The 57,671-nt window shown below is 34.9% G+C and carries 62 protein-coding genes, 3 pseudogenes and 1 riboswitch (2 of these 66 only partly in view); of the genes and pseudogenes, 45 read left to right on the top strand and 20 right to left on the bottom strand.

Features of this window, described 5'->3' with window-relative positions; translation table 11 throughout:
• The 3 genes and pseudogenes from MHI02_RS16190 to MHI02_RS16180 all read left to right on the top strand — a co-directional run.
• Positions 1–549 carry the 3' portion of a cysteine hydrolase family protein gene (locus tag MHI02_RS16190; RefSeq protein WP_083452654.1) on the top strand. Its footprint begins 108 nt before the window's first position, so only the last 549 of its 657 coding nucleotides appear in the window; its start codon lies off the left edge, out of view; the stop codon is at positions 547–549.
• A 390-nt stretch (positions 550–939) separates the two neighbouring features.
• Positions 940–1,236: pseudogene (locus MHI02_RS16185) on the top strand (Uma2 family endonuclease); the annotation flags it as partial.
• A gap of 99 nt (positions 1,237–1,335) precedes the next feature.
• On the top strand, positions 1,336–1,497 hold the full coding sequence (locus MHI02_RS16180) for a hypothetical protein (RefSeq protein ID WP_165589225.1): 162 nt from the start codon (positions 1,336–1,338) through the stop codon (positions 1,495–1,497).
• 168 nt (positions 1,498–1,665) lie between these two features.
• Here MHI02_RS16180 and MHI02_RS16175 read toward each other — a convergent pair whose 3' ends face one another.
• Positions 1,666–2,214 carry an ACT domain-containing protein gene (locus tag MHI02_RS16175; protein ID WP_052771603.1) on the bottom strand — a complete coding sequence of 183 codons (549 nt, stop codon included), beginning with the start codon at positions 2,212–2,214 and terminating at the stop codon, positions 1,666–1,668.
• A gap of 94 nt (positions 2,215–2,308) precedes the next feature.
• A riboswitch (SAM riboswitch) is annotated at positions 2,309–2,415 on the bottom strand.
• Between the two features lie 230 nt (positions 2,416–2,645).
• Positions 2,646–3,908, bottom strand: a complete 1,263-nt coding sequence (locus tag MHI02_RS16170; RefSeq protein WP_052771644.1) for a transposase — start codon at positions 3,906–3,908, stop codon at positions 2,646–2,648.
• A gap of 347 nt (positions 3,909–4,255) precedes the next feature.
• On the opposite strand from MHI02_RS16170, the gene MHI02_RS16165 reads away from it, so the two are divergent.
• From MHI02_RS16165 to MHI02_RS16155, 3 genes are all read left to right on the top strand, one after another.
• Positions 4,256–4,693, top strand: coding sequence for a DUF4181 domain-containing protein (locus tag MHI02_RS16165; RefSeq protein ID WP_341166062.1), 438 nt, complete (start codon positions 4,256–4,258; stop codon positions 4,691–4,693).
• Positions 4,694–5,247: 554 nt separating this feature from the next.
• A complete protein-coding gene (locus MHI02_RS16160) occupies positions 5,248–5,430 on the top strand; it encodes a hypothetical protein (protein WP_047184187.1) in 183 nt (60 codons plus the stop codon).
• A gap of 623 nt (positions 5,431–6,053) precedes the next feature.
• Complete coding sequence (locus MHI02_RS16155; protein WP_047184186.1) at positions 6,054–6,686, top strand: LysE family translocator; 633 nt, start codon at positions 6,054–6,056, stop codon at positions 6,684–6,686.
• Between the two features lie 91 nt (positions 6,687–6,777).
• Here the strand turns inward: MHI02_RS16155 and blaI are convergent, their stop codons facing one another.
• Positions 6,778–7,161: a penicillinase repressor BlaI gene (gene blaI / locus MHI02_RS16150; protein WP_047184185.1), complete on the bottom strand. Its 384-nt coding sequence runs from the start codon at positions 7,159–7,161 to the stop codon at positions 6,778–6,780.
• A gap of 40 nt (positions 7,162–7,201) precedes the next feature.
• Positions 7,202–8,992 carry a BlaR1 family beta-lactam sensor/signal transducer gene (locus MHI02_RS16145; RefSeq protein WP_047184184.1) on the bottom strand — a complete coding sequence of 597 codons (1,791 nt, stop codon included), beginning with the start codon at positions 8,990–8,992 and terminating at the stop codon, positions 7,202–7,204.
• Positions 8,993–9,362: 370 nt separating this feature from the next.
• Here MHI02_RS16145 and bla point away from each other — a divergent pair, with 370 nt between their 5' ends.
• From bla to MHI02_RS16125, 4 genes and pseudogenes are all read left to right on the top strand, one after another.
• Entirely contained in the window at positions 9,363–10,292 is a 930-nt protein-coding gene (gene bla, locus MHI02_RS16140) for a class A beta-lactamase (protein WP_047184183.1), read from the top strand.
• Positions 10,293–10,649: 357 nt separating this feature from the next.
• Complete coding sequence (locus tag MHI02_RS16135; protein ID WP_047184182.1) at positions 10,650–11,207, top strand: Uma2 family endonuclease; 558 nt, start codon at positions 10,650–10,652, stop codon at positions 11,205–11,207.
• 692 nt (positions 11,208–11,899) lie between these two features.
• Positions 11,900–12,124, top strand: a complete 225-nt coding sequence (locus tag MHI02_RS16130) for a hypothetical protein (protein WP_084824019.1) — start codon at positions 11,900–11,902, stop codon at positions 12,122–12,124.
• 318 nt (positions 12,125–12,442) lie between these two features.
• Positions 12,443–12,697, top strand: a pseudogene (locus MHI02_RS16125) (IS5/IS1182 family transposase); the annotation flags it as partial.
• A 562-nt stretch (positions 12,698–13,259) separates the two neighbouring features.
• Here the strand turns inward: MHI02_RS16125 and MHI02_RS16120 are convergent.
• The 7 genes from MHI02_RS16120 to MHI02_RS16095 form a co-directional block, all read right to left on the bottom strand.
• Complete coding sequence (locus MHI02_RS16120) at positions 13,260–13,502, bottom strand: hypothetical protein (RefSeq protein WP_047184181.1); 243 nt, start codon at positions 13,500–13,502, stop codon at positions 13,260–13,262.
• A 1-nt stretch (position 13,503) separates the two neighbouring features.
• Positions 13,504–14,157, bottom strand: a complete 654-nt coding sequence (locus tag MHI02_RS16115; RefSeq protein WP_052771639.1) for an ABC transporter ATP-binding protein — start codon at positions 14,155–14,157, stop codon at positions 13,504–13,506.
• Positions 14,138–15,826 carry a hypothetical protein gene (locus MHI02_RS16110; protein WP_047184180.1) on the bottom strand — a complete coding sequence of 563 codons (1,689 nt, stop codon included), beginning with the start codon at positions 15,824–15,826 and terminating at the stop codon, positions 14,138–14,140. Before MHI02_RS16110 ends, MHI02_RS16115 begins: the two co-directional genes overlap by 20 nt.
• Positions 15,823–16,455, bottom strand: a complete 633-nt coding sequence (locus tag MHI02_RS18600) for a YIP1 family protein (RefSeq protein WP_445668988.1) — start codon at positions 16,453–16,455, stop codon at positions 15,823–15,825. Before MHI02_RS18600 ends, MHI02_RS16110 begins: the two co-directional genes overlap by 4 nt.
• Positions 16,456–16,470: 15 nt before the next feature.
• Positions 16,471–16,971, bottom strand: coding sequence for a stage II sporulation protein M (locus MHI02_RS16105; protein WP_047184178.1), 501 nt, complete (start codon positions 16,969–16,971; stop codon positions 16,471–16,473).
• 98 nt (positions 16,972–17,069) lie between these two features.
• On the bottom strand, positions 17,070–17,399 hold the full coding sequence (locus MHI02_RS16100) for a putative cyclic bacteriocin (RefSeq protein WP_052771638.1): 330 nt from the start codon (positions 17,397–17,399) through the stop codon (positions 17,070–17,072).
• Positions 17,400–18,160: 761 nt separating this feature from the next.
• Positions 18,161–18,523 (bottom strand): transposase, encoded by a 363-nt coding sequence (locus MHI02_RS16095; protein WP_052771637.1) that lies wholly within the window; start codon positions 18,521–18,523, stop codon positions 18,161–18,163.
• 343 nt (positions 18,524–18,866) lie between these two features.
• On the opposite strand from MHI02_RS16095, the gene MHI02_RS16090 reads away from it, so the two are divergent.
• The 9 genes from MHI02_RS16090 (at position 18,867) to MHI02_RS16050 (ending at position 25,136) form a co-directional block, all read left to right on the top strand.
• A complete protein-coding gene (locus MHI02_RS16090; RefSeq protein WP_047184177.1) occupies positions 18,867–19,499 on the top strand; it encodes a LysE family transporter in 633 nt (210 codons plus the stop codon).
• 157 nt (positions 19,500–19,656) lie between these two features.
• A complete protein-coding gene (locus MHI02_RS16085) occupies positions 19,657–20,334 on the top strand; it encodes a Yip1 family protein (protein WP_047184176.1) in 678 nt (225 codons plus the stop codon).
• On the top strand, positions 20,334–21,464 hold the full coding sequence (locus MHI02_RS16080) for an efflux RND transporter periplasmic adaptor subunit (protein ID WP_052771636.1): 1,131 nt from the start codon (positions 20,334–20,336) through the stop codon (positions 21,462–21,464). The genes MHI02_RS16085 and MHI02_RS16080 overlap by 1 nt, the downstream gene beginning before the upstream one ends.
• Positions 21,461–22,162: an ABC transporter ATP-binding protein gene (locus tag MHI02_RS16075; protein ID WP_047184175.1), complete on the top strand. Its 702-nt coding sequence runs from the start codon at positions 21,461–21,463 to the stop codon at positions 22,160–22,162. Before MHI02_RS16080 ends, MHI02_RS16075 begins: the two co-directional genes overlap by 4 nt.
• Complete coding sequence (locus MHI02_RS16070; protein ID WP_047184174.1) at positions 22,159–23,349, top strand: ABC transporter permease; 1,191 nt, start codon at positions 22,159–22,161, stop codon at positions 23,347–23,349. Before MHI02_RS16075 ends, MHI02_RS16070 begins: the two co-directional genes overlap by 4 nt.
• Positions 23,350–23,549: 200 nt before the next feature.
• The gene (locus tag MHI02_RS16065; protein ID WP_047184173.1) at positions 23,550–23,834 is read left to right on the top strand and encodes a hypothetical protein; all 285 of its coding nucleotides are present in this window, start codon (positions 23,550–23,552) and stop codon (positions 23,832–23,834) included.
• A 29-nt stretch (positions 23,835–23,863) separates the two neighbouring features.
• The gene (locus MHI02_RS16060) at positions 23,864–24,316 is read left to right on the top strand and encodes a regulatory YrvL family protein (RefSeq protein ID WP_047184172.1); all 453 of its coding nucleotides are present in this window, start codon (positions 23,864–23,866) and stop codon (positions 24,314–24,316) included.
• A gap of 143 nt (positions 24,317–24,459) precedes the next feature.
• The gene (locus MHI02_RS16055; RefSeq protein ID WP_047184171.1) at positions 24,460–24,708 is read left to right on the top strand and encodes a hypothetical protein; all 249 of its coding nucleotides are present in this window, start codon (positions 24,460–24,462) and stop codon (positions 24,706–24,708) included.
• A complete protein-coding gene (locus MHI02_RS16050; RefSeq protein WP_047184170.1) occupies positions 24,705–25,136 on the top strand; it encodes a retropepsin-like aspartic protease in 432 nt (143 codons plus the stop codon). Before MHI02_RS16055 ends, MHI02_RS16050 begins: the two co-directional genes overlap by 4 nt.
• Positions 25,137–25,549: 413 nt before the next feature.
• Here the strand turns inward: MHI02_RS16050 and MHI02_RS16045 are convergent, their stop codons facing one another.
• Positions 25,550–26,692: an AbrB family transcriptional regulator gene (locus MHI02_RS16045; protein WP_111014449.1), complete on the bottom strand. Its 1,143-nt coding sequence runs from the start codon at positions 26,690–26,692 to the stop codon at positions 25,550–25,552.
• Between the two features lie 255 nt (positions 26,693–26,947).
• On the opposite strand from MHI02_RS16045, the gene MHI02_RS16040 reads away from it, so the two are divergent.
• The gene (locus MHI02_RS16040) at positions 26,948–27,820 is read left to right on the top strand and encodes a LysR family transcriptional regulator (RefSeq protein WP_047184169.1); all 873 of its coding nucleotides are present in this window, start codon (positions 26,948–26,950) and stop codon (positions 27,818–27,820) included.
• 276 nt (positions 27,821–28,096) lie between these two features.
• Here MHI02_RS16040 and MHI02_RS16035 read toward each other — a convergent pair whose 3' ends face one another.
• The 3 genes from MHI02_RS16035 to MHI02_RS16025 form a co-directional block, all read right to left on the bottom strand.
• Complete coding sequence (locus MHI02_RS16035; RefSeq protein WP_047184168.1) at positions 28,097–28,855, bottom strand: HAAS domain-containing protein; 759 nt, start codon at positions 28,853–28,855, stop codon at positions 28,097–28,099.
• Positions 28,848–29,192, bottom strand: coding sequence for a PadR family transcriptional regulator (locus MHI02_RS16030; RefSeq protein ID WP_047184207.1), 345 nt, complete (start codon positions 29,190–29,192; stop codon positions 28,848–28,850). The genes MHI02_RS16035 and MHI02_RS16030 overlap by 8 nt, the downstream gene beginning before the upstream one ends.
• 253 nt (positions 29,193–29,445) lie before the next feature.
• A complete protein-coding gene (locus MHI02_RS16025) occupies positions 29,446–30,792 on the bottom strand; it encodes an alkaline phosphatase (protein WP_047184167.1) in 1,347 nt (448 codons plus the stop codon).
• A gap of 208 nt (positions 30,793–31,000) precedes the next feature.
• On the opposite strand from MHI02_RS16025, the gene MHI02_RS16020 reads away from it, so the two are divergent.
• The 6 genes from MHI02_RS16020 (at position 31,001) to MHI02_RS15995 (ending at position 34,985) form a co-directional block, all read left to right on the top strand.
• The gene (locus MHI02_RS16020; RefSeq protein WP_047184166.1) at positions 31,001–31,480 is read left to right on the top strand and encodes a GNAT family N-acetyltransferase; all 480 of its coding nucleotides are present in this window, start codon (positions 31,001–31,003) and stop codon (positions 31,478–31,480) included.
• Positions 31,481–31,649: 169 nt separating this feature from the next.
• Positions 31,650–32,126, top strand: coding sequence for a DUF2975 domain-containing protein (locus MHI02_RS16015; RefSeq protein ID WP_047184165.1), 477 nt, complete (start codon positions 31,650–31,652; stop codon positions 32,124–32,126).
• A 10-nt stretch (positions 32,127–32,136) separates the two neighbouring features.
• On the top strand, positions 32,137–32,358 hold the full coding sequence (locus MHI02_RS16010; RefSeq protein ID WP_047184164.1) for a helix-turn-helix domain-containing protein: 222 nt from the start codon (positions 32,137–32,139) through the stop codon (positions 32,356–32,358).
• A gap of 39 nt (positions 32,359–32,397) precedes the next feature.
• Positions 32,398–33,228, top strand: a complete 831-nt coding sequence (locus tag MHI02_RS16005; protein WP_047184163.1) for a DUF817 domain-containing protein — start codon at positions 32,398–32,400, stop codon at positions 33,226–33,228.
• Positions 33,229–33,253: 25 nt separating this feature from the next.
• Positions 33,254–34,021: an isoprenyl transferase gene (locus MHI02_RS16000; RefSeq protein WP_047184162.1), complete on the top strand. Its 768-nt coding sequence runs from the start codon at positions 33,254–33,256 to the stop codon at positions 34,019–34,021.
• A gap of 403 nt (positions 34,022–34,424) precedes the next feature.
• Positions 34,425–34,985 (top strand): sugar O-acetyltransferase, encoded by a 561-nt coding sequence (locus MHI02_RS15995; RefSeq protein ID WP_047184161.1) that lies wholly within the window; start codon positions 34,425–34,427, stop codon positions 34,983–34,985.
• Positions 34,986–35,295: 310 nt separating this feature from the next.
• On the opposite strand, the gene MHI02_RS15990 is transcribed toward MHI02_RS15995, so the two are convergent.
• Together MHI02_RS15990 and MHI02_RS15985 are read right to left on the bottom strand one after the other, a co-directional pair.
• Entirely contained in the window at positions 35,296–35,793 is a 498-nt protein-coding gene (locus tag MHI02_RS15990; RefSeq protein ID WP_047184160.1) for a hypothetical protein, read from the bottom strand.
• Between the two features lie 310 nt (positions 35,794–36,103).
• Positions 36,104–36,724, bottom strand: coding sequence for a DUF3298 and DUF4163 domain-containing protein (locus MHI02_RS15985; RefSeq protein ID WP_084824018.1), 621 nt, complete (start codon positions 36,722–36,724; stop codon positions 36,104–36,106).
• 168 nt (positions 36,725–36,892) lie between these two features.
• Here MHI02_RS15985 and MHI02_RS15980 point away from each other — a divergent pair, with 168 nt between their 5' ends.
• From MHI02_RS15980 to MHI02_RS18595, 18 genes and pseudogenes are all read left to right on the top strand, one after another.
• Positions 36,893–38,116 (top strand): MFS transporter, encoded by a 1,224-nt coding sequence (locus MHI02_RS15980; RefSeq protein ID WP_047184159.1) that lies wholly within the window; start codon positions 36,893–36,895, stop codon positions 38,114–38,116.
• Positions 38,117–38,228: 112 nt separating this feature from the next.
• Positions 38,229–38,927, top strand: a complete 699-nt coding sequence (locus tag MHI02_RS15975; protein ID WP_047184205.1) for an HAD family hydrolase — start codon at positions 38,229–38,231, stop codon at positions 38,925–38,927.
• Between the two features lie 194 nt (positions 38,928–39,121).
• On the top strand, positions 39,122–39,847 hold the full coding sequence (locus MHI02_RS15970; RefSeq protein WP_204797882.1) for a metallophosphoesterase family protein: 726 nt from the start codon (positions 39,122–39,124) through the stop codon (positions 39,845–39,847).
• A 177-nt stretch (positions 39,848–40,024) separates the two neighbouring features.
• Positions 40,025–40,192: a hypothetical protein gene (locus MHI02_RS15965; protein ID WP_167507318.1), complete on the top strand. Its 168-nt coding sequence runs from the start codon at positions 40,025–40,027 to the stop codon at positions 40,190–40,192.
• Between the two features lie 348 nt (positions 40,193–40,540).
• Entirely contained in the window at positions 40,541–41,464 is a 924-nt protein-coding gene (locus MHI02_RS15960) for a ring-cleaving dioxygenase (protein ID WP_257454343.1), read from the top strand.
• A 101-nt stretch (positions 41,465–41,565) separates the two neighbouring features.
• Positions 41,566–42,501: a ring-cleaving dioxygenase gene (locus MHI02_RS15955; RefSeq protein WP_204797880.1), complete on the top strand. Its 936-nt coding sequence runs from the start codon at positions 41,566–41,568 to the stop codon at positions 42,499–42,501.
• A 54-nt stretch (positions 42,502–42,555) separates the two neighbouring features.
• On the top strand, positions 42,556–43,542 hold the full coding sequence (locus MHI02_RS15950; protein WP_204797879.1) for a ring-cleaving dioxygenase: 987 nt from the start codon (positions 42,556–42,558) through the stop codon (positions 43,540–43,542).
• Between the two features lie 29 nt (positions 43,543–43,571).
• Entirely contained in the window at positions 43,572–44,189 is a 618-nt protein-coding gene (locus tag MHI02_RS15945) for an alpha/beta hydrolase (protein ID WP_341166061.1), read from the top strand.
• 1,786 nt (positions 44,190–45,975) lie between these two features.
• The gene (locus MHI02_RS15940) at positions 45,976–48,033 is read left to right on the top strand and encodes a BglG family transcription antiterminator (RefSeq protein WP_341166060.1); all 2,058 of its coding nucleotides are present in this window, start codon (positions 45,976–45,978) and stop codon (positions 48,031–48,033) included.
• Between the two features lie 41 nt (positions 48,034–48,074).
• The gene (locus MHI02_RS15935) at positions 48,075–48,554 is read left to right on the top strand and encodes a PTS sugar transporter subunit IIA (protein ID WP_341166059.1); all 480 of its coding nucleotides are present in this window, start codon (positions 48,075–48,077) and stop codon (positions 48,552–48,554) included.
• Positions 48,554–48,838: a PTS sugar transporter subunit IIB gene (locus MHI02_RS15930; protein ID WP_341166058.1), complete on the top strand. Its 285-nt coding sequence runs from the start codon at positions 48,554–48,556 to the stop codon at positions 48,836–48,838. Before MHI02_RS15935 ends, MHI02_RS15930 begins: the two co-directional genes overlap by 1 nt.
• 85 nt (positions 48,839–48,923) lie before the next feature.
• Positions 48,924–50,183 carry a PTS galactitol transporter subunit IIC gene (locus MHI02_RS15925; protein ID WP_341166057.1) on the top strand — a complete coding sequence of 420 codons (1,260 nt, stop codon included), beginning with the start codon at positions 48,924–48,926 and terminating at the stop codon, positions 50,181–50,183.
• Positions 50,184–50,292: 109 nt separating this feature from the next.
• Positions 50,293–51,324 (top strand): zinc-binding dehydrogenase, encoded by a 1,032-nt coding sequence (locus MHI02_RS15920; protein WP_341166056.1) that lies wholly within the window; start codon positions 50,293–50,295, stop codon positions 51,322–51,324.
• 21 nt (positions 51,325–51,345) lie between these two features.
• Complete coding sequence (gene deoC, locus MHI02_RS15915; protein ID WP_341166055.1) at positions 51,346–52,017, top strand: deoxyribose-phosphate aldolase; 672 nt, start codon at positions 51,346–51,348, stop codon at positions 52,015–52,017.
• A 74-nt stretch (positions 52,018–52,091) separates the two neighbouring features.
• Positions 52,092–52,253, top strand: coding sequence for a hypothetical protein (locus MHI02_RS15910; RefSeq protein ID WP_341166054.1), 162 nt, complete (start codon positions 52,092–52,094; stop codon positions 52,251–52,253).
• 36 nt (positions 52,254–52,289) lie between these two features.
• Complete coding sequence (locus MHI02_RS15905; RefSeq protein WP_341166053.1) at positions 52,290–53,384, top strand: galactitol-1-phosphate 5-dehydrogenase; 1,095 nt, start codon at positions 52,290–52,292, stop codon at positions 53,382–53,384.
• A 109-nt stretch (positions 53,385–53,493) separates the two neighbouring features.
• Complete coding sequence (gene rpiA, locus MHI02_RS15900) at positions 53,494–54,177, top strand: ribose 5-phosphate isomerase A (protein WP_341166052.1); 684 nt, start codon at positions 53,494–53,496, stop codon at positions 54,175–54,177.
• 143 nt (positions 54,178–54,320) lie between these two features.
• Positions 54,321–54,665, top strand: a pseudogene (locus MHI02_RS18595) (transposase); the annotation flags it as partial.
• 87 nt (positions 54,666–54,752) lie between these two features.
• Here MHI02_RS18595 and MHI02_RS15895 read toward each other — a convergent pair.
• The gene (locus tag MHI02_RS15895) at positions 54,753–55,001 is read right to left on the bottom strand and encodes a GlsB/YeaQ/YmgE family stress response membrane protein (RefSeq protein ID WP_047184153.1); all 249 of its coding nucleotides are present in this window, start codon (positions 54,999–55,001) and stop codon (positions 54,753–54,755) included.
• 164 nt (positions 55,002–55,165) lie between these two features.
• Here MHI02_RS15895 and MHI02_RS15890 point away from each other — a divergent pair, with 164 nt between their 5' ends.
• Positions 55,166–56,281 carry a YcjF family protein gene (locus MHI02_RS15890; protein ID WP_204797877.1) on the top strand — a complete coding sequence of 372 codons (1,116 nt, stop codon included), beginning with the start codon at positions 55,166–55,168 and terminating at the stop codon, positions 56,279–56,281.
• 46 nt (positions 56,282–56,327) lie between these two features.
• On the opposite strand, the gene MHI02_RS15885 is transcribed toward MHI02_RS15890, so the two are convergent.
• Together MHI02_RS15885 and MHI02_RS15880 are read right to left on the bottom strand one after the other, a co-directional pair.
• Positions 56,328–56,459, bottom strand: coding sequence for a hypothetical protein (locus MHI02_RS15885; RefSeq protein ID WP_255449086.1), 132 nt, complete (start codon positions 56,457–56,459; stop codon positions 56,328–56,330).
• Positions 56,460–56,660: 201 nt separating this feature from the next.
• Positions 56,661–57,671, bottom strand: partial view of an MFS transporter gene (locus MHI02_RS15880; RefSeq protein ID WP_047184152.1) — the 3' portion only. 165 nt of this gene lie beyond the right edge of the window; only the last 1,011 of its 1,176 coding nucleotides appear in the window; its start codon lies off the right edge, out of view — the gene reads right to left on this strand; its stop codon occupies positions 56,661–56,663.

The following is a 57,671-nucleotide window of genomic DNA, read 5'->3' as shown; positions in this document are numbered from 1 at the left end:
GAGGACTGTAGAGAAAAAGGGATACCTATTATCTATACGCGACATATTAATCGTGCGGATGCAGTTGGACTCGCGGCTGGTGAACCGTTAAACGAAAATGGTGAACCAATTTATTACCATTCTAAGTCTAGTTCAATTGAAATTGTCGACGAAATTAAACCGGAACAAGGGGATATCATTATTGATAAACATAGGTACAGTGGGTTTTATGAATCTAATTTAGAACTGGTGCTTAAAAACCTTCATATTAAACATCTAGTCGTTGGTGGTGTTCTAACCGACTGCAGTGTGCTATCAACGGTAATGGATGCGTATTATCGTGATTATCAGGTAAATTTAGTGAAGGATATTTGTGGATCAACATCAGAAGGAGCTCACATGGCTTCCATTTTAATGATGGCCAATAGGGTATACAACCTACAAATCTATGATACAGACCAAATTAGGAAAATGCTGAATGATGAGGATTATGAAGTTTGGGAAACGGATGAACCAGATGAATTAAAATTCAATCCAGAAAATTTAAGAAAGACATTTTCAAAGCTGTAAAATAACAAGGGAAAGCAGTATGTAACAGGTTCAGTTATTATTAAAGTGATCTAAAGGAAGATGTTCAATGTTTTCGGTTATGATAATATGTTGATAGTATAAGCTGAAATGAAGGATTTAATGGTCATTCCGAATGAAAAAGAGAAATATTCATATGCCGATTATCTAACATAGGATGAAGGTAAAAGGTTTGGGTTAATTGATGGGGAACTTTTTATATGTTCCTGTCCCTTCACGTAGGCATCAACAAGTTCTCAGGGAATTATCTACGGCTTTTTCAGTCTTTCTCCAAGAAAAGGAATGCGAAGTATTTTTTGCGCCTTTCGATGTACGATTATTAGTGGATAACAAAGAGGACGATGATATAAATAATGTAGTCAACCCGATTTATATGTTGTAAGTGATCAAGAAAAGCTTGACGACAGGGGTTGTAATGGAGCCTCAGATATGATCATCGAAATACTTTTACCTTCATCTGTTAAGTTAGACCGTTGGAAGAAATATCAGCTTTACGAAAAAGCAGGAGTAAAAGAGTGTTGGATTGTTGATCCGGTTAACAAATCTGTAGAAATACATCTTTTAATTGGTAAACAATACAAATTTCAAGGAGTCTTAACAAAAGGTGATAATATTTCCGTTAATGTTTTAACAGGTTTGAAATTAGACCTAAATCAAATATTTGTATAGTCCTTGGACCGTTTCATAATTTCTGTCACGCGTACAAAGGTGGCAATAAGAGGAGATGCCCCCTGCATAGATGAATGGGATTAATGAGGAGGACAGATGATGGATAACCAATATTTTGTAGGATGGGGTACACTTGCTTTGATAAACGCTGCACTTGCACAAGGGAAGAATAGAACGGGATTAAACTGGTTTTTGCTCTCTCTTGTATTAGGTCCATTGGCAACACTAATTTTGTTATTTGTTGAAAAGAGAGAACAGTAGTACTAAAATGATAATCTCCAATACCTGTAAGAACAGATGAATATTCAAACCTTTTACAGGTTAAAGAATGTTTCAAATAAGAGTCAACAGTATAACAAAAAGGAAAAGGACCATCTAATAGTCAAAACACTGATTAATTAGATGTCCTATATTATCTAACACATATGATCAAACCGAAACACCAGCAAAAAATTCACGATGAAGAGCCGCAACAGCTTTTGGTTCATCATGAGCCTTTACACCTAATACTAAACTTATCTTGGATGAGCCATGACTCATATGTATCATTTCAATATTAATTTCTTTTTTTGCAAGAACATTCGCTGCTCTGGTAATATTGTCTACATTATGATTCATCTCTCCTCCAATTAGCATAATTAGCGCAAGATTACGTTGAATAGTCACTTTATCTGCTGAAAGCTCCGAACTAATCCTCTGAATCAGTTCACATTCTATCTCCTGATGTAATTGATTTTCATGTAAAATAAGGTTAATAGTATCGACACTAGACGGTATATTTCTGTAATAAAGTTGAAAATCCTCAAGCATCTGAAACAACTTTCTTTCAAACCCAACTTCTTTATTCATTCTATACTTGCTGACATAAATACTGCAAAAATTATTGTCACTAGAAATTTCAGCTATGGATGCGTTTTTATTTCCATCTACTAACGCTTTTGCAACTAATGAACTTTCACTATGTTTTTCATTCGCCATCGTATCAGCCCCTTATAGTCATTCACTTTTATACCAAAACACAAAAAGACCTCTTCTACATAAATAAGAAGAGGTCTTAAATCTTTCTGTCCTCCTCTTATCTTCCAGAAATTAATCTGCAGAAATTAGCACCTTTTCAAGAAAAAACTTGAAGGTTGCCGGGCTTCACAGGGTCTGTCCCTCCGCCACTCTTGATAAGAGTTATTAAATATTGGTTATTTAGCTATTTTGGAAAATATATCATAAATGTATTCCCCTGTCAATCCTAATTATCTTTAAGTTTACCTTTTTTTCCCCTATAAGAACATGTTTTCGTCATATTGAGATTCTTTAGGGAAAACTTTTTGCAGTTTCAATGAAGAAGCAAGTTTTTTCCAATACAAATAAACATACTACGCAGTATGTCTATTCTGACTATTCAATTAATTGGTCTAAAGTTGAAATGTTAGTTGTCGTGAATCTTTTGGCTTTTCTATGTATTTAAAATGTCGAATCCCATAAGCATCTTTTTTCAGTATGGCTTCCATTCCCGCCGAAAAACGATATAGAAACATCTTAATTTGATCCTTTGCCTTTATGCCCTTTGCCCGTTCAATCACACTATGAAAAAATCCATTTTGCTTTTCTATTTTCAGTGTCATAAACGTAACCATGATGGACAAGAGTAAAAACATTCTCTTCAGTCTGGGCAAGGTACGAACTCGAATATTCTCTAATTCAAATTCTTGCTTTTGCACGCGAAACATTTCTTCGATACGCCATCTAGTAATATAGGCTTTTAAAACAGAAATTACCTCTGCTTTTTTCTGGATTCGCTTATTTGTAAGCAGCACCATCGGCTCTTTGCCATATCCATACACAACAATCATCGTGAACTTTTTTCCCTTAAGCGAGGGGATTTCTACAGTAAGATGAGAGACTTTCAAATCATAGACGGTTCCCTTTATTTCAGAACGAAAATTGATTTTCCCTTTTCTTCTGATTGCCAAATCATGTACGGAGAACTTTTTATTCTGATACAATAAATTTCGATTTTTCTTCAACCGAATGATAAAGTTATTCTCCTGCTTGAGGATTTTTTTCATGACTTCTATATTGTCATACCCACGGTCCATGACGAAGGTTGCTTTCTTCTCGCCTAAAAGCTGATCTACGTAATCCAAGCCCTTGTATGTTTCATCATTCTCGCTGATAAATCCCTTTTCAGCAGATGAGTATAAATGAGAATAAACTGAAATCGGATGCTTTGTCCTCGGAGCCACGGCAATCATATTGGTTGTCCAGTATCCATTGCCAATTTTCCCTGTCGAACCATCTCTCACTTGCCCAAGAGCTTCCATTTTACAGGCGGTGGGTTTCACAATCTCAGAGTTATCTACCAGAATCAGATTATCTTCTTCTTGCAGGAAAGGTTTTATTAGTTCTTCATAGTTCTCCAACAGCTCGGTTGTTTCATGAAACTCATCCATACGATTGGAAAGTCGCTTGACGGTTTGTATCGTATCGATGGGCTCTTCTAGAGTGCGTGCAATGTTGGAAAGCAAAACAGATTTGCTTTTTGCCATGCCAAATAAAATATCTAGGATAAAGTTTTTATTGGGTTTTTGCATTCCTTCTGTCAATTTTGAAGAAAAATCATAAATGGAACGTTTAGTAGTGTAAATTGCCTGGCTAAATGTGTTATAATTGGTCATAGAAAAAGACTCCTTTTTATGCTGTATATTTTGTTTTGTCCAAATAAAATTTTAGCATATTTAGGTAGGCTTTTTCTTTTTAATTTCCAATAAATTACGTACATTTTGATTAAAAAAGACTAAAATAGGCATCGAAAAGTCCATTTATTAGGTTGAACTTTTCAATGCCTGTTTTTTGTTGGAAGTCAATCTTTATTTTTAGGTAAACTTAAATAATTATCTGATATGAATAAAGCAACTACAATAGGTGAGGTAAGTTAACTTTTTGAATAATTTAGGAAGTTCTATGTAATGATGGCAATTTTTATGTAAAATAAAAATATGTTATTAAGCAAACGTATGGGAGGATGGATGAATTTATGTATGGTGAAGAGCCTAACTTTTTGTTGAGATTTATATTGTTGTTAGCCATTGTAGGGTTTATATTGTTTTTGTTTCATACCATAATGAGAAATTGGCTAAAAGTTGAGAAAAGGAGAGGGAATTTATTTTCAAATAACTATTTCAATGAGAAGCATAAAAAAATAGATTGGACAATTAGAATTATTACAATAGTAATTATCTTATTTACCTATGTGATAACCATCATGAGAGAACCTATGGATAGAACTTATCCGTGGTTTATTATATTTATTCTGATTGGTATTTCAGAAATCGTTAGAGCAATTATGGAGCGAAAGTATGCGGAAAATCCGAATGAATATAAATTAACAATTAGTCAAGTAATATTTACTCTTATATTATTTTTAATTTTGTTCAAGACTGATTTTTTTGGGTTAATATAATACAGTTGGATAATCAAAAAAATTATATTAATTTAGTGAAGAGCCTTGTAGGGTTCTTTTTTCTTCAATTGACTCCATGAAAAAGTTGGCAGTTCCGTTTGTTTTAATAACAGCATTCGCATGGGTTGGGGCTATAATAAGTTCCGGCATCTTAGAATCATTACTTATTATAGTTGCCATTATTCTCAGTATATTTGCTCTCCCAACAGCTTGGACTATAATCACAATTTACAGGAACAAATGGAAGGTAGAAGGAAGAAAAGGATTAGTCCATTTAGTAAAAGCCATACCATCCCTTGTCCTATTACTATTGGCTATTCTTTTGTTATTTGTCGGTGATAGAGATCCAGATTCTGCAATTAACTCTTATCATATATAACAGCTGGAGTGATCGTACTTCCAATCCCTATTTGGATCATTATGTCCCTTTATCATAAGGTCCGAGGTAAGCAGGATAGTGTTAAATAACAATAAAGTTGTTTCCAAACTCCAGTCTCGGTATCAACAATCTAATATTTTGTTAAAGATAATTAAATAATCTAAGGAGGGTTCTTATGGTTAATAAATTAATATCATATTTTTATATTATTGTGGGTGTTCTGGTAGGGATTATAATTGTGAGTGCAATTCGACATGGGGAAATGAATTGGATGTATATTGGTAGGACAATTGCTATATCAGCTTTAGTATTCTTTTCTTTATTGTTTATCCGTATAGGAATTAAAAAAAGTAGGTAGTGAATAATTGGGCGATCCTTTTACATTGACTAGGAATTCAAAATGTAAATAATAAATTAGGATTCATTTTATCTTCCAAATACATCAGTGAATTAGTTATATTTATCCTACTCCCACCTTTATACGCTGCGTATTTATAAGGGGATTCTTTTCTTAAAGGACGCGCTAAACAAATCTCTATAATCTTTGTTCTTTAATAGACTTCTAAAGATATTCATATAATCTACCAATCTGCCTCTGATAAACTTTTCAGACTGAATTTCTTGTATTTTTATTGCATAAGATATAAAAATATTGCATGTATTTATAAACTCTTTCTCCTGAAGATTTAGATGTTAGTCCGTATGAAACGATTGCTACTATGGATCCACGTAGCAAATCAAATATAACATACATTAACTTGTAAATGAAACTCCATTTTGATTAATCTTTTTTCAAAATGGAGTTTTTGAAATTGGAGGCTAAATAAGGATAAAGGTAACTCTTCAGTTAATATTTATTCTGAAGCTACCAATTTGATTGAAAAAAGTCAAATAATAATTATAAAAGCAATTGCATAAATATACATGATTTTAAATTTTTATGATATGATAGTATTTACTTTTTATAGGGGTGTGAGGTTAATGGCATTATTCTTTACATATGTTATTGCGGGACTTGCTGTTGCAATGCCAGTAGGGGCAATTACGGTAGAAATGACGAAACAAGGTCTTAAAAACGGATTTATGCACGGTTGGGTTGTGGGGTTAGGTGGAATGACCATTGATTTTGTTTTAATTTTATGCCTTTATTTGGGGCTAGCCTCAATTTTGCAACTTCCTTTTATTCAAATTCCTATGTGGTTCATTGGTGCAATATTTTTGTTACTAATCGGATATGATTCCATTAAGAATGCGGACAAGGATATAACATTATCAGGAGAAAAACCGAAAAAATCATTATGGTCTACTTATCGTAATGGATTTCTTGTTGCCGTATCGCCAGGGAATATTGTTTTCTGGTTAAGTGTATTTGGGGCAGTACTAACCAACTCGTATAATGCGGCTGAGCCAGCCAACTTTTTAATTATCGCTTCAGGTGTTTTAACAGGAATTTTATTGCACGATATAGGGTTATTAACCATCGTGGCGACAACTAGAAAAGTAATGAGCCATTCCATGATTAAAGGGTTTTCTATCGTTGCAGGATTAGTATTAATTGGTTTTTCATGTTATTTTGTTTATCAATTTATTATGGCGATAACACATGTTATATAGAGATTCAGCGAAGGGAGCGATTACGGTACTAACCATAATCGCTCTTTTATCAGTATCTTATTTTTAAAAAAATATTACCTTGTCTTGCCCTTCATTTTTCTTTAGGTTTTTTGTCCAAAATGGAACGTAATTCTTTAATATCATCTTCTGATAAAGACTCTTCCTGAATGAACTGAACTAACATCGACTTTAAGGTTCCACCATAAATTCGATCAATGAAGGAGCGAGCCTTGGCGCGCTGACACTCTTCTTGTGAATAAAGTGGATAAAACGTATAGACTCTTTGATCTTTGTTGACACCAACTGCTTTTTTTTGAGTAAGACGATCTAAAAGAGTACGTATGGTTTTCGGCTTCCAATCTGTTTTTTCCTGTATGGAAGATATAACCTCACTAGCCGTTCTAGGAGACTTTTCCCATAGGACATGCATAATTTCCCATTCTGATTCTGAAATATTGGGGATTTTCTTAGTCAACCTGATTCCCCTCCTTCTTTTACATACATGTGAAATTCAATTATTCTCCAATTTCCTTAATGATTCCCTTATCTTTTAAAATAGATAATGTTATGTTTGCGGCCTTGCTTCCATAACTATTATCTTCATTTTGGATGTTGGTTGCAAAGAAAAATGTATTATTCTTCGTTTCTACATATCCAATAAACCAGCCATTTACATTTTTGCCATTAACATTACCAGTGCCGGTTTTTCCAGATAACCTTGCATCATCATATACCTCTAATAAAAGGGAGTCTTTTACAGTCTGGATATTGTTATCTTCAAAGCCAAACTGATTTGTATAAAACGCTGATAGTAATTGTACCTGTTCGATTGGAGATATCTTTAAAGAAGATTCTAGCCAATAGTCTGTTCTACCAGAAAGATCTTCATTTCCATATCTAATTTGTCTTAAATAAGTTTGGACGGTATCTTTTGGTATTCTTTGGTCCAATTCCTGAAAATACCAAGTTACCGAATTTTTCATAGCGGTTGATAAGTTTTGGTTTTTATTCCAAGGTTCATAAGGATAATGTTTTCCATTCCAATTGATTATAGAATGATCACCTGCTATTACTCCTGACTCTAATCCAAATAATGCAGTATAAATTTTGTAAGTAGAATTTGGAGAAACTCTTTTCATACTGTTATTTTTATTGTAAATGGTATAGTGATCAGCCTTCATATCGTATAATACAAAGCTTCCATCATAGTTAGAAAAGTATTCGTTGAAATCTTTATAAGTGGTATTTTCTTCACTGTTAAAATGATAAAAGCTTTTGTCATTGGACATGGCAGAAACAAATGGGACTTGACCAGCTACGAATACACCTATAAGGGCAAATATTGAAATACTTTTGAACTTTAAGCCCTTTGATTCCATCGTGAAAGATGCAATTTTTTCAATTCGTTTTTTGAGTTGCTCCTTGGGTCCATTAAACTGATTGGTCCAAGTAATATTCCTCGATCGTGAGGATAATTCCACAAAATTTATAATTGTATTCCCATAATCTACGTAACAATGCTCATCCAATGATTTTAAAACAGCTGCATCACAGGCAATTTCGCGATCTACCCTCATTTCCTTAAAAGCAATCCATACAAGTGGATTAAACCAGTAAATAATTTGATAAATGATGAGGATGAAGTTTGTTGCGATATCTTTATATTTGTAGTGATGTAGTTCATGCATAAAAATATATTGGATTTTTTCAAGTGGCATCCATTCGTCAAGCTGCATCGGCAACACCACATATGTCTTAAATATACCGAATGTCATTGGAGATTTGACAAGTGGTGATTCTCCAATGAATATCGGTTTGGAGATATGCAAACGATTCTTACACTGCTCAAATAAATGTAATACCTCTTGATTCTTTAGAACCGATGTTGTACTTTTTATTTTCTTTAACTTAACCCAGGCAAGTAGGGATAGAATAATCATGACTATCATGCCTATGATCCAAATACTTCCTAAAGTTATATTTAGAAAATCCAGGTCGAGTCGATGGACTGAGACTGTGAAGTCCTCCATCCAGTTTCCATTACTAAATCTTAAGCTTTTGTCGTTGTTGATAGATGAATCGATCATTCCGTTGTTTTGATTTACATCGAATGATAGAAAAAGATTTTCAAAATGAAATAGTTGTTTTGGTAAAAATGGTAGAGTTAACGCGATTAGCAATAAAAACCATAGATTGTACTGCCATTTCTCGGAAATGTGTTTTGAAAATAACCTTTTAATCAACATAATAACAGCTATAGTAATGGAGGACACGATAAAACATGTGAATATGTATACGAGGAACATTCTAATTACCTCCATTTTTTGGCAAATAGGAAAATATAAAGTTTTTTCCCATCAGTAGGTATTTGCATTTTAACAATTCATTAGAAGATTATCAATTAGTTATTGATTACCTAATATAGGAAAATGGAATAGAATACGAGATTAAAAGTCTTTAAAGAAAGTTTATGAAACAACTTGACACATATCGATTACAATTGTAGTATATGACTACAGGTGTAATCTGGAAAGGAGGAACAGGAGTTAATTTAGAAGAGTTGTAAGGAAGAAGATAGAACTAAGGTTAACAATAAAATCTTATTTAAAGTTTTAAGTCAAATTTGATTATTATTAAATCAAGATAGTGAATCTAAAATAGAAAGAGGTTATAGATATGGGAAAACGATTTGAATATAAATTCAGCATACATAAATTTACATTATGTATATTATTGCTTATGCTGATCACACTTGCGGCTTGCGCGGATAAGGAAAATTCAAAGGATGCCTCATCTAAGGAGGAGAAAGAAGAAAATCAAACAGCAAAAATAGATAATCAGTTTTCTCAACTCGAGGAAGAGTTTGATGCTGAACTTGGTGTCTATGCGGTTGATACAGAAACAAATCAAGCCATTGAATATCAATCGGAGGAACGTTTCGCCTTTGCATCCACGTACAAGGCGTTGGCTGCTGCTATTGTTCTGCAGCAGAATTCTATGGAAGAGCTTAATCAAGTTATCACTTATACTAAAGAGGATTTGGTTCCCTATTCTCCGGTGACTGAGAAACATGTAGATAGCGGTATGACCCTTTTAAACCTTGCTGAGGCAGCAGTTCGAACCAGTGATAATACAGCTGGAAACCTCTTATTTAATGCAATAGGTGGCCCTAAAGAATTTGAACAAACCCTAAGAGAGATAGGAGATAACGATACTCAGGCAGAACGATATGAACCAGACTTAAATCAATTCAGTCCGGAAGATCCTCGCGACACCAGTACTCCAAAAGCTCTTGCTACTAGTCTTCAAGCATTTGCATTAGGTGACTTGCTTCCGAATGAAAAGCGTGAACAGTTCACGGATTGGCTACAGGGAAATGCGACAGGTGATACACTGATTCGTGCAGGCGCACCAGAAGGATGGGAGGTTGGCGATAAGAGTGGAGCCGGAAGTTACGGAACGAGAAATGACATTGCAGTTGTTTGGCCACCAAACAGAGAGCCAATCGTCATTGCAATTATGTCCCGTCATGATACAGAGGATGCGACATACGATGATGCACTAATTGCGCAAGCTGCGAAGGTCGCTCTTAACGCCCTAAATTAATTTCGAAAAGTGGGATAGGAAAGTGTAATTGGTGTTGAAAATAAAAATAATTATCCCCTTTACTCAGAATAATGTACAAAATGAACATATGTTGGTCAATAATGGTAACAATACATTATTCTTAAGGCATGCGTTTCAAGTCCAAATACTTTTTACCTTAAAGATTTTTACAAAGTAATAAAGACGTTGACATATTTAAAAATATGGTACAGGAAAATTTGGATGATAAAAGGGACATTATGAAATGAATTTAAATAATGTTGTTTTAATTAAAAGATGACAAACTCTAATGGTCTGTTTTTACTTTAATCTTACCTGTATAATGAAAAGAAAAATGAAAAAAGGATGTGAGAATATATGAAGGAGATTGAAGTTAATAGGGAATATACGTATAAAGACATTAAAGATGAGGAAGGTCGCTGGGAAGTTATAGATGGAATTCCTTTTTTATTGGCTTCACCATCATACAAACATCAATCGATTGTTGGAAAACTCTATTTAGAGTTTTCTAATCACATGGAAAACGAAAAATGTACCGTAATATTGTCTCCATTTGATGTTCAATTTGATACAGAAGAAGAGGGGGATCATTCAAAAAAAACGGTACAACCAGATTTAATGGTCGTTTGTGATGAAAATAAAATAACTTCAAACAAAGTAAAAGGTTCACCGGATTTAATCATTGAGGTACTATCTCCTGGGACAGCTTTAAAAGATCGTAATCAAAAATATAGGCTTTATGAGGAATATGGTGTGAAAGAATATTGGTTAGTCGATCCAAGTAATAAAACAATTGAGGTGTTAGGACTAGAAAATGAAAAATATACACAAAGAAAGGTGTTTGGACCAGAAGATACGCTGGAATCAATTTTGTTCACAAACCTTCAATTTAAGTTAAATGGCATTCTTTCCTAGTGGATAAAGTGTCTATCATAAAAGAAATTTTAGGAGGAAGGTGAATTGGCGGTTTGTCCTTTGTATTTCACTTCCCGTCACAAGTAAAAAAAACTAACATATTCGCTAAAGGACGAGCGAATATGTTAGTTTTTTTTAAACCTTTATATTGTTGTTAGCCATTGTATGGTTTTTATCTTTTTTGTTTCATACCGTAATGAGAAGATGGCTAAACGTTGAGAAAAGGAAAGGAAGTTTATTTTCAAATAACTACTTCAACGAGAAACATAAAAAATAGATTGGACAATTAGAATTATTACATTAGTCGTTCTCTTATTTACTTATATCATAACCATCATTCGAGAACCTACGGATAGGATTTGGCTGTGGTTTATATATTTATTCTGATTGGTATTTGTGAAATCGTTAGAGCGGTTATGGAGCGATAGTATGCGGAAAATCCGAATGAATATAAATTAACATTTAGTCAAGTAATATTTACTATTATATTATTGTTAATTTTGTTCAGGACTGCAATTAGACTCTTATCATATATAACATCTGAAGTTATTGTACCTCCAGTCGCTATTTGGATCATTATGACCCTTTATCAAAGGCTCGAGGGAACGGGGGTAGAAATTAACGTTTAGACAGTGTATTGGAGTTAAGGTGATAGGAAGAGAGTGGAAGAAACGAAAACGGAGGGGGATTAAATGGAAATAGAGGTATCTGGTTTAAGCAACGGCTTAATCATGTTAGCTATTGGGGTAACCCTTATGGGATATTTTATAAGAAAAGGTTTACAGAATATGGGTCATCCAGAAAAAGATCAAGGCTATTATCTTTTTATAGAGGAAAGTGATTTGGAATTTTATCTTAACCTTGATAAAAACGAGATTGAGGAATTATTGAAAAAGTATCCCAACCCCCTAAGATAGAGTTATAAGGATAAATTTACTATCCTTTTAATCAGTTCATGGAGTGGGTTTCTTCAAATAAATTCCACAAATAAAGTGCTTATTTCCAGGGGATGTAAGTAATGAAGTTTTTAAAGAGACAGAGTGAATCAGAAAAAGTTTTTGAAACAATGGTGAAAAATCCAAAAACTCGGCTATGAGGAGTTGCAATAAAAATATGGAGAGGAAAAACTATTACCTTTAGCAAGTATAGTAAAATTATTATTGCAGCTGAATTTATGGATCAGGTTTCAAACGGGCAATTAGATAAAGATGAAGACAGCTATGAAGAGTAAACTTTTGCTTAAAGAAATTAATGAACGTATTCATCTTCCATCATTACGTTATCAAACAATGGATGCCGGCTATGACTATGAGCCGATATACTAACAAGTAAATCGAATGGGACAAAAATCTGTGATTGCATACAACAAATGTAGTGATTGTCCTTTGGCAAATGAGGGTATCTGCCAGAAGGTTTATAAAGTGAAAATCACGACAGATCTTCGAAGATATACCGCTCGAGCCCATGGATCACAAGCATGGAAAAACATTGTATGGGAAAAGTGAAAACGCTGTATATAATCAAATCTGCTTAACTCTTTTAATGAAAAACAAAATAGGCTATAAAGGACCCCTACTGGAAATGTGAAGTGGATACAAGATTGCTGGTCAATACCGATGACAACCTTTATTTCCAAAGTGTTCAGAGAGCCTAAACGCCCATCGGGAGGACGACAAAGGCTAGAACATGAACAGACTTTCGATGGTAACTTAGCACAATATGAATCAGGAGATGTTATGCACTTAGATGATCTAAATTACAATCCAATCATTAATTTAAAGGTAATATAAAATACTGAAAATGGATAAAGGGCTACCTTTAAAGCCTATTGTCCTTTTTTCCTTTAATCTGGATAGCTAATGATTGAAAATTCAATTAATATTATTTTGCTCATAAATCAAATGCTTGACTGGTGTGATATTTTTTTTGCAACGATAGTGATCAGAAATGGAAGAACATGAAATCGACGAGGTAAATATAACGGTTTTTCATTGTCTAAAAATATAAGATATTTCCCCATCTTAGTTAGGTCGTAAAAAAGTATTTGCTCAATTACTTTTTTTGTTTAACATTTTTCATTTTCCATATAATAAATGAAATTATTAAGTGTACAATGACAAACACAATACCAAACATAACAATTACTTTTGTATAACCCATAAAGGTAGCGACTCCATCTCGCTTAGCACCAAATAAATAAATAAAGAAAACAATAAAAATACTCACCCAAGTTGAGTATTGTGATAAGCCTCTTTTTAATAAATGTTTATAATGTGATAAGAAATTATGATACATACTATTCTAGCACCTCAATTTTATTGTTTTTTATTTCCAGAAAATTTGTGGCGATAGATCTTGCCAATCTATGATCATGAGTTGTAAATATGACCGTATTTTCTTGGATTATTTTTTTTACAATCTCTATTGTTTCTAAATCCAAAGTATTAAAGGGTTCATCTAAAATTAATAATTTGGGTCGATGCATTATGGAGGCTGCAATTTGAAATTTTCTTTTCATTCCACTTGAAATTTCACTGAGTAAAGATGATCTAAAACTTTCCATATGAAAAATGTCAATCACTTGATTAATACGTTTGTTTAAAGAGGAAATACCATATAGAGCTCCGATTAAAGCAAGATTATCTTCTACGGATAATGCCTCATAAAACATCAATTCTGTAGTCATATATCCAATTTCTTTCCGTGATTTAGGACAATCAAATAGCGATTTCCCACCATACAATACCGCCCCCGAATCGGGATGAAGTAGACCAGCCAAGATTTTTAATGTGGTTGTTTTACCCGCACCGTTGCTACCAATTAAACAAACCTTCTGCCCTTCCATAATTTCAAAATTAATCTCATTTAGGACCTTTTTATTTCTATATCCTTTGGAAACATTATCTACACGAACAATACAATCTTTGTTATTAAGAGATGTCACGCTCATTATATCGTTGCTCCTTTTTTAAAAGTATTATTTTAATTATGTAGAGTGATACACAAGTTATTAGCAAATAATTTATAGCACTAAAAAAGAATATGAAATTCGTAGATATATCTAAAAATATCAAGAAAATAACGGGTACTATAAAAACAAGTATAATTATTTGCCTGAATTGATATCCGATTTTATCTACTATTAAATTATCCTCGATAAAATCATCAACCTCTGAAAAATGCTGATAATTAAAATGTGGAAAAACAAATGAAGAAATTGTATTCAAATGTGGTGTAACCACAAAGTTAAAAATCACAAGCGACAAACCAAAAAAAAGTTCTTCCCAAGTTGGACTTAAGATTGGAACAATTATAAGAAGCATAACAAAGGATTCAAAGATTCCTAATACTCTTTGCATTTTTATTTTACGTTTGTAGAGTGAAAGAAAAGAAGTACCTGTTAATTGGTAAATATTAATTGCATGACGCTCACTATCAAAGCGTAGCAATCCAGGGAAAAGTTCTATACTTCCAAAGGCGTCCTTTGTTAAATTATTAAAAATCACATATATAACCAGCACCCAAATAAAACCATTTTGTGCTGTTAATTCTTTTGAAGCAAATGCTAACCCCAAAAAAATAAAGTTTGTATAATGAATATAGAAATAACTATAATGCATCTGTAATTGTTCGCGATTTTGAAAAAAATGTTTCCATTGAGTTTTCAAGAGTGGATCTTTTGTTAACTTTAAAAATAAGTTTTTAATGAGTGTTAGCCAGTCATTCTTTTGATTATTATTCACTTCCCACTCTTGGCGATACCATACACCCGCAATTTTTCTATAGACAATGCATCCAATTAAAATCGTTCCAATTAATAAAATAGCAGCAAATTTAATATCTAAAAAAAAGTTTAAAAAAGATAGATATAGACCTAATTGTGAAAATAACTGATTTGTAAATACCCCAACAACATTCCAAATAGAATGATTCTTTAATGAAATTTCTAAACTGTTTATAAATATAAATATTGCATTAAAAATTAAGAATGCACAAAAAAATGTTACAATAGATTTAAGAAAGGACATTAGTAAGCTATTCCAATAGTATCCTCTCTTGATATTCCTATATTTAATAAAACACAAATATCCAGTCACAGAGAAATGAAGAATTAGTATACATAGGCTTAATATTGCAAAATATAGCACGTAAATACTTATTGGAGAATCTATAGTAACAAGAAGTAAGACTAATCCTCCTAAAATAAATTGTAAGTATGACATAAACTCATAAATAAGAAAGTGGATTATCCAGTTTAACAAAAATAAGCCTCGATTTGTTAACGGCGCTAATCCAAACATTTGTTGATTAACAGGAAGTAGTAATTTCTGTGCAGCGCTAAATGACGTCAAAAATGGAGAAAATAGGAAAAGTGCACAATAAAAAAACCATAGTAAATTTTCCTGCTCCGGATAGAAATGATGAATTGTCAGTAAAAAGCTTCCTAAAGCTATTGACACCAATGCAAATTTAATAATAGCTGCAATTAAATAAAATAAGGAATCATTCTTCAAAAATTTACTAAAAGAACCCTTTTTTAAAAACTGATATAATTTTTCATTTTTTCTTCTAAGATGATACTTTAGATGAATCTTTGTTATAATTAAAACATTATTCATGAGATTACCACACTCAATAATTGCACAGTAATAAATATAATTATATAACCAGAAGTAAATAGTTGCGCTTGCCATTTTTTTAGTTTAACGACCTTTTTAACGAATAAATACAAAATAACGAATTGAAATAAAATAAAAGGATCTAATAATTGTAAAAGAGCAGCAGAGAAGCTATTTTCTGAAGCTAAAAAACTTAAATTTGTATATAATTGAATCTTTCCATTATTGACAAAGTAAGATATTAAGACATTCAAAAACATCATCATCAAACCAATCAAACTCATATAATATGTAGAAAAAATAACCTTCGAAAACTTCACCTCATATCTCATAAGTATAAAAATTATTTTAAAAATACATGCTAATACAAGGTATCCAATTAGCGAGTTCGTAATAAGAGTGATCAAAGCAATAGCAGTCAAAACAATTTGAAGACGGATTGAACTAATATTAATTTTAGAAAGTAAGTCCAAGATTTCCGAGTTTGACATGGAATCATTCGTTGTAAGTAATGAGTTGAAAACACATAAGATCGTAATACAGATTATTAGAAAAAATACAGGGGGATTTCTTTTTATATTTTCCAAATTATATATAGGTGCCTTAATATACGCGACTTTAGTGTGCATTTTCATTTTTTGCATTCATCCTCCCTCTATAAGTGCCGCCACTAAACATAAAAAAATACAGATTATTATTTGTACAGTCAAATTATATGATTTCTCCCAACTAAATTTCCTAACAAAAATAATTTGTCTCGCAATCTGAAATGAGATACATCCTGCATATAAAAAACCAATATTTTCTATCACTCCATGAGGAGCAATTGTAACTATAAAAGAGACTAATTCACTATTAATAATACTTTGGGCAAGTATTAAGCCAAAAACTATTCCATTAAAAAAAAGCAATAAAACTGCTGGAATTCCTAATAAAAATCCACCAAATATGATTATTAAATCAATTTTTACGTTATGAACAAAAATTGATTGCCATCCCCCCAAATCATTGTTGAAATTCATATCACCTATACTATAATTAAGTATTAAAGATAGAACTAGGGATAAAAGAATACCAATAAAATAAATTATACAGCTCCAGATAAATAAAGACCTGTTGTTAAGATTAAAGACTAATTTATCCATAAGTTCTCCTTTTTACATTTTTGGGAGGGAGCCCCTCCATAGATGTATGTATATCATGTGTGCAAAATCTGATTATGTTCGGAACTCCACTGTAAATATTAGAATTTAGCCGCAGATTTTATCCCGCGTTTCTTGACCCATTTAACCAACATACCTCTACCAAGAGCTGTAAGAGCCGCTGTAAGTGGACCACCTAAGGCAATTCCTACGACTGCTGCTACGGCGCTACCAATGCTAGCCCCTCCCATAATTACATTTAAAACAGAAGTTATTGTTGCAGTGTTAACTCCTGTCCAAGAGATTTTCCCTGCAATTTGCATAATAAGTTGACTTTGAACTAGACCAGCCACCATTAACGTTAATACAAGACCCATAATAAGCAACATATATGGCATGATCTGCATAAATCTATTTTGAGTATGTGTCATTTATTTCACCTCCCTTCAAATTATCAGATAACTGAATAGTAGCATTTGATAAGTGAATAATCAATACTTTTTTTAATCCAAATTGCCTAAATCTTTAAAAGAAATAATTAAATAGTTCTTTAAAATATTGTTAAAATATAGTGTTATAATTTAAAATATTGTTAAAATATAGTGTTATAATTTAAAATATGTTAGAATTATGCTAATATAATCATATATTTAATAATGTCAATCATATAGGAAGGAGAAAAGATGATAAATTTTATTTTAACAATTATTATTGCAGCGACAGCTTTTAGTGGTTTAATTGTTTTCAATCAGAGGAAAAAGAAAAAATAGTAATCATAAAAATGATATGCTACCTTAAGCTAGACAGATTAGTATACAAAAATCTGATTTAACTTTGGGCGGGAATTTTTTTAAAAAAAATGTAAAATTATAAGAAGCATCTTACAGGAAACTTTTATGAAAGTTATCCACTACTTCTCAGATCTGAAGCGGTAAACTTCGTTTCAAAACTACAGGGATGCATTCTGGCATGAGTACAATTTATGATTTTATTAACGTACATTTCGCATTTATAGGACTAGGTGGATTATGCTTAACTTCAAGGTCTAAGAGCCTCCAGAAAGTAATTCTGATCTCACCTCGACCTCAGAAGTAGTGGTAACTGTATTTGTTTTTTATGCTACTAAAATGATCTAGCCGTTTTTGTAGTACTAATCAGATACTTTAGTTTTTTGTTGATTTCTTCTAATATTTCATATTACTCTACTTTTGAAATAAATGGCTTTTTTTCGCGAAGCATTGCAAATGCTATCTTTAATAAACTTGTTTCCTAACGCAATAAATACTTTGCGAGCGTGTTTCCTTTTTTTTATTCTTGTGACAAATGCCTGTAAAACTTTGTTGTGCATAGCCGGGGAACAACCAAGATTATATATGATATAGCGTAAATGAGGTTTCCCTTGTTTCGAAATACGTCCAAAATACCTTTTTCCGCCACCCGATTGCTTTATGATAGGATTTGTACCTGCTTTTTTAATAATTTGCCCAGGATTCTCGTATTGAGAAACATCTTCTTCTTCACTATAAAGCTCAACAGCAGCTGTACTTACACCCATACCACGAGTAGATAATAGAAGCTTGCCCTACGTTTGAAGGAGGAGTGTTTCAATCTTCTGTTCGAATGAACTAATATTCCCGTTTAATCTTTCTAAATCTTGAAGCTTAGTTTTGAGTATGAGAAGTTCTGGCTTAAGCCTTTTAAGGGAGCGTGAAAGTGGCTTGGTCGGCCACATATAAAAGCTTTACAATCGTGGTCTTACGTAATTTTAAATTGTGCTCCTTGGAAAGCTTAAATTGGTTTCACCCTATTAAATAAACATAAAATAAATTGTATAAATATACATAACTTTAAATTTTTATGATGTGATAGTATTTAATTTTTATAGGGGTATGAGGTTAATGGCATTATTCTTTACATATGTTATTGCGAGACTTGCTGTTGCGATGTCAGTGGGGGTAATTACGGTAGAAATGACGAAACAAGGTCTTAAAAACGGATTTATACATGGCAAGGTTGTTGGATTAGGGGGAACAACCATTGACTTTGTTTTAATTTTAGCCCTTTATTTAGTGCTGGCCTCTATTTTGCAACTTCCTTTTATTCAAATTCCTATGTGGTTGATTGGTGTAGTATTTTTGTTGCTAATCAGGTATGATTCCATTAAGAACGTGGATAAGGATATTACATTATCAGGAGAAAAACCGAACAAATCATTGTGGTCTACTTATCGTAATGGATTCTTTGTTGCCATATCACCAGGGAATATCGTTTTCTGGTTAAGCGTTTTTGGAGCAGTGTTAACTAACTCGTATAATGCAGCCGAGTCAGCTAACTTTTTAATTATTGCATCAGGTGTTTTAACGGGAATTTTATTGCATGATATAGGACTATTAACGATTGTGGCAACAACTAGAAAAGTAATGAGCCATTCCATGATTAAAGGATTTTCTATCATTGCCGGGTTAGTATTAATTGGTTTTTCTGGTTATTTTGTTTATCAATTTTTTACGGCAATAATGGATGTTATATAAGTTGAAGTTATTCGGTAAAGGGAGCGATTACGGTGCAAAACTGTCCCTCTGTCTCATCTCCCAAATAAACTATTGATTAATTAAAAAAGTTGAAACTTTTACGATATGGTTACCGTATAAAGATAAGAAGGTCAAATTCAGAAAGGATGTAAGTACAATGTCAGAAGTAAAAAATTTAGAAACGGAAGAGAAAATTGTGGAGAAGCCCTCTATATTTGGAATGATTTGGAGCCCAATCGAACAGTTCGAACGGATTAGGGAGCGTCCAAGGATTTTGGGACCAATGGCAATTATTATCGGTTTATTTATTGTTGGAATGCTGATTACGATGTTTAGTGTAGACACTGGACTTGAAGGTTTATCAAATGGGGAAATGGCTGGTTTTGCAGTATTTCTAGCAGTAACTTCGGGGATTTTAGGTGTAATTGCACCCATTATCGGAACTTTAATCAGCAGTTTTATTTATTGGATTATCGCAAAGTTAGCTCGATCGGAAGTATCTTTTAAGCAATTATTTTCTATGTGTACATACATAATGATTATATCTGTCTTAGGTTCCATTATAAATGGAGTTGGTATTGCTATCCTTGGTGGAGATGGGGAAACAATGTTTACTAGTTTAGGATCGTTTATTCCAGTAGAGGGTGCAATCGGCGGTTTACTAAACAGTATCGAACTGTTTGGGATTTGGGGAGTCATTCTTGCAGCGCTTGGATTGAATAGAGTTGCGAATTTTTCGAAGGGATTGGCATGGACGGTTTCTATTGCGTTCTTTGTTATCGGAGTTGTCTTCGCTATGATTGGCGCTGCATTTAGTGGAATGGTCGGTGTCTAATGGAAATGGAAGCGAAAACGAAGAAGAGAAAAATATGGATTGCGATAGGTATTGTAGCTATCATTGTCGGATTTCTAGGAATAAATATTTGGGTAAACGCTGATGAAAGCAATCTTACTGTTGAAGTGACGACATTAAAAGAAGAAGAGATTACGGATAAGGTGTTGACACAGGGTACATTAAAACTTGCTGAAGAACAAACCGTTTATTACAGTCCTGACAAGGGAGAAATTGCAGAAATTCTTGTCAACGAAGGAGATGATATTGAGAGAGGAAAAGCACTCCTCACATATAAAAATGATCAGCTAACATTAGAACAAAGACAGAATGAACTTGAACAACAATCTGGAATTTTGCAGAGTAATAGTTTAAGAGAGCAGCATAAGGAAATTGATAAACAAATCGAAGAAGATAAAGAAAATAAGATGTTACAGGAGGAACATGATCAGATTAAGTTACAACAACAACAGGCGAATATTGAATTAGAACAGCTTAAATTACAAAAAGAAACCATTAATCAACAAATCGCTGATTTAAAGGTAGTAAGTGATATTACCGGAAAAGTGGTTGAAGTAAATGAACAGGCTGCCTTTACTTCAAATCAAATGGAGCAACAACCGCTTATCCGTATTGGATCACTTGATCAGCTGATTGTTGAAGGGTCCGTATCAGAATATGATGCTTTGAATATAAAGGACGGTCAAACAGTCACGTTAACCTCTGATGCGATTCCAGATGAATCATGGACAGGAACAGTTAGCCACATATCCTATCTACCAAATGATACAGGTGAAATGGGGATGGATGATGGAACTACAGGCGTTCAGTATCCAGTAACAGTCACCGTGGACGATAAAGATATTGGTCTAAAACCGGGGTTTCAAATGACTATGGAAATTAAAACGGATGAACATAAGGCGAACACACTCCCGATCACTGCAGTACAACAAGAGGAAGATGATAATTATGTTTATGTTGTCGTGGAAGGCAAAGCCGAAAGACGAGAAGTAAAGGTAGGCACCGCATCTCTTAAGACAATCGAGATTAGCGATGGAATTACGGATAAAGATCAAGTAATTATAGACCCAGCAGAGAACATCAAAGATGGTATGGATGTGTCGGTACAATGATACGTTTAGAGTCTATTAGGAAAAGCTATAAATTGGGTAAAGAGGATGTTGATGTTCTCAAGGGGATTGATTTAACGATAAATAAAGGTGAATTTACCGCTATTATGGGTCCATCTGGTTCAGGAAAATCAACGATTATGAATATTATTGGCTGCTTAGATCGTCCGTCAAGTGGTGACTATTTTTTAAATGAAAAACTCGTGTCTGAGTATGATGATAAAGCACTTGCCCGAGTACGAAATCAATCGATTGGTTTTGTCTTTCAACAATTTCAATTATTACCACGCTTAAATGCATGGAAGAATGTAGAGCTTCCGATGATTTATGCAGGCTTAAAGAAAAAGGAACGCGAGGAGCGGGCCAAAGAGGCACTGGAAAAAGTCGGACTGGCTGATCGTATGTATCATTTGCCAAATGAATTATCTGGTGGACAAAAGCAACGTGTCGCCATTGCTAGAGCAATTGTTAACCAGCCAGATCTCATTTTAGCAGATGAGCCAACAGGGGCACTTGATACTAAAACAAGTGTACAAATTATGGAACTTTTCACGATGTTAAATCTTGAAGGTACCACGATTGTAATGGTTACACATGAGCAAGAAGTCGCTGTATATGCACAAAGACAAATCCATGTTCGTGATGGATTATTAAATAGAAATAAGCAGGTAGTTGTTGATGAGGGGGAGAAGCTTCAATGAGTATCTTAGAAAATATGAAAATGGCAATCTCCTCCTTGTTATCACATAAAATGCGTTCGATTTTAACAATGCTTGGGATTATCATTGGTGTTGGTTCTGTTATTGCCATTGTCGCCATTGGACAAGGCGGAGAGGCAATGTTAAAGTCACAGATTGTTGGCACAGGAAACACAGTAGAATTATACTACATGCCATCCGATGAAGAGATACAGGCGAATGCGAATAGTTTTATGTCTCCGTTTACACAAGATGATATTAAAGCGATTGAAACGATTCCAGAAGTAACAAATATTGTTGCAACAAGTAGTAATTTTGGTAATATACGAAATCGGGAAGATACGGTTGAAGCCTATATTACTGGAATAAACCAATCCTATTTAGATGTGAATGAACTAAAAGTAGAAAGTGGAAGAAACTTACTTGCAACGGATTTCCTTGGTGGTAGTCGAACGGCTGTTGTAAGTGCTTCGTTTCGTGAAGAGTTATTTGACGGGGAAGACCCGCTTGGTGAAGTAATTCATATTGAGTCCCAGCCCGTTGAAATTGTCGGGATCTTAGAGGAACCAACTGGCTTTCTTTCCTTTGGATCAAATGATGTGTATATTCCTTGGAATACATGGCGAAGTATTTATGCGAGCAATGATATTAGTCAAGTCACATTACAAGCCGAAGATGCTGATGCATTACAGGAAGTTGGGGCTAAAGCTGCTGATATGCTAAATCGGATTCATGATACAGAGGAAGCCTACCAGGTGATGAATATGGAAGAGATTGCAGCAGGACTAGGACAGGTAACACGTATTATGACCATCATTATTGGTAGTATTGCAGGGGTATCCTTATTGGTTGGTGGAATTGGTGTGATGAATATAATGCTCGTTTCTGTTACAGAAAGAACACGTGAAATTGGTGTCCGTATGTCTTTAGGTGCAACTCGGGGGCAAATCTTATTCCAATTTCTTGTTGAATCGGTAACCCTCACACTAATTGGTGGCGCCATTGGGATCTTTTTAGGGACAGGGGTTGCCAATGTCGTTTCTTATTTTGCTGGCTGGCCACCACTCGTATCATTCCCAGTTATTATCGGTGGATTATTATTCTCGATGATCATTGGGGTTATCTTTGGAATCTTACCTGCGAACAAGGCATCTAGCCTAGATCCTATTGAGTCATTACGTTATGAATAACGTGGGTATTTTAAAACCTCATTTGGTATAGGTCTTGATCCAAAAGCTACAATGGAAATAATTCGTTTGTTAAAGTTAAATGTCCCAAGTATAAGAAAAACTGACACATTTGCTGAGAGACGAGCGAATGTGTTAGTTTTTACCTAACGTTTTTGTATAGAAAGTAGAGGTATAAACTTTATCAAAGGAGGATGCTAATAATGGAGTACACTCTTATATGTATATCTATTCTACTAGTATTTATGGTTATTTCTTTATTTATTAAACTGGATAGATTAGAAGGCCGTATGAAGGCTATGCAGTACAAGCTAGATCGGCTAGTTAAACAATCGGATATACCGGAAAATCCAATAAACGATGATTTGCGTCAACTTATAAAAGAAGGTAAAGATGTAAAAGCGGTTAAAAAGGCTAGAGAAACTTTAGGTCTTTCATTGGTTGAAGGAAAGCAATATATTGATAAATTGAAAATGGAAGATACATAATCCTTAATATACAAGGGAGAAACAAACCTATGCCTGAACATAAAAATGATTCATTTCGTAATATGAATATAAAAGAAAAGATGGCAACAATTTTAGGAATAGCACTTCTCATAATCCTGGCAGTGGGTTTTGTATTTGGGCTTTTTTTCTTTGGCTTGGCGGGAATATTTGAATTACTTGATGTACGATATGAATCCATCTGGTCATTGGTTGTTTTCGTTATCAACTTCATTATTCTAGGCATCATTGTTGAGTTATTTTCTAAAGTAATTTTCAAGCTGTCCGTCCGGAATATAACAGGTAAAAGAAAGGTGATTTTGATTCGAGCCATTATTGAAGGCACATCGAATTGGTTAGTTCTGTTTACGGTGGATGAGCTTATGACAAGTATTGCACTTTCCTTGAAAACAGAGATTATTATTGCATTGCTGCTTACTGTAATAGAGATTGTTTTTGATGGAGATGACGACGATAAAGAATAAGTTGCTAATATTAATTGATTATGGTAAGGGGTTTATAATAAAATAATTAAGTTTTAGTTTTGAACAAATAATTATTTATAGTCTTTTGTGTATGATAATTATAATATCTCTATTATAATTAGAAATAAGAGGAGGGGTGCTAAATGAAATGGCAAGAGGTAAGGGAATTATTCCCTAATCAGTTTCTTTTAGTTTCAATTCTAGATTATCATTATGAGAATGACAAGAAGATAGTTGATGAAGTAGCACCAATACGTACAATTGATGATGAAGATGCAACTAGAGAATTTTTTAAAGCTAAAGAAGGAACCGTAGTATACCATACAGCAAATGAAAAATTTGTAATTCACATTCGTAAGGATCCTTTAATGAAAGTGAGAAGGCTGCAGTGAACATATTATTTGATGGACAACTTATTACTACTTCTCTAACTATCAATTATCGTGGAAACTCAACCAGAATTGACGATGTAATAATTGATACTGGTTCATCTCACACGGTTATTTCCCCAGATGTATTAGAAACCATTGGGGTGAAATATGAAAACGGCGATACCATTTATGAGGCATACGGGATTGGTGGTAGTGTTCCGTTTTATACAAAAGTTATGGATGAAATACGGATTGGTACATTTATTATAAAGAACTTTGAGTTGGACGTAGGAATGTTACCCGCAGAACATAGTGGGTTACTTGGTTTGGATATTTTAAAACCAAATAAATTTATACTTGATTTAGATAAGCTAGAATTATATCAATCAAAGGGGAACAGGAATTTAGAGTCAAATTTCTGTTACCCTATTTTTATGTTAATTCTTTGAATATAAAAATTCTATTATTAAAATATCTACAAGCACATTTTCGTGAATGGAGTGATTACGGAGCAAACATAATCTCTGTATCTAAATAAAGATACCGTATCTTCTGATAAAATTACAACGAATACTAGAGGAAATTACGCCATTGAAGAAGTTTTCTAATTCTCTAGAAGCAATGAGAGAATATCAGGCACTTCATCGTGAAGATCCAAAAGGGAATTATATGTACTTCATACTAACCGTAAAGAACCTAATATTATTGAGAAAAAATGGTTAAGAACAGGTCAATAGATATCAAGAAACACAGCGATACTAATATCACTGCGTTTTTCTATGCAATTTATCATTTATTTACTGTTTAATTTAAACGGTAAACTCTTTTTTTATTGGAGAAAAATACAAATTTCGCATCAATTCTAAGCAGATTCATGCGTATACGCCCCCTTTTTCATCTCCCAATAATTTAACCATCGAAACAATGGCGGGAGTATGATACAAACAGCGATGATCCTTAGTACTTGCACAGCCACGACAAATGTAGAATCTGCATCAAGGACGATTGCAGTAGTAGTCATTTCTGCTATTCCGCCCGGGGCAAATGCTAAGGCGGATGTGATAAATGATATACCAGTTAGCAATGAAACGATATAGGAACAGGTGAACATAGAAATGATAAGGCCAATGGTACCTAAAAGGGATACGACTAAGGTTCTCTTTAATCCGCTGAACATATTTTTATGAAAACGAGAGCCGATGCTTGCGCCGATGAAAACTTGTGACAAAATCATAAGCACATGTGGCCACCAAAATATAAGGTCGTGCCCGATAATAATGGAACCAAAGGACTTAACAGCTGCAACACTTACCATACTTCCAAGCAGCCATGGGGCAGGGAATTTTAAAAATTTACCTAAATAATACCCAAGCCATGCTATCACTATGAACACAATCATCCATAGTACCTGCTCTGCTTCAAAGGGTGGGGTTGCTGTTGAAACGGGATGACTAGCTACTGAACTAGTATGATTAACAAAGCTCATTGAGAGAACGACCGGTATGGTTAGCACAACTAAAAATATACGCATGGTCTGAACAATGCTGACAATTCCGGTATTAGCACCTACTTCTTCCGCAATACTTGGAATCGAGGATAGACCACCAGGTGCAGTTGCGAAAAAACCAGTCAACATATCCAAGTTCGTGTATTTCCATACAATAAATCCTGAAAGTAAAGCGAAAACAATGGACAAAATAAGCATAACAATGATCGTCAGCCAATTTTCCCCGAAAATGTATAACACGGAACTATTCATTTTCCGTCCAAGTTCTATACCTAATATAAGCTGGCCGACATGTAACCAAATCTTTGGTAACCCTTTTTGTTTGTGAAGTGCTGGTACTTGCAATAATTTTGGGTAGAAAATAGAAAGCAAGGTCGCCGTGAGAAGTGTCCCAATCATCCAACCAATTGATAGACCTGTGAGCGAAAGAAGAAAACCTCCTATTCCACTTATGATGACAAACCCGACAAATCGAAATACAGATTTACCTTCCATCATTGTAAAACCTTCTTTTTAGTTTTTTGGCAGATAAAAAGGTATAAACCTTTTTATCCTGGGGCTCCAATTACTCGCCCACCGTAAACTTGCATAAGTACAACTAAGGCATTCGTCCAAAGGCTTGGCAAATGCCAATTTTCTAAGATACTAACTTTTACGTTTTACATCCAACATAGTATACTTTTAGAAATAAATAAAATATTGAATTTGCATATTTATCTATAACAAAAGTTGATGGCTGATGAGGTGATTCATTTGATTGAACGAGATTGGCTAGTTTTGCAAACGCTCTACAATGAGAAAAACATTACGAAAGCAGCGCAGAGATTATATATATCCCAGCCTGCCTTGACAAATCGCATCCAACAATTGGAAAAGGAATTTGGCGTACAAATTGTAAACAGAGGAAGACGAGGTGTTCAATTTACACCACAGGGGGAATATCTAGCAACCTGTGCGCATGATATGTTGTTGTCCATTCAAAGGATGAAAGAAAATGTCCAGAATATGGAGAATAACGTGGCAGGAACATTAAGGTTAGGTGTTTCTAACTTTTTTACCGATTATAAGCTTCCCAACCTATTAAAGTTATTCAAGGAACAGTATCCTAATATTGAATTCAAGGTAACAACAGGCTTTAGCAGTCATATTGCACAATTAATTTATCAGCAGGATGTTCATATCGGTATTGTAAAAGGGGAATACAGCTGGGAAGATAAAAAACACTTATTATTAGAAGAGACGATATGTATCGCCTCTAAGGAAAAGATAGATATCCAGGATCTTCCCCGTTTACCTAGAATTGATTACCATTCTGACACACATTTGAAAGCTTCTGTTGATCATTGGTGGTCTGAAAACTTTACCCAACCGCCATTAGTCAGTATCGAAGTAACGAAAGCGGACACCTGTAAAAAAATGGTTGTGAACGGATTAGGTTATGCCATTTTACCAAGTATGTCGCTAAATGACGTAGATGATGTGTACAAATATGTAATAAAAATGAAAGATGGAAAGCCAATTCTGCGTAAGACATGGATGCTATACCATGAGGATTCTTTAAAGTTAAATATTGTGAGGGCATTTGTTGATTTTATAGAAAGTGTTGACGTGGAGAATAGAATTTAGTCTATTAGCATCCGAATGGGAGCACCGATTTTTGAAAGATATATTAGAGAATTACCCCACCTTAAGTTTCTAGAGAAACAAAGGAGATAGGTGGGGATCAACTGTCCATAAAGGAAGGAAAACCCCCACCTAAGGAAGTCTGCTTTATCATATGAGCGTATATTCATCAATATCATTAACTTTCTTGTATGAATATCTTTTCAAATGTTTCAATAATACACCATGGGATGCCTTTATTCGATGATGATAATGGACTTGTTATTTCAGTAGACATATCTATTTATTCTTCTCTAGTTTAAACATTATCCAAAGGTAAATGCCAATTCCACCAAAGGTTATGATTGAATTTAAGATTAGTTGTGTTTCATATTCCAATGATGTTAGGTTTAGTAAATAATTAGGTAGTGTTAACATTGTCACTACGATAATTAGAAGCCAAGTTTTCGCCCAAAGAGACATTCCGATAATAAATAGGGCTGCAATAATAGCAATAATTATGCTTCCTGTATTGCCCAAATAGATGATAGGAGTATTGATGGATCTATTTAAGAAAATCAAACCACTAAACAAAAGCATTGGCAGTAGAGCTATAGTAAACAATATTAATCCCTGTATTTTAATAGATTGATTTGATTTGGAAATGTATTTAAAACCAGTAAATACAGAAGCAATAAAGGTTATTGTAATAACAATGTATCCGACAATTTCCAAGACAGAGTAGGAGAGATTTCCTTCCAATAAATCGGGTAAAATATTTATAAACAAGGCCCCAAAAATGATTAGGCAAATGTATTTGAACCATGTTCGATAGTCAATAATCATTTCATTAGAAATCATTTCCATATATTCCTTCGGTGATTTCCCAATAACTTTTTCAATGGGTTTTCCGTTTTTTTCAGCTTCGGATAAGTGGATTTCTAATTCATTCACAATTCCTTCAATTTCATCCCATCTTTTTCCACTTGAAAATAAGTAAACACGTAAGTTTTCCAAGAACTCTTGGCTTTTTTTAGAAAGTTTTAACTCATTACTCAATGATTTCATCTCCTTTTGTATATTCTGTATCTGACTCACAATCCAACACTTTGTTAACATTAGACTGTAAATTGTTCCAGCGTTCTATAAATTTATTCAATTCCAACTCCCCTTTTGGAGTTAGTGAATAATATTTCCTTCTTGGTCCTGCTGTGGATTTTTTTAAGGTGGATGTAACTAATTCTTCCTTTTGCATCCGCAATAACAAAGGATAAATTGTACCCTCACTAAAAGAGTGAAAACCATAACTACCAAGTTTTTCTGCCATTTCGTAACCGTACACTTCTGTATCTTTGATAATTGCCAGCAAACAGCCATCAATGATGCCCTTTAGCATTTGTGTTGTCGACAAATCTTTCACTCCTTTTCCACTAACTTGTAATGCAAGGGTTATGATTATAGAATATCTTGTATTACATGATATATAGAGGATAGCATTATTAGCCTTGTAATGCAAGGTAAGTTTCTAAGGAAATCGATATAGTAAAGGTTCCACATGATAATCCGAATACCCATTAAAATTAAGTAAGAAGATTAAAAAGTCTCCACATGTAGTGATATCATGTAAGAGACCTTTCGCAGAGTTCTTCTTATTTTATCTTCATCATTTCTGCAATCTTTTTAGGTAAATCGGTGTTATCATGGAACCCTAAAAATTTCTCGGATTGTGGTCCATACACATAAAGCGGGATATCTACACCGGTATGATTGGTGCTTGTCCAGCCAACACTCGCATGTTCACTTGTAACTGTATTAATTGCTAAAGCTGCATCCTCTGCTTCTTGAACTTTTTGGACTTGTTGTTCAGATAATGTAAGTCTAGTATGTCCTTCAACCACTTCACGAACATTAGAACGATCATCATTTAACTGGCTTGCCATGTAATCCCCTGTAGCTGTAACATTTTGTAATACGTCCAAATTCAATTCCATGGATCCATTTGCCCCAGTCGTCATTCCGCCTGTGTCATGATCACCGCCAACAACAACTAATGTTTTCCCATCTTCTTTAGCAAATTCTATCGCTTTTTCAACTGCTTCTTCAAAAGCTGCTACTTCAGACATAGCCCAAGCAGCATCATTCGCATGTCCTGCCCAGTCAATTTGGCTTCCTTCCACCATTAAGAAAAAGCCATCTTTATCTTCTTTTAATACATTTATTGCTGTCTCTGTCATTTCAGCAAGACTAGGTTCTTTTGTATCACCACGATGTAACTCAGGTGCTAATGCTTCGTTAGCAAATAAACCAAGTAATTTATCTCCATCTTCTACATTTAGGTCTTTTACATTCGTTAATTCGTTGCGAGTCTCTACGATTTCAAAACCTTGTTCTTCTGCTTGTGTAAGTAGGTTTAGTTCCTCTTGGTTTCCGCCCTCAGAGGCTGGAAGAAAGTTATTTTTTCCTCCGCCAAGCATGACATCTACATCACTAGCAATAAGTTGTTTGGCAATTTCTGTTTCATTGTTTCGGTCATCCACATGTGCAGCGAATGAGGCAGGAGTTGCATGTGTAATGGTTGCGGTTGCTACTAATCCAGAAGATCTGCCATCTTTTTCAGCAGCTTCTAGAATGGTTTCTACCTTGTTCCCTTTTGTATCAAGTCCAACTACACCATTATTTGTTTTGATCCCTGTTGCCATCGCTGTTCCAGCAGCTGCAGAATCGGTAATGTCAGAGTTTGCTGATTTCGTAGTATACATCCCTTTTAAATGACTATCCCAAATGGCATCTTCGCCTTTGAACAAACGATAATTCGCAGCATAGTCACTACTAAATCCATCCGGAATCATATATATCACATTTTCTACTTTCCCATTATTTCCATTTCCATTTCCCTTACCGGCATTTTCTGGTTTAGCTGCATCTGCTGTTCCAAGATTTACCCCGGAAAATACAAGTGCTCCACTTAAAGCTACAATACCTAGTTTTTTTAACATCTAATCTCTCCTTTTCCAAAATCTATTACACTTATAGTTTAATAGATATATATTGATAGAGAGTTAATAGAAAGTTAATGGTTTATAAAGAATATTCATACTAAATGACTAGTACTTTTTGAAGGAAAATGTAGAAAATACTGTTAAAATCCCATTCATATTATGCTAACATTACCTTAATACAGTTAAGTGATAGGAAGGTTAAAACATGCATATTCGTGAAATCGAAGAAAAAGACAATCATACAATGGAGCAAATTATTAAACGCTCACTGGAATCGTTTGATTTAAACATTCCGGGAACTGCCTATTTTGATCCTGAGCTTGGCAAGTTAGCACAATTTTACAAGCAACAATCAAATGCTAACTATTGGGTAGCAGTGAATGAACAAGATGAAGTGGTAGGTGGTGTAGGTATTGCACCATTTGCACAGAAGGAAGGGGTTTGCGAGCTCCAAAAGCTATACATTACACCGAAGTCACAAGGAATAGGACTGTCGAAGGAACTGATGAAAGTAGCTCTCGACTTTGCTAAGGAGCATTATTCATACTGTTACTTAGAGACATTAAAGAAACTCGAAACAGCTAATCTCCTTTATGTTAAATTAGGATTCAAATCACTAGAAAAACCTCTAGATGGTTCAGAGCATGGAGCTATGGATGCGTGGTATATAAAAGAATTATCGTAAAGATGGTAGAAGCATTTCTTATTACAGGAATGCTTTTTTTCTGTATCTAAAGTGAATAGAGAATCAAATCACAATAAATATATAACAGAAAACAATATTTTTTTATTGTAAAACGATTAATAAAATAGTAAAATCATTCTTGAAAATAATTTAGTGAGGTGTTTTTTTTATGAAACAAGTTTCTACACTCTTTTTAAAAATAGCCGTTATTCTTCTTGGAATACCAGTACTTGCTTTGGGGGGATTTGGGTTACCTTGGTTAGTGAATAATCCTGTAAATCCAGATTATGCCCATTTACTGTATCCGATTGTAATAGGAATCTGTATATCCGTGATTCCTTATTTCATAGCTTTGTATCAGTCTTTTAAACTATTAAGTTACATTGACAAGAGTCAAGCTTTCTCGGAATTGTCTGTTAAGGCTCTAAAAAACATTAAATTCTGCGCCATGACAATCAGTGGTTTGTATGTGGTTATGCTGCCATTTGTTTATGTTGTAGCAGAGCTAGACGATGCGCCAGGGCTTATCATAATTGGAATGGTTCCTATTTTTGCATCACTGGTTATAGCTGTTTTTGCTGCTGTTCTTCAAAAACTATTAAAAGAAGCTATTGATATCAAATCTGAAAATGATTTAACGGTCTGAGGTGAATGACATGGCAATTATAATTAATATTGATGTAATGTTAGCGAAGAGGAAAATGAGTGTAACAGAACTGTCGGAGCGGGTTGGAATTACAATGGCTAACCTTTCTATATTGAAAAATGGAAAGGCAAAGGCAATCCGATTATCCACTTTAGATGCAATTTGTAAGGCACTAGATTGTCAACCAGGGGATATTTTGGAATATAAAGGTGATGAAGAAACGGAAGGGTAATAAGGAAACCACTTGTAGGGGAAAAGGAGAGTAGATAGGATGAACGTAACCATTCAACAAGATGCTCAGAAAAAAACAGTGAGGGCATCCATCTCAAGAGCATTCAAACAACTCATTCTCTTTGGTTGGGAGCAGGCCTTATCCTGTTTGTTTCCTGTCGTTATTTTTGCCTCTTTGGCCATTACGCAAATGATTCCACTACCTTTCCTACCGCGGTATGATTGGTTACTCATCCTTTTTCTTTTTATGCAAGGCTGGATGGTACGTTCAGGGCTTGAAACGTGGGATGAACTAAAGGTTATCACATTGTTTCACTTGATTGGGCTTGCTCTTGAAATTTTTAAGGTACATATGGGCTCTTGGGCTTATCCGGAGGAAGGATATTTCAAAGTTTTGGGAGTGCCGTTATATAGTGGGTTCATGTATGCAAGTGTTGCGAGTTATCTCTGTCAGGCATGGAGAAGGTTAAAAGTTAATCTGGTTAAATGGCCACCGTTTATAGTGGTTGTCACTCTTGCAGCTGCGATTTATTTAAATTTTTTCACTCATCATTTTTGGATTGACATCCGCTACTGGTTAGCCGGACTTGTCATTATTGTCTTTTGGAAATCATGGGTCACATATGAGGTGGGTGGAACTCGTTATCGTATGCCAATCGCACTTTCTTTTGTGCTCATCGGATTTTTTATATGGATAGCTGAAAACATTGCAACGTTCTTTGGAGCTTGGAAATATCCAAACCAAGCTGATGCATGGAGTCTTGTACATATAGGAAAGGTGAGTTCATGGGTTTTACTCGTGATTGTTAGCTTTCTAATTGTTGCGACGTTAAAACAGGTGAAAGGTAAGTTCCGTGAAGGTAGTAGTTAAAGAACAACATTTGAGGGGATAGACAATGTTAATGAAAATTCCTTTTTTCAATAATAAGCAATTGCAATCGAAAGAAAACTATCATAATACGGGAGGTAGTACACCTGACCATGTGGCCATCATTATGGACGGAAACGGACGCTGGGCCCAAAAGCAAGGCATGCCCAGAGTCGCTGGCCACAATGAAGGGGTATCTGCAGTTGTGAAAATTGTCAAGGCAGCAGTCAAATGCAAGGTAAAGGTTCTTACACTTTATACCTTTTCCACGGAAAATTGGAAACGTCCTAAGCTCGAGATAGACTTTTTAATGAGACTTCCTAAGGAGTTTCTAAATCATTATTTGCCTGATCTTTTATCTAATAATGTACGAGTTGAGGCAATTGGTGATCTGGGAAAACTTCCAGCCTATACACGTCAAGCTATACAGTACGCAATCAATCGTACCCGGGACAACGACGGTCTTCAACTGAATATTGCAATCAACTATGGAAGTAGATATGAGATTCTGAATGCCATGAAAGAAATTCACCTGGATGTAAAAGCTGGAAAATTGTCACTGAATGAACTGGATGAACAGCAGCTTTCAGGATACTTATACACAGCTGGTATGCCAGAACCTGACCTACTTATTCGCACCGGCGGGGAAAAACGATTGAGCAATTTCCTTCTATGGCAGCTTGCCTATACGGAGTTCTGGTTCACCGATACACTGTGGCCGGATTTTTCAGAGAAGGAATTTCTGCATGCGCTTGAAGAATATCGGCAACGAAAGAGAAGGTATGGCGGAATATAAGTTGGTTTATAGAGGAAGAAAAAATAAGAAAATCAGAAGATAATATAATAAAATGGGAAATGTGAATTTACAACGATAAACATTTTTCAACAAGTCTTAGCGGTAAGTGTAAAGTTTTCTATAAAGGGAATTACAGGTTAATTAATAAACCTGTATAAACTCCTTAATGTTAATTTTCAATCAAAATGGTTTATCATATAAATAAAAGAATGTTGAAATAAAGGTGACCACCAAGAGAAGGTGGTCTATATCGAAGCCATTGGAAACCGTGGGGATATTTTTAAATAGATAATCATATACAACTCTCTAGTGTACTCTGGGGAGTATTTTTAATTGGGAAGGTTAATCATCTAATGTTATGATATACGTTTAGACATTGACATATGATTGAAGGAGACTAAAAATGAAAACTGAAAAAGAAAAAATGATAGCTGGTGAGATATATGATCCTGCTGACCCGATATTAGTAAAGGATCGTGAAGAAGCAAGACGTAAAGTCAGAATATACAATCAATCGTTAGAATCGGAAGGAGAAAAGCGAACGGAATTATTAAAGGAATTACTCGGCTCAACAGGGGAAAAACTATATATGGAGCCTAATATAAGATTTGATTACGGTTATAACACATATGTAGGTGAAAACTTTTATGCAAATTTTGATTGTACTATCTTAGATGTATCTGAAGTTCGGTTTGGGAATAATTGCATGCTTGGACCAAGTGTACAAATTTATACTGCAACACATCCCCTCCATCCAACCGAACGAAATTCAGGTATAGAATATGCAAAACCGATTACTATCGGAAACAATGTGTGGATTGGTGGTAGTGCAGTAATTTGTCCAGGAGTAACGATAGGAAACAATGTTGTAGTTGCAGCAGGTGCAGTAGTTACTAAAAATGTACCGGATAATGTTGTAGTTGGAGGTAATCCAGCTAAAGTGATAAAAAAGATCGATATATAAGTTAGTTTATTGGGTGACAAAGGTATCACGGACAAAATGCAAGGAAATAGCAGTAAAAATGTCCGTGATACAGGTACAGGATTACATATTCCAGCTGTCCTGACACCATGCATCAATAATATTGCATAGGTTCATTACCTTTTCCCCAACGATATAAGGTGTGGCTGGCTCAGGTTCTTCCTCTAAGATTCCCTCTACGGTAATGGTAAAGGTCTATTCATTCCCATAACCAAATACATACAAGAAACACTTTCCGGTATATAATCCGACTGTACCAATTTCCAAGAATTTTTTATTTATTAGAATTTTTCTAAAATGAATTTAAACACAAAACGATAATTCGATAAGGAGTAGTTTGTGCTGGGATACTTTTGGTGGAAGGTCCATAGATAACAATTAAATCTCGATTTGCTGGATTATTCGAAAATAATTGACCGTTTGTTAATAACAATGGTGTATATGGAGATATATTTAATTGTAATTGTCCATCGCTACTTACTAATTGACTATCAAAATAATCCACTTTTACATTCTGGTTTGGATTATCTTTTACCATGACAAGTGCTGGATATTGAGGTGGGTAAATAAGAATGGTAGGTGCATTCCCGTCATAATATCCAGTTACTCGGTCTCCTACTGTCACCATGACATGATCTACAAAGTAAGTAGTAGGTGTTACGACGAAATTTACAATGGCACCTGAGTTGTCTTCTACAGTTATAAATTTATTACAGCCTTCTCCATCTTGCCCTGTATACATATCACTTATCCTCGTTACAGTCCCGTGAAATGATTTAAAATTTGTCACTATCTTACCTCCGTTTCTTTTAAATAGATAAAGAATACTTCCATCAGTGGGGGGGTTCTTCATCCCCCACTGATGGTTAGTCACTGACCTTCTTTGTTTCCCCAAAAGCTTGGGGTGGGAGTCTTACTGCTCGTTTAGGTGAGATAAATAATCATTAACCATATTATCCCTACATTAAAAATATCCGTTACTCGTGAATGAAAATCAGTTGTTAGTAATATTGAATTCGATACTCAAGCCAGGTAATCCGTTACTAGCAAGTAGGATAAAATAAATAGGATAAGTGGAGATGTGTACCCATCATTAATAGCTATGGACTTGCAGCCATTCTTCCAAGTGGCCCTTCTTCATCAATAATATCTTGAATGTCATATACGGAAATAGGGAACATTGGAAAACCAAATGCATATGGAGCTAACTCGTAAAGCTGGAAGTAGATGACGAGTGTTTTGTCTGCTATATAGAAATATTGATTAGGCTCAATTTTGGTAAACTCAGTAATGACTGGAATATCACGTGCTGCAATTTGCTTATGAACGATTTCAGAAAGCCGGTTGATATAATCACTTCCATATTTGAATAGGTCTTTTAAATTGCAACGCTTCTTTTTTTCTAAATCAAATGTTACGGATCTTAATAGGGTAAGACCATGTGCAGCATGATAATAGTAAGCGTAGTTGGATAGGGATACGCTTAAGACGTTACGTTGATTATTTTTTACTTCAAATGAACCATCCATTTCCACAATCGCTGTTGGCATTTCCCTAGCTTGCTCGTTGATGAGCTTTTGTGTTTCTTGAACAAAAGTTTGATTCATAACGTGTTCGAATTGTTTATCTTGTGGGTAGCTAACTTGAGGGTAGACAACTTGTTTACTTGGTCCAGCTTGAATCTTATAGGCTTTTATATTAACCGGTAAAGGGATAGGCATATTTATCACCCTTTTTGACCTATTGTATTCTTTGGAATAGAAGGGTGTGCTGATTTTAAAAAAGTACTTCTTTTATCTTGGAACATTCATTTAATTAGCATGGAAAATTAAGTCCCCACCTAAGAGAAAAACCATATACATAGTATAAAAGCACAGGAGTAGATTCTGTTGGATAATCAAAACAGTAAATTTAGATGGATTGTATTTGCTTCTGTATTATGTTCCTATTTATTGATGTCAAGTTTACGAACAGCTCCAGGATTAATAACAGATCAGTTAATGGCTGATTTTAGTGTAACAGCAACAACGGTTGGGTTAGTAACAAGCATACAGTTTTTCGTATACACGGCCCTACAAATACCGATGGGCATTCTAACAGATCGATATGGACCGAATTTTTTTCTTATTGTAGGTGCGATTCTTACAGGGATTGGAACTATTATATATAGTGTAGGTAGTCATGAATTTATCTTGTTTTTTGCAAGAATATTAACAGGGATAGGCGATGCGACAATTTGGGTGAATCTGGTGTTAATTTTAAGTCAATGGTTTAATGCTAAAGAATTCACCCGATTAATCGGTGTAGCAGGAATGACCGGAAGTCTAGGATTCTTAATGGCGACCGTTCCTTTCTCTGCATTTATTATTCTCGTTGGCTGGAGAAGGACGTTTCTTTTAGCGGGAATTTTATTATGCTTATGTGGAATACTTCTTTATTTTGTCCTCGTGAAAAAGCCAAATAAACCATTATTTGAAAAAAGAGAGATGCGACGAGAAAATACATGGGTTATCTTAAGAAGAGTTTTATCGAATCGACAAGCTTGGGCAATTTTCTTTTCCCACTTTGGTGTTGTTGGGGCATATCTAGGTTTGATTGGATCATGGGCAGTACCGTATGGGATGGAGATGTATGGTTTAACGCGTATAGATGCAAGTCAGCTCATTATGATTAGTCTAGTTGGAGCGCTTATTGGTGCCCCGTTCCTAAGTTGGCTTGCCAGTCGGTTAAGAACGATTAAACGTCCTTTTGTTATATTTCATATCGTCATGTTATTGTGCTGGTCTACTATTCTAATATTTCATGGAAAACCGCCATTTTTGTTTTTAGTGATGATTATGTTCATTATCGGCTTTGCATTTGGGTCCAATTCGTTAACCTTTGCCCTTGTACGCATATCATTTCCTGTAAACGAATCTGGAATTGTTTCTGGTTTTGCAAACACAGGCGGATTTATGAGTGCTGTTTTGTTACCTGGTATTTTTGGGAAAATATTGGATCATTTTCAGAATGTAGGTGAGTTAGGGGCTGGGTATTTCTATGGTTTTATTACTCCAGTTATATTTTCAGTAATTGGTTTAGTTGGGGTGATTTTTATAAAAGAATCCCCATAATACGAAGTTGTTTTAGATAGTAAAGTTTTTCCTATAATAAGATTCCACCTTCTATCTATACGTTTCTACCTTTCACTAGTATGATAGAAAAGGGAGGTAGATTGAATTGAATATGGATACGATTATTTTCGATGTCGATGATACGTTGTATGATCAAGCGATGTCTTTTAAAAATACGTGTAGAAGAATGTTTGATAGAGATTTTACGGAAGAGGAATTAAATCAATTTTATATTATAAGTAGGAAATATAGTGATGCGTTATTTGACCGATGTGAAGCAGGAGAAATGACCGTTCAGGAGATGCATATTCGTCGGATTAAAGATGCCTGTGCGGAAATTGGAATAGAAATATCGAATCAAGAATCTTTGGATTTTCAAGACGCTTATGTCGAGGAACAACATAAAATCACTTTATTTCCTGAATCTGAAAAACTACTAGAATATTTACATGAGCAAGGAAAACAACTGGCTATTTTAACAAACGGTTCAGAAGACCATCAATCAATGAAAGTTAAACAATTGAATGTATCAAGATGGATTCCCGAAGAAAACACTTTTATTTCTGGTGCGATTGGTCATGCCAAACCGACAGGAAAAGCATTTCAAATACTAGAGGAAAAACTTGGCTTAGACAAAGAAAAGACGGTTTATGTCGGAGATTCATTCGACAATGATATGGTTGGTGCCAAACAAGCAGGATGGAACGCTGTTTGGATGAATCATCGCAGAAGAAAAGCTCGTGAGAATTCCGTGAAACCAGATAAAATTGTATACAGTGCAACAGAGCTTTTGGAATTGTTTGTTGAATAATAGACTATAATGAGTAGCCTCCCGGGGATGTTCGGGGGACTTTTTCATTTCCTGGGAAATATCGACACTTTATTATGTAATTCAGGTTAATAACTTGAGGAATCTACGGGAAATGTAATAAATTTAGCATGTATAGTGAGTTTGGGTTACGATAAGGTTAAATAAAAATATCGTGTATCAAGGAGGATTCTTTTATGAAAATAGCATTTATTTCCGATATTCATGGAAATGCTACCGCATTGGAAGCGGTACTTGAAGATATTGAAAAGAAGAATGTAGATAAAATTGCGGTACTTGGTGATCTTTGCTTTCGTGGATCAGAACCAAAGCGTGCTTTAGATCTGATACGTTCATTAAATACAGATGTGGTTAAAGGGAATGCGGATGAATGGGTTTCTCGGGGAATTAAGGAAGGAGAAGTTCCTAACGAGGCACTAGAGATTATGAGAAAAGAACGTGAATGGACACTAAAGCAATTGACTACTGAGGATATTGACTTTTTAACTAATTTACCGACACAATTAACTATTAAACTGTCGGATGATATAGAAATCCATGCATTTCATGCTACACCGAATAATCTTTTTAATATGGTGCTGCCAAATCAATCGGATACAGAGCTTGCGGAACAATTAATGCAACAAACATCAGCGGATATTTTTTTGTATGGGCATATTCATCTACCGTATGTTCGCTTTATTAACGGCAAGTGCGTAGCTAATTTAGGGAGTGTTGGTTTGCCATTTGATGGTTCGAAAAATGCTTCCTATTTAATAGTAGAGGGAGAAGATAAACATTTTCAAGTTAGTGTTCATCGTGTTTCTTATGACGTCGACTATGTAATTAAGCAATTAAAAGAAAAAGAATATCCTAATTATGAATTTTTAAGAAATGTGTTAGTAAAAGCGTCATTATCGTGAATGAACTCATACCTCCTTTGTATTGTGAAAACAAACCCTAATTAATTATTATTTTGTATAGGGAATAATAGATGTTGGGGAGATAGGGTTTACAAGTGTTTTATATTAGCTAGGTTTTTTATTTATGCAATTCGAAACCATATAGCTAGTTTATTAATGAGGAAAGAGTGATTTTTATTGAGATGTGGAGCGAAGTGCTTTCTGGTTAAGATTGATGTGGATGAAGCAAAACTAATACAGCCGGTTGTTGCTAGGACTTCCGCCGAAGCAAGGAAACGTATTCGTCAGGAATTTGAGGGAAAAGTTCAAATCATATCGGTACGGGAAGAAAAGAAGAAAAGGTGATTTCACTCTATCTTGTAATGAGCAAATTAATGAAAAAAAGCTTTTATCAAATGTTGCACTCTTCATTTAATGATGAGTGCATTTTTAATTTTTTGGATTAAATTCGAGTTTGAATTGAAGGGACTCCCAAAAAGTTGACAAAGACTAAAGGTTTATGGTAATTTATATTTAATTAATAATAACTTAATTAAATATAAATTAATTAAAAGTAATTTGATTAAGTCAGAAAAAAATCGCTAGGTAAAAATCAGACAGCCAAGAAAGTATCGTTATAAATGAAGAATTGGCAACTTATGTTTAACAAAGACTTCAACATACTAAATAAAGAATAAAAAGGAGAGCATGTATGTGAAACAAACAGCAGGTATCCATCATATTACCGCCATTGTTGGCCACCCACAGGAAAATGTAGATTTCTATGCAGGTGTCCTTGGGTTAAGGCTAGTAAAAAAGACAATAAATTTCGATGACCCGGGTACGTATCATCTTTACTTTGGTAATGACGAAGGAAAACCGGGTTCCATTATCACCTTCTTCCCGTGGGCCGGCGCTTATCAGGGGAAAATTGGGGGCGGTCAAGTAGGTGTTACTACTTATGTCATTCCAGTTGGTTCTATGAAATTTTGGGAGAAGAGATTTTCAAAATTTAATATGGAATTCAAAAAGACAGAACGATTTGGAGAAACGTATTTAGAGTTTAGAGATGTTCATGGATTACAATTAGAGCTTGTAGAAAGAGAAGAAGGCGAACCAAATAATTGGACAACGGGTGATGTGACACCAGAAGTTGCTATTAAAGGTTTTGGTGGAGCAGTATTATTATCTATTCATCCAGAAAAAACGAACGATACGCTTGAAAAGGTTATGGGTCTAAAAGAAGTAGGAAAAGAAGATGATTTAGTTCGATTCCAATCTTATGGGGAAATTGGAAATATCATAGATGTTAAACAAACACCAATTGGACGTGGCCGAATGGGTGTTGGAACGGTTCACCATATTGCGTGGCGCGCGAAAGATGATGTTGATCATTTAGATTGGCAGGAATATTTAGCAAACAAGGGATATGGGGTTACTGACGTAAAAGATAGAAATTACTTCAATGCCATCTATTTTAGGGAGCCTGGAGAAATACTTTTTGAAATTGCAACCGACCCACCAGGATTCGCTCATGATGAGTCTTATGAAACTATGGGACAGGAACTGAAATTGCCATCACAATATGAACAATACCGTGATCAGCTTAATAGAAGATTAATACCGTTAGAAACATGATGAAAAGCTTCAACGCAGTAAGTCGATTAGCCGGCTTTTATTACGCGAAAATTGGTGATGTATTTTTTATCGTGAGAGCAGAATAGGTTGGGGGAAAGTTTATGAAAACAGCCGGAATTCATCACATCACAGCAATTGTTAATGATCCACAAGTGAATGTTGATTTTTATTCCAGAGTGTTAGGGTTACGACTTGTGAAAAAAACGGTGAACTTTGATCGACCTGAAGTATATCATTTATATTTCGGGAATGAATCAGGAGATCCCGGAACCATTATCACTTTCTTCCCTTGCCCAAAACTTCCTAAAGGACGTGTTGGTATTGGACAGGTAGGAACGACAAGTTATGTGGTTCCGATAGGTTCGATGGATTTTTGGAAAAATCGTTTGCGCGAATATAAAATTTCTTTCACTTTAGAGACCCGTTTTAATGAAAACTATATGAAGTTTAAAGATCCAGATGGATTAAAACTAGAAATAGTGGAACGTGATGAAGGATTAGAAAATAGTTGGAGAACGAATGGCATATCATCAAAAAATGCCATTAAAGGATTTGGCGGTGTAATTCTAAATTCAGCACAGCCAAATCAAACCAAAGATGTGCTAGAAACCATATTGAACATGAATTTTGTTAAACAAGAAGATGATTATTTACGTTTTAAATCGGATGGAGTGTTAGGTAATTTGATTGACATTAAACTATCCCCATCTGTTAGAGGACTTGCAGGTGCAGGTACGGTACATCATATTGCCTGGAGAGCAAAAGATGATGAAGAACTTGAAAATTGGAGAGAGTTACTAGAGGAAAAAGGCTATAAACCGACTGAGATAAAAGAACGCAATTATTTTAAAGCTGTTTATTTTTATGAACCAGGCGGAATCCTTTTTGAGATGGCAACTGATTCTCCGGGGTTTTCGATTGATGAATCTCCAGGGAAACTCGGTGAGAAGTTAATGCTACCAAGCTGGTTTGAACATAAAAGGAAAAAATTTGAAGAAATATTACCTCCAATTGAAGTGGAGAAAGAAGATTTATGAAATGATAGAACAATGAACCAAACCAAAATGAAACGAAAGGCTGGAGGAATAAACATGCAACCATTAAAAGGAGTACACCATATAACCGCAATAACGAGCAGTGCAGAGAGGATTTATGAATTTTTCACGTATACATTGGGATTACGATTAGTTAAGAAAACTGTTAACCAAGACGATATTCAAACCTATCATTTGTTTTTTTCGGATGATGTAGGTAGCGCTGGGACAGACATGACTTTCTTTGATTTCCCTGGTATTCCAAAGGGGATGCATGGAACAGATGAAATTTCAAAAACTTCTTTCCGTGTTCCGAATGATGCAGCATTGGACTATTGGGTGAAACGGTTTAATCGTTTAAATGTGAAACACACAGGAATTAAAGAGCAATTTGGGAAGAAAGTACTTAACTTTGTTGACTTTGATGATCAGCAATACCAATTAATTTCTGATGAGAATAATAAAGGTGTAGCTTCAGGAACCCCTTGGCAAAAAGGACCGATTCCTTTGGAGTATGCCATTACTGGGTTAGGGCCAGTCTTCGTACGAGTATCTAACATGGATTACTTTAAAACCATTATGGAAAGGGTATTGTTCTTTGAAGAGGTAGATAAGGAAGGCTCGTTCCATTTATTTGAAGTAGGGGAAGGCGGAAATGGTGCACAAGTCGTTGTGGAGTTTAACAACATTCTTCCACGTGCCCGCCAAGGTTACGGTACCGTTCACCATGCTGCATTCCGAGTGGAAGATCGCTCCGTATTAGATGACTGGAAGAAATGGTTTGATGAAATTAGATTGCCAAATTCAGGTTTTGTCGAACGATATTATTTTGGTTCGCTCTATGCTAATGTTGCTCCGCAAATCTTATTTGAAATTGCAACAGATGGACCTGGATTTACGGGTGATGAGCCATATGAAACACTTGGAGAAAAACTATCCTTACCCCCATTCTTTGAAGCAAAACGTGAGGAAATTGAAAAATTAGTAAGACCTATCGATACAGTTAGAAGCACGAAGGAATTTGAGAAAGAGTATGAGAACTAAGCACTTTATTGTTAAAGGGAGGAATACAGTTGAAACATATTTTTCAAAAAGGAAATGACGCATCTAAACCGACACTACTATTATTACATGGAACTGGTGGAACGGAACATGACCTTCTGCCTCTTACAGATAAAATGGATCCAAATGCCAATGTTTTAAGTGTAAGAGGAAATGTTCTTGAGAATGGAATGCCACGCTTTTTTAGAAGATTAGCTGAAGGTGTATTTGATGAAGAAGATTTGGTTTTCCGTACAAAAGAATTGAACGAATTTTTGGATGAAGCAGCTGAAAAATATGAGTTTGATCGTAATAATGTTTTTGCGATAGGATATTCAAATGGAGCAAATATTGCAGCAAGCCTCATGTTCCATTATAAAGACGCTTTAAAAGGCGCAATTCTCCATCATCCCATGATTCCAAGAAGGGGAATTGATTTGCCGGATTTATCAGGTAAGAATGTATTTATTGCAGCAGGTACCAATGATCCGATATGTTCAGCCCAAGAGTCAGAAGAATTAACATCCTTGTTAAAGGGAGCAGGTGCAAAAGTGGAACTTCACTGGGAAAATAGAGGGCATCAATTAACCTATAGTGAAGTAGAAGCAGCTAGTAAATGGTATAAGAGTAAGTGGAAAAACAAGCAGTAAAAAGTAGTATGAGAAATGGGATTTTTAGACAAATTATTTGGAACAACAAAGGTGAATGAAAATATGTCAAATCATTAGCGTTGCATAAAACACCTTTTAGTTTGTCAAACAGGAAAAAATCACTTTTTTAGCGTAATAAAGTGAATGTTCTGTATGATGTTCTACACCCGATATTAAAAAAAGATAACAGGGATATGAGTGGTAGTTCTTATCTGGGATTTTCAGTTACTTTGAATTATTCACCAAATAGGGTGGATCGTAAGTTAATTCGTTAAGATATTCCACCTCCTCCCCTTCAAAGTGTCTTACAATGAGTTGGAATTCTTCCTCCCGGTTATACTTTTTACTGATCTGTGATTCTCGAGTAGGATTCCAAAATAGTGACCGTAAAAATCCATCCTAAATAGAAGGCTTTGAAGGATTCGTTTTAAATCTAAAATTGGATCTTCATGATTGAATTAACTGTAATAATACTTGTAAGCAATAAGTATTTAATGCGATCCATATTTGTGTGTACACTGCGTTTTTCGCTTATACCATAGAATGTTTTTATTTTAGATGCTGTTTCATTCATTTTAAAAATGTTTCTATCTTCCAGCGATAACGGTACAAATCTCCTATTTCTTTTGCAGATTTTCTTTATAAGACGTAATGGGTGTTCCATTTTTGTTCCTTTTTGCGTATTGCCTAGAAACACCCCTTAGTCAAGAAAAATGTTACCTTCCGTGTAAGGACTTCTTCCGATACCACTTCAATTTGAGTATTTTTCTTTATCCTTGTGATAAATCGGACATCATAGAAACAAGGTCAATCAAATTACTTGTAATCATTATAACCACGATCAATCAAATGAACCGCATCTGAATCAATATCTGTCAATTCATTTATTTGTGTACGGTCCGCATGTTCAGCGGGCAAAACGGCAGTTTATTCGGAATGGTTACATCCTTTTCACAACGACTCTTGAGTGTAGACGTACACCAGATTTTGTTTTTACGGAAAGTTGCCCAAGGATATTGATTGACACTCAATGACATGGTTGATGAATCAATGACAAGCAGCTTCCTAATATCATGTATAAAAAACTTATTTTTCATCCGTGCTTGTACCTCAAATAAGAGGTGTCTAAATACTTTTTCAAACATTTGTGATGAGAGATCGTACTGTTTACGTGAAAGGTGTGCTGTACTAATCGTATTAATATCTATCGCTTTTTGGATGTCTTTCTCGTCCTTAAGTTGTTTGGATAATGACCTTAGACTTTCCGTTTCATTCAACTGGGCAACAATAAACTGTTGAAGAAATTTGAAGGCTGTCAGCTTTTTTATTTAGTAGCCAATCTTGGAAGCATTAATTACTTTCAGGAATTTCTGTTCATCAAGTATTTTTAATAGTTCATTTATTGTGGAATGTGTGGAGGATCCTTGCCCATAGGCTCTTCTTATAATTTGGGATTTGGACAGAACCATCTATCCTAATTATAAGGAGTTTTTTTATGGATTTGAAGACATAATTATCAAAAACCGAAATGTTAGGAAACCCATTTTATTAAACAATGTGCTTGACTAATTTAAATCTTATTTATGAAACACTAATGTATTGTGAAGAATATTTTTCAATAACAAGGTATTTATTGTAGATGATTGTGAACGTACTATAAAAAAATGTGACTTCACTTGCAAATCACAATATTATACAAAGAATGTTCAATAAAGTGTGATGAAAACGGATTCAAATTATGTATAATTGGTGTTAGAATAAAAAGTGTCGAAGGGGGGCACAAGAGTTGTTAAATGAAAGATGTAAAAATATTTTGGATGAACTGAAAAGTAATCCAAGTATTACAAGTACATTATTAGAGAAGAAACTAGATTTATCCCGTCGACAGTTAGGTTATAGCATAGAGAAGATTAATAATTGGTTAATGTCAAATAACTTGCCTGTAATTGAAAGAACAAGACAAGGTCATTTTGTAATTGATCAATCAATATTCACTAAATTAGGTGGAAATCATGAAACCACACCAAACGATGTGGAGCCAATGATTTTAAATGAAGAACAACGAATCCAAATCATAATAATGATGTTACTTAGTTCAGAGGAAGAATTATCGCTCAATCATTTCACCTATGAATTAAAGGTTAGTAAAAATACTGTACTAAATGATTTGAAAAAAGCGCAAAAGTATTTAAATGATTTTTCTTTAAAAATTCGCTATACAAGGAAATATGGATATTTAATTGAGGGAAAGGAATTTCAAATACGAAGATTATTAACAATTGTTACTTACCACAACTTAGAAATGAGTAACGGGGAAAGTAAACTAAAGAAACTAGCCGGAATTAGAGATGAACTTATAAATGATTTTAGAAGGAGAGTAGAGAACTTAGAGAATCAATTAAATCTAAAATTTACGGATGAAAAAATAAAGATTATGCCATATGTTCTTATATTAGTTTTACGAAGAGTGGAAAGAGGATATGAGATCAATTCTTTTTCTATTGAATATGAAGAACTATCCAACACGAAAGAGTACAAAGCAACAGAGGAACTTTTATATGATAGGGGAAATATCCCTGTATCTGATCGGTTGTATATAACTTTGTATATATTAACAGCTAATGTATTCTCGATCAAAGCAACAGAGGAATCAATCCCTGATTTAATTCCAGCTATAGATAATATGCTAAGGCAATTTGAAAAAAATGCCTGCATTTATCTGCAGGAACGTGATAAGTTGATGGATAAAATTTTGCAGCATATTACGCCTGCTTACTATCGAATAAAATTCCATCTTACTGATACAATCCTATTCCAAGGATCTTTAAGTAAGGAATTTAAAGAGTTGCACCACCTAGTAAAGCGTTCAATAGGACCACTTCGTGAATTAATTGGTACAGATATTCCTGATAATGAAATCGCTTATATTACTATGTTGATTGGAGGATGGATGAATAAACAAGGAGATAGTATTGAAAAAAAGGTAAAAGCAATTGTTGTCTGTCCACAGGGGATATCTGTATCTAGACTTATGTTTAATGAATTAAGTGAATTATTTCCGGAATTTGTTTTTTTGGATTATCTATCGGTTCGCGAATACATGAATTATCCTTTGGAATATGATCTTATTTTTTCACCTATTTCCTTAGAAACTACAAAAAAACTTTTTGTGACAAAAGCATTTCTTGGGAAAGAAGAAAAATATAGGTTACGAAAACAAGTGATGTTGGCTGTTCATGGGTATAGTCCAAATGATATTAATGTTGATCAGCTGATAGAAGTTGTTAAAGAATATGCAACTGTTCACAATGAAAGGGCATTGATTAAGGAACTGATAAGCTTTTTCGAAAAAGGGGAAAACACTGATTATATTAAGCAGGGAATTTCTGAAGAAGACATTAATCTTGATGAGTTAATTAAACCGGAAAATATTACTTTACTAGATTCAATAGATTCGTGGGAAGAAGCAGTACGTATTAGTGCCGCCCCACTAATCAAAAGCGGGAATATAGAACCAAAATATGTAGATGCAATGATTTGTTATTGTGAAAAGGATCCATATATTGTAATTGGTCCGAATGTTGCCATTCCGCATGCCGCCCCGGAAGATGGAGTAAACAAAGTGGGTATGAGTTTACTGAAACTAAAAGATGGAGTGCAATATACTAATGATTATAAGATTAATGTAATCGTTTCAATTGCTGCATTAGATAAAAAACAGCATATTCATGCATTGATGCAACTAATGAGTTTAGTAGGTTCTGAAGAGGATCGTAACCAAGTTATAAGTGCCGATTCCGAAGAAAAAGTCTATGAAATTATCAAATCATATTCAAAAGATTGATGGACTGAGTTAAGAAATATAAAGATAGGGGAGATAGGAAGATGTTTTTTGAGGAATCCGTAATCTTACTTAATGTGGAAGCTACAACAAAAGAGGAAGTATTAGAGAAGGTCGGTCGAAATCTTGTAAATAATGATTTAGTAAAACAAAGCTTTATTCCGGCTATTATTAAAAGGGAATCGGAATTTCCTACAGGACTTCCAACAGCAGGAGTATCCGTAGCAATTCCTCATACCGATGTAGAACATGTCAATCAAAAAACAATTAGTGTAGCTGTACTCAAAAATCCTGTTGATTTTGCAATCATGGGAGACAGTAGTGCTACAACTCCAGTTCAGATAGTATTTATGTTGGCAATGGATGAAGCTCATTCTCAATTATCTTTATTACAAAAACTAATGCAGGTATTTCAGGAAGAAGAAACATTGAAATATATCGTAAAACAAACAAACAAAACAAGTATTAAACAACTATTGGAGAGAAAGTTAGATTTTGTTGCACTTGAAGGAGGTGAGAAATAATGGCGAAAAAGACGATATTAGTAGCATGTGGAGCGGGTATCGCAACTTCTACAGTTGTTAATAATGCGGTTGAGCAGTTAGCAAAAGATAATGGTATTGATATTAACTTAATCCAAATAAAAATTGCGGAAGTCGGAAATTATTTAGATACTGCAGATCTACTAGTTACTACTGCAATGACTCAAAAGGAATTCCCATTCCCAGTGATTAATGCGCAAACATTTTTAACTGGTATTGGCGTTGAAGATACAAAACAAAAAATCTTAGAAGAACTAAAAAAATAAAAGGGAGAATATATTCCGATTTTCTATTCTTTTTTAAAGAATAGAAAATCGGAATATGCCTTAAAGCTATTAGGGGGGGAACATCATGCAAGGATTCGTAGATTTTATTCAAGGTTTCTTGGATCTGGGAGCTACTGTTATTTTACCTGTAGCTATTTTCATAATTGGTATGTTCTTTGGACAAAAACCAGGTAAAGCATTTCGTTCCGGTTTAACCATCGGGGTTGCATTTGTTGGTATTTTCCTTGTTATAGACTTATTGACACTCAATCTAGGACCAGCCGCTCAGGGCATGGTGGAAAGATTAGGAGTAGAACTAAACGTAATTGACGTAGGTTGGCCCGCAACCTCATCTATCGCATGGGCCTCAGTAGTTGCCGCATTTATTATTCCATTAGGACTTGTTGTAAACGTTGTCATGTTATTGACAAAGACAACTAAAGTAATGAACGTAGATATTTGGAATTTTTGGCATTATACATTTATGGCAGCATTGGTATACACGATTTCTGGAAGTATCATTCAAGGCTTAATCGCTGCTGTGATATTCCAAGTTGTTTGTCTTAAAGTTGCGGACTGGACAACACCAATGGTAAGAGATTTCTATGGAATGCCGGGTGTATCCGTTGCAACTGGTAGCACGATTTCTTATGCTCCGTTTATTTTCCTTGTAAAAGGAATTCAAAAAATTCCTGGATTGAAGAATTTACATGCTGACCCAGATACGATTCAAAAACGTTTTGGTGTCTTTGGAGACTCTATGGTAATAGGTCTAATTCTCGGTGCTGTTATAGGAGCCCTTGCTGGTTATGGAATAGGAGATATTATCAATATTGGTATTTCTATGGCAGCTGTAATGGTATTAATGCCGCGTATGGTTAAAATTTTGATGGAAGGTTTAATGCCTGTTTCTGAGTCTGCTCGTGAGTGGTTGAATAAGAAGTTTGGCGAAAGCGATATCACTATCGGTCTTGATGCCGCAGTTTTACTTGGCCATCCATCTGTTATTTCCACAGCATTGTTACTTACGCCAATTACAGTCCTTTTAGCAGTTATTTTACCAGGTAATGCTGTACTTCCATTTGGTGATCTAGCCACGATTCCATTCGTCATTGCATTTATTGTCGGGGCAGCTAGAGGAAATATCATACACTCTTTAATTGTTGGGACTATTATGATTGCGTTTTCTCTTTACATGGCAACAGACCTAGCAATAGTATTTACAGACATGGCAACCAATGCAAAAATTAACATGCCCGAAGGGTCTGCGATGGTATCAAGTATTGACCAAGGTGGTAACCTAGTAAACTGGCTAATTTGGAAGCTATTCTCATTATTTAATTAAGAGTAAATAATATTCCTACATTTATTAATTGCTTCCAGTAAGAGTTACTCCTACTGGAAGTAGACTAGGCAAATAAAAAAAGATAGATAACTTGTAAGGAGGAACAGCTATGAAATCATTAGTAAAAACAGAGCTGGGATTTGGAAATCTTCAAATACAAGACAAACCAGAATTATCTCCTGGAAAAGACCAGGTAAAAATTGAAGTGAAATACGCCGGTATTTGCGGTTCCGACATTCATACTTATGAAGGACATTACAAAGTGGCAGTTCCTGTTACATTAGGTCATGAATTCTCAGGTGTAGTAGTTGAAACTGGTGAAGGCGTAACTGAATTTAAAGTAGGTGATCGTGTAACTTCTGAAACTACTTTTTACATTTGTGGAAAATGTAAATATTGTCAATCCGGTGATTATAACTTATGTCCGCATCGTAAAGGTTTAGGTACTCAACAAGATGGTGGATTTGCTAAATATTTAATAGCACGTAAAGAAAGTGTTCATCACCTACCAGAAAATGTTGATTTTGAATCAGCTGCAATGACTGAACCTTTAGCATGTACACATCACGCAGTTGCTAAAACGCAAGTTAATGAAGGTGACCTCGTTGTTGTTATTGGTCCTGGACCAATTGGATTATTAGCTGCCCAAGTAGCTAAAAGCAAAGGTGCAACTGTTATTATTACTGGTTTAACGAATGATAAAATTCGTTTGGATAAAGCCTTGGAAGTGGGCATTGACTATGCAGTTAATACACAAGAACAAGACCTTAAAGAATTCGTTAATGGTTTAACTGAAGGTTATGGTGCTGATGTTGTTTTAGAATGTTCTGGAGCAGTTCCAGCTGCTAAGCAAGGGCTTGATATTCTTTGCAAAAAAGGACGCTATGTTCAAGTTGGCCTTTTTGCACAATCTGAAGTTCAATTCGATCTAGAAAAAATTATTCAAAAGGAAATCCGTGTTGTTGGAAGTAGAAGTCAAAAGCCTGCTGACTGGGAACCTTCATTAACTTTAATGAACGAAGGAAAAGTTAATGCAAAAGCTTTAGTAACACATGTATTTGATATAACACAATGGGACGAAGCATATCAAGTAATAAAAGGTGGGGAAGCAATTAAGGTTTTGTTAAAGCCTATTGAATAAAATCCTTGGGGGGAATTTGGAATGGATAAACAAGAGCTAATAAATATCATTGATTATACATTATTAAGACCGACAGCTACAAAACAAGAAATTAAAACATTTTGTGAGGAAACTATTGAATATGGTTTCAAAACGGTGTTCGTAAATCCTTATTATGTTTCGTATGCTCATAACTTACTTTCCACGCATGGCATTAAAGTAGGTGTGCCAATTGGATTCTCACTTGGGGGAGCAACGACTTTTGTAAAAGTGGAAGAAACAAAAGAAGCAATAAAAAATGGTGCAGAAGAGATAGATATGTTGGTAAATTTAGGTGCACTTAAATCCGGTGATTATGATGTTGTAAAAGATGACATAGCAGCTGTTGTAAGAGCAGCTAACGGATTAACCACAAAGGTAATCATCGAAACTGCTTTATTAACAGATGAAGAAAAAGTGAAGGCAACAGAATTAATTATTGAAGCAGGGGCCGATTTTGTTAAGACAGCAACAGGTTTCAATGGTGGTGGTGCAACCGTAGAAGATGTTCAACTACTTCACAAAACTGCCAACGGCAAAATTAAAGTAAAAGCTGCCGGCGGAGTCAAAACATATGAAGATGCCGTGAAAATTGTGGAAGCAGGAGCTACTAGAATTGGGGCTAGTGGAGCTGTAGCAATTATTAACGGTGAAGTCTCTAATGCATCTTATTAATTTTGATATTTTAACCTGAACGATTAAGTGTAATGCTTAATCGTTTGCCACTTATATAGAAAAGAGGGAAAAAGATGGTTGATGCAATGTTGGATTTTATGTTAGGCCCGTTTAGAAATATTAGTGCGTTTTACTTTGAAAATCAATTAATCTTTAACTCTATTGTTCTTGGGTTAGCTTGTTATAAATTATTTGTAGGTAAGAAAAAAAACACAAAAAATGATTCTGCTAACTAATAGATAGGAACTAAAATACAAGAAAGGATGTTTCTTTTGAAAGCATTGAATTTATATGGCGTTCAAGACCTTCGTTACGAAGATAATACACCTAAACCGGTTATTGGAAATAGTGATGATGTAATAATAAAAGTGAAATCAGTCGGAATTTGTGGATCTGATACTTCCAGATACAAAAAACTTGGACCATATGTAAAAGGAATGACATTTGGTCATGAATTCGCTGGTGAAGTTGCAGAAGTAGGTTCTAGTGTAACGAAAGTAAAAGTTGGTGATCGTGTTGCAGGATGTCCGACATTTGTCTGTGGCGAATGTGAATATTGCCGTAGTGGACAACCAGCACGTTGTGAAAAACTTACAGTAATCGGTGCTCGTCATCCTGGTGCATACGCAGAATACACAAAACTACCAGAAACACACGTAATACCACTTCCAGATAATGTGGATTACGACACTGCAACATTGGTTGAACCCTCATCTGTTGTTACACATGGATTCTATCGTACTAGTATCCAACCAGGTGCAGAAGTTGCAATTATGGGTGTTGGTAGTATTGGATTACTTGCTGTACAATGGGCAAAAATCTTTGGTGCAAAGAAGGTTTATGCGATTGATATTGATGATAAGAAACTTGCTATCGCAAAAAAGCTTGGCGCAGACATTGCTATTAATTCTTTAAAAAGACCTATACATGAACAAATTCTAGAACATACAAATGGACGTGGTGTGGATTTAGCTGTTGAATCCGCTGGATCTCCAATTACTTCTGCACAAGTATTTGCTCTGCCACGTAAAGGTGGCGAAATAGTATTTATGGGGATTCCATATGCTGACATTAATATTGAACGTTTCTTTTTTGAGAAAATTGTACGAAATGAATTAACTGTTTATGGTTCTTGGAATGCAATTTCATCTCCATTTCCTGGTCAAGAGTGGTCTTCAACCGTTCATTATATGAGCACTGGCCAAATTAAATCGGAACCAATGATTTCTCATAAGTTACCGTTAAAAGAAGGGCCAGATGTATTCAAAAAAATAATAAATGGAGAATTAGATTCTGTGAAAGTAATCTTTCATCCAGAAGAAGAAAATAAAAATCTATTATTAAAGGAAAAAGAAGCAGTAAATTAAATAAGTGTACAAGTAATCTTATTGTAGATAATAGTGTCTTTATAGGGACGCTATTTCTTTGTTTAAAGTAGAAAATGTGAAGAGACTAGTAATCAGGAGGACCTCAGTAATGCACAAGATAAATCAAACAAAAAAATTAGTTGGAGAAGAAGTATCGAAATTTATAAAAGACGGAATGAAAGTTGGCTTAGGTTCAGGCTCTACGATGTATTACGCTGTGAAGAAACTTGGTGAACGTGTCAAGGAAGAAGGTTTAAACATTGAAGGCATCCCAACATCAAACAAAACAGCAGAATGGGCTAAGAAATTTGGTGTTCCTTTAACAGACTTTTCCAAAGTTCAAGAGCTTGATCTTGCTATTGATGGTGCAGATGAAGTAGATCCTAATCTACAGCTTATTAAAGGTGGTGGCGGAGCATTGTTCCGTGAAAAGGTAGTTGCTACCTCGGCAAAAGAATTTTATGTTATTGTAGACGACTCAAAAATCGTTGATCATTTGGGTGCATTCGCGTTGCCAGTAGAGATCGTTCCATTTAGTTATGAAGTAACAAAAAGTAAAATAGCCAAACTAGGAGTTGAACCAGTCTTAAGAGAAAAAGATGGAGAGGTTTTCATTACGGATAATGGAAATTATATCCTTGATTGTAACTTCCAAAAGATTGAAGAACCAGAAAAATTATATAAACAACTTATCTCTATCATCGGTGTAGTAGAAACAGGATTGTTTACCAGCATGACGGATAAAGTTCTTATTGGCAAAGATGGCAATGTGGAAGTTATTGATAAAAGGTGATTCATCTACTAAATTGTAACAAAGAGTCTAAGACAAAACCTTATTATAATTTAAACAGCATGGAATCGATAAGCCTTTGATTTCATGCTTTTTTATTATGATTTTAGTCAATTTAGTACGCGACAGCGTGCGAAACAGAAAACCACCTGCGAACCTTGTGTAAATACATAGGAATAGAAATAATCGAGGGACACCTCATGCCAGAACATGTTCATAAGCTGGTAAGCATTCCACTGGAGGGGTAACTGTATCAAGGTTTACGGGATTGAATAGGAAAAGTGAGTTATGATGTTGGATAAACATGCAAATTAAAATATAAGTTTGGAAATTGACACTTTAGGCATAAGGATATTATGTGAGCGTTAGTTGGGCTTAAAGAAGCAACGATAAAAAAATATATACAGGTACAAGAAAAACATTATATGGCACTGGATAAATTAAATATCAGAGAATGCGAAGACCTTTTTAAGGGTGGCCAGAAATACTAACACACCTTTAGGGGTTGTAAAAATGAGGCTTGAATACTATTTTAAAGCCAGCGTCTTTAGACGCTGGCTGGGTGGTTATGATTTAAATCATTTCCTAGCAGCCTTCATAATAAGGCTCACAATGAAAATAAGGATAATTGCACCAATTAGTGCAGGTATTATACGAAAGTTTCCTATTTCAGGTCCCCAATCTCCAAGTATGAGAGAACCTAGCCATGCACCAACAAAACCAGCAATTATATTACCAATAATTCCACCGGGTATGTCCTTGCCCATAATTAGACCTGCAATCCAACCAAGAATTCCTCCTACTATTAAACTCCAAATAAATCCCATTATGTCAACATCCTTTTCAGTAAAATTTAATTTTGTGTTAGTTAATATACCCAGCTTTTTTATCTTTAAACATAATAATAGAAGAGTAGCGGTCATGGATGTTGGGGTATAATAAAACAAAAAGTCTTGTCAGTAATGAAAAGGTATTTTAAGGGGAGAAGAAAATGAAGAAAACATCAGGTATGGATCTTAACATGAAAGATATTATAAAAGAGCTGGAATCGGACTATGACAGTATGGTAAAGCCAAACATTATGATTGCAGGAAAAACGGGTGTTGGCAAAAGTACACTTATTAATGCTATTTTTCGCGAGAAGATGGTGCAAACAGGTACTGGCAAGCCCATTACCCAGCATTTACAAAGAATTTCTAAAGACTCGGTTCCTGTCACTTTATTTGATACGAAAGGGCTAGAGCTAACGGAAATTGCAAGAGAAGAAGTACAAAATGAAATTTTAGACGAAATTATGAAGCGGGAAAAGAATAAAGATATTAATGAGCATATTCATCTCATGTGGTATTGTATCTCTTATGAATCGTATCGGATTGAGCAAGAAGAAATCGAATGGATCCGGTTGTTCTCTAAAAAAATGCCTGTAATTCTTGTATTAACGCAATGCTTTAGTGATGATACATCTTTTTATGAACAATTAGAGAAATTAGAATTACCGGTAAAAAATATGGTTCGCTTACTAGCCGCTCCTAAAAGGATTATCAATAATATAGAAATACCTGCCTATGGATTAAATAATCTTGTCGATGCCACTTTTGATGCTTTACCAGAGGCAACGAAAAGAGCCTTTGTTAATGCGCAAAAAACAAATATTGATTTAAAGGTAAAAGAAGCAAAAAAGTGGTCGACCGGTTTCATCGCTAGTTCGTTTGGAGCCGGGTTTGCCCCAATTCCGTTTTCCGATGCTGTAGTTTTATCTGGGATACAGATAACCTTAATTACAAAAATCACCAATATTTTCGGCTTTTCTCGGTCACGTGCTTTGATCCAGACGATTGTTTCAGCTTTGGCTGGGACAAGTGCCGCGACTCTAACAGGAAGAGCAATGGTTGGACAACTGCTTAAGTTCATTCCGGGAGTTGGTACAGTTGCAGGCGGGATCATTAACGGAGCGGTTGCCTCGACGATAACAACAAGTTTAGCATTTGCTTATATCAAGGTTTGTGAGAAATTAAGTTATCAAAACGATATGGAATCAATGTCCGCTGACGAAATTGCAGAAATGGTCCGGGAGCAATATAAAAAAGAGTTGAAGAAAAATAAGTAAGAGGAGTAAGGGGGAATCCTATGTAAGCGGGCTCCTCCTTTTACCCTCAAACCAAACTAGATAAGCGTTGTTTCCATTTTTCTGGCAAACGTTTATAAACCTGACCTTGGAAATGAAGATCTAGATAAAGCAATATAGTTAAAATGCCAATCGTAAAAGTTATAAACCATTTATTCATGATATTTCCTCCGAATATTGTTGTTTTTATTAAAATTTTCTTCGAGTTCTGTGTATGAATGCTGATATCCGAGAGCAATTACTGATAAACTGCTCGCAAATGCTGATATCCGAGAGTAAGTACTGATAAACTGCTCGCGAATGCTGATATCCGACACCCAAATCCCGATATTCATCATCATACCACAACAAGATTTAACCCCTAATACCCGCGACTAATCCCTTTTGACTGTGAGGCTGAAAATATTCGAAATAGCACAAACGCAATAATCGATAGCATAATACCTGAAACATACGGTAATCCAATAGAAATAGAATATAGCCAACCTCCTAATGGTGGGCCGATAATTCTTCCAAGTGAATCAAAGGAGGAGATCATCCCTGTTACACCACCGTGTCCAGTCCTAGAACGCTTCGTAAGTATAGAGGAGACAGCTGGCCGGATAACTCCATTACCTAAACCAAAGATGGTTAAAAAGATAGCTGCTGTCGTAAAGCTTTCCGTGAATAGAATTAGTAGAAAGCCAACTGCAGAAACAAAAATTCCAATTTGGATGACAAAGCCTTCACCAAATCGTTTAATTAATTTACCAACCATACCACCTTGTACGATGGCGCTACCAAGTCCCATGATCATGAAGATGTAACCTAATTCGGTTGTTCCTAAATCCGCCTTTTCCGCAGCGAAGTAGGCAAAAGTTGCTTCTAACCCAGCTAAAGAAAGGGTAACGAAGAATGATAAGAAATACATGATAGACGTTGGGCCATTTAACGTTATCCATAATCCTCCAGATTTTCCTGGGGATTTTTTTCTTCTGTTTTCTACAGATAAGGATTCTTTTAAAATGAACATTACCATGAAAAAGGTAAAAAGAGAAAAGATTCCCGCCAAGAAAAAAGGTGTACTTAAGCTTGATTTTGAGAAAATGCCGCCGATTGCAGGACCAAATATAAATCCTAGTCCGATTGCAGCACCTACAATTCCCATGCCTTTTCCTCGATCTTCTTCTGATGTGATATCTGCTGCATATGCCATAACTGTCGGCATATTGGCAGAAGATAAAACCCCACCAATAATTCTTGCTGCGAATAGCATCCATAATTGTGTGGAAATGGCCGTTAAGAAAAAGGAAAGTGCTAGTCCTAATGTTCCAATCATAATAACAGGTTTACGCCCAATTCGGTCAGAAACTCTTCCCCACATCGGTGCGAA

Origin of the sequence: Oceanobacillus sp. FSL K6-0118 (genome assembly GCF_038006665.1) — a bacterium.
GTDB lineage: Bacteria > Bacillota > Bacilli > Bacillales > Amphibacillaceae > Oceanobacillus > Oceanobacillus caeni.
The sequence above is the reverse complement of the archived record's forward strand: the minus strand, read 5'-3'. Positions and strand labels throughout refer to the sequence as shown.

Coding starts and splice junctions, on each gene's coding strand:
- MHI02_RS16180 (WP_165589225.1), top strand. CDS start 1,336: ATGGATAACCAATATTTTGTAGGATGGGGTACACTTGCTTTGATAAAC.
- MHI02_RS16175 (WP_052771603.1), bottom strand. CDS start 2,214: ATGGCGAATGAAAAACATAGTGAAAGTTCATTAGTTGCAAAAGCGTTA.
- MHI02_RS16170 (WP_052771644.1), bottom strand. CDS start 3,908: ATGACCAATTATAACACATTTAGCCAGGCAATTTACACTACTAAACGT.
- MHI02_RS16165 (WP_341166062.1), top strand. CDS start 4,256: ATGGATGAATTTATGTATGGTGAAGAGCCTAACTTTTTGTTGAGATTT.
- MHI02_RS16160 (WP_047184187.1), top strand. CDS start 5,248: ATGGTTAATAAATTAATATCATATTTTTATATTATTGTGGGTGTTCTG.
- MHI02_RS16155 (WP_047184186.1), top strand. CDS start 6,054: ATGGCATTATTCTTTACATATGTTATTGCGGGACTTGCTGTTGCAATG.
- MHI02_RS16145 (WP_047184184.1), bottom strand. CDS start 8,992: ATGTTCCTCGTATACATATTCACATGTTTTATCGTGTCCTCCATTACT.
- bla (WP_047184183.1), top strand. CDS start 9,363: ATGGGAAAACGATTTGAATATAAATTCAGCATACATAAATTTACATTA.
- MHI02_RS16135 (WP_047184182.1), top strand. CDS start 10,650: ATGAAGGAGATTGAAGTTAATAGGGAATATACGTATAAAGACATTAAA.
- MHI02_RS16130 (WP_084824019.1), top strand. CDS start 11,900: ATGGAAATAGAGGTATCTGGTTTAAGCAACGGCTTAATCATGTTAGCT.
- MHI02_RS16120 (WP_047184181.1), bottom strand. CDS start 13,502: ATGTATCATAATTTCTTATCACATTATAAACATTTATTAAAAAGAGGC.
- MHI02_RS16115 (WP_052771639.1), bottom strand. CDS start 14,157: ATGAGCGTGACATCTCTTAATAACAAAGATTGTATTGTTCGTGTAGAT.
- MHI02_RS16110 (WP_047184180.1), bottom strand. CDS start 15,826: ATGAATAATGTTTTAATTATAACAAAGATTCATCTAAAGTATCATCTT.
- MHI02_RS18600 (WP_445668988.1), bottom strand. CDS start 16,455: ATGCACACTAAAGTCGCGTATATTAAGGCACCTATATATAATTTGGAA.
- MHI02_RS16105 (WP_047184178.1), bottom strand. CDS start 16,971: ATGGATAAATTAGTCTTTAATCTTAACAACAGGTCTTTATTTATCTGG.
- MHI02_RS16100 (WP_052771638.1), bottom strand. CDS start 17,399: ATGACACATACTCAAAATAGATTTATGCAGATCATGCCATATATGTTG.
- MHI02_RS16095 (WP_052771637.1), bottom strand. CDS start 18,523: ATGGGTGTAAGTACAGCTGCTGTTGAGCTTTATAGTGAAGAAGAAGAT.
- MHI02_RS16090 (WP_047184177.1), top strand. CDS start 18,867: ATGGCATTATTCTTTACATATGTTATTGCGAGACTTGCTGTTGCGATG.
- MHI02_RS16085 (WP_047184176.1), top strand. CDS start 19,657: ATGTCAGAAGTAAAAAATTTAGAAACGGAAGAGAAAATTGTGGAGAAG.
- MHI02_RS16080 (WP_052771636.1), top strand. CDS start 20,334: ATGGAAATGGAAGCGAAAACGAAGAAGAGAAAAATATGGATTGCGATA.
- MHI02_RS16075 (WP_047184175.1), top strand. CDS start 21,461: ATGATACGTTTAGAGTCTATTAGGAAAAGCTATAAATTGGGTAAAGAG.
- MHI02_RS16070 (WP_047184174.1), top strand. CDS start 22,159: ATGAGTATCTTAGAAAATATGAAAATGGCAATCTCCTCCTTGTTATCA.
- MHI02_RS16065 (WP_047184173.1), top strand. CDS start 23,550: ATGGAGTACACTCTTATATGTATATCTATTCTACTAGTATTTATGGTT.
- MHI02_RS16060 (WP_047184172.1), top strand. CDS start 23,864: ATGCCTGAACATAAAAATGATTCATTTCGTAATATGAATATAAAAGAA.
- MHI02_RS16055 (WP_047184171.1), top strand. CDS start 24,460: ATGAAATGGCAAGAGGTAAGGGAATTATTCCCTAATCAGTTTCTTTTA.
- MHI02_RS16045 (WP_111014449.1), bottom strand. CDS start 26,692: ATGATGGAAGGTAAATCTGTATTTCGATTTGTCGGGTTTGTCATCATA.
- MHI02_RS16030 (WP_047184207.1), bottom strand. CDS start 29,192: ATGCTAAAGGGCATCATTGATGGCTGTTTGCTGGCAATTATCAAAGAT.
- MHI02_RS16025 (WP_047184167.1), bottom strand. CDS start 30,792: ATGTTAAAAAAACTAGGTATTGTAGCTTTAAGTGGAGCACTTGTATTT.
- MHI02_RS16020 (WP_047184166.1), top strand. CDS start 31,001: ATGCATATTCGTGAAATCGAAGAAAAAGACAATCATACAATGGAGCAA.
- MHI02_RS16015 (WP_047184165.1), top strand. CDS start 31,650: ATGAAACAAGTTTCTACACTCTTTTTAAAAATAGCCGTTATTCTTCTT.
- MHI02_RS16010 (WP_047184164.1), top strand. CDS start 32,137: ATGGCAATTATAATTAATATTGATGTAATGTTAGCGAAGAGGAAAATG.
- MHI02_RS16005 (WP_047184163.1), top strand. CDS start 32,398: ATGAACGTAACCATTCAACAAGATGCTCAGAAAAAAACAGTGAGGGCA.
- MHI02_RS16000 (WP_047184162.1), top strand. CDS start 33,254: ATGTTAATGAAAATTCCTTTTTTCAATAATAAGCAATTGCAATCGAAA.
- MHI02_RS15995 (WP_047184161.1), top strand. CDS start 34,425: ATGAAAACTGAAAAAGAAAAAATGATAGCTGGTGAGATATATGATCCT.
- MHI02_RS15985 (WP_084824018.1), bottom strand. CDS start 36,724: ATGCCTATCCCTTTACCGGTTAATATAAAAGCCTATAAGATTCAAGCT.
- MHI02_RS15975 (WP_047184205.1), top strand. CDS start 38,229: ATGGATACGATTATTTTCGATGTCGATGATACGTTGTATGATCAAGCG.
- MHI02_RS15970 (WP_204797882.1), top strand. CDS start 39,122: ATGAAAATAGCATTTATTTCCGATATTCATGGAAATGCTACCGCATTG.
- MHI02_RS15955 (WP_204797880.1), top strand. CDS start 41,566: ATGAAAACAGCCGGAATTCATCACATCACAGCAATTGTTAATGATCCA.
- MHI02_RS15950 (WP_204797879.1), top strand. CDS start 42,556: ATGCAACCATTAAAAGGAGTACACCATATAACCGCAATAACGAGCAGT.
- MHI02_RS15935 (WP_341166059.1), top strand. CDS start 48,075: ATGTTTTTTGAGGAATCCGTAATCTTACTTAATGTGGAAGCTACAACA.
- MHI02_RS15930 (WP_341166058.1), top strand. CDS start 48,554: ATGGCGAAAAAGACGATATTAGTAGCATGTGGAGCGGGTATCGCAACT.
- MHI02_RS15925 (WP_341166057.1), top strand. CDS start 48,924: ATGCAAGGATTCGTAGATTTTATTCAAGGTTTCTTGGATCTGGGAGCT.
- MHI02_RS15920 (WP_341166056.1), top strand. CDS start 50,293: ATGAAATCATTAGTAAAAACAGAGCTGGGATTTGGAAATCTTCAAATA.
- deoC (WP_341166055.1), top strand. CDS start 51,346: ATGGATAAACAAGAGCTAATAAATATCATTGATTATACATTATTAAGA.
- MHI02_RS15910 (WP_341166054.1), top strand. CDS start 52,092: ATGGTTGATGCAATGTTGGATTTTATGTTAGGCCCGTTTAGAAATATT.
- rpiA (WP_341166052.1), top strand. CDS start 53,494: ATGCACAAGATAAATCAAACAAAAAAATTAGTTGGAGAAGAAGTATCG.
- MHI02_RS15895 (WP_047184153.1), bottom strand. CDS start 55,001: ATGGGATTTATTTGGAGTTTAATAGTAGGAGGAATTCTTGGTTGGATT.
- MHI02_RS15890 (WP_204797877.1), top strand. CDS start 55,166: ATGAAGAAAACATCAGGTATGGATCTTAACATGAAAGATATTATAAAA.
- MHI02_RS15885 (WP_255449086.1), bottom strand. CDS start 56,459: ATGAATAAATGGTTTATAACTTTTACGATTGGCATTTTAACTATATTG.